Genomic DNA, 54,845 nt, shown 5'->3' with positions numbered 1-54,845 from the left:
CTTCCTCACCTTCATGGCGGTCGGCGCCCTCGGCACCCTCCTCACCGCCGCGTACATGCTGATCGTCGTACGCCGCGTCTGCATGGGCGAGCACCGTGAGCAGTCCCACCCGGTCGCCGACATCCAGCGCTACGAATTCGCCGCCTGGACCCCGCTCGCCGCCCTGACCGTCCTCGCCGGACTCTGGCCCGCCGTCCTCCTCGGCCTCACCGACCCGGCCGTGCAGAAGCTCCTCGCAGGAGGCAAGTCGTGACCGTGGCAGCCGGCAGCGCAACCGGGGCGGAGAGCCTCGTACAGTCCGTGGACTGGCTCGCCCTCGCACCCCCCGTCATCGCGGCGTCCGCGGCCCTGCTGATCCTCGTCGCGGACCTCTTCGTCGGCGAACGGCACAAGCCGCTCCTCGGCTACGGAGCCGTCGCCGGGCTCGCGGCCGCGCTCGCGATGCTTCTCCCGCTGCGGGCGGGGGACCGCTCCACCTTCTGCCTCACCGACGGCGCACGGGCCTGCAGCTACACCGCCGACCACTTCGCGCTCGTCATCCAGGCACTGGTACTCGGCGGGGCTCTGCTCACCGCGCTGCTCTCGATCGGCGACACCCGCAAGCTCCCCGCAGGCGAATTCTGGTTCCTGCTGCTCTCCTCCGCGGCGGGCGCGGCGCTCCTTCCCGCGGCCCGGGACCTGGCCACGCTCGTCGTCGCCCTCGAAGTCGCCTCCCTCCCCGCATTCGCCCTCGTCGGCATCAAGCGCGGCGACCGGCGCTCCTCCGAGGCGGCGCTGAAGTTCTTCCTCTCCTCGGTCGTCGCCACCGCCGTCATGCTCCTCGGCGTCAGCTTCATCTACGCCACCACGGGCACCATGCACCTCACGGAGATCGCCGCCCGGCTCGACGACGTACCGGGCCGGTTCTCCACCCTGGCCGAGACGGGCGTCGTCCTCACCCTGGTCGGCTTCGCCTTCAAGACGGCCGTCGCCCCGTTCCACTTCTGGGTCCCCGACACCTACGTGGGGGCGCCGCTCCCCATCGCCGCGTACCTCTCGGTCGTCGGCAAGGCGGTGGGCTTCTCCGGCCTCGTCCTCGTCACCGTCGTCGGCTTCCCCTCGTACGGCGACGTCTGGGGCCCCGCCCTGGCCGTCCTCGCCGCGCTCACCATGACCACGGGCAACCTCGCCGCGCTCCGGCAGAACGCCACCCGCGCCCGCAGCGCCGTACGCCTCCTCGCCTGGTCGTCCGTCGGCCAGGCCGGGTACCTCCTCGTGCCGATCGCGGCAGCCGCGTACGCCGGCAGCACGCAGATCGGCTCGACCGTCGCCTACGCGCTCATGTACGCCGTGGTGAACCTCGGGGCCTTCGCGGTCGCCGCCCTCGTCGCCCGTACCCACCCGGGCAACCGCCTCAGCGACTACCGCGGGCTCCACTCCACCCGCCCCCTGGCCGCGCTCGCCCTCGGCTTCTTCCTGCTCTGCCTCGCGGGCCTGCCGCCCGGCATCATCGGCCTCTTCGCCAAGGTCACGGTCTTCTCCGCCGCCGTCGACGCGGGACTGGGCTGGCTCGCCGTCGTCATGGCCGTCAACGTCGTGATCGCGCTGTACTACTACCTCCGGTGGACCGCCGCGCTCTTCAAGGCCCCGGCGGAGGACACGGCCGCCGACGACGCGCCCGCCGCCCCCGGGCACCGGGTCCCCGCGCCGCTCACCGTGGCGATCGCCCTCACCGCCGTAGCCGGAATCACACTCTCCGGGGCACCGCAGCTCATCCTCCGCTTCGCCACCGCCGGCCTCTTCTGAGGGGCTCCGACCGGCTTGCCCGCGGAGCTGCGGACAGGGCATGGTCATGCGTGCACGCGTCACGAAAAGGGGACGCAGGACGGCCACAACAAGAAAGCACAGAGGAGCCAGAGCGGTGCTGAACGGGTTCAAGGACTTCATCCTCCGCGGGAACGTCATCTCCATGGCCATCGGCCTCGCCGTGGGAGCCGCCTTCACCGCCGTGGTCACGGGCTTCAGCAACGCGTTCATCGTGCCGCTGATCGGCCTCTTCACCCGGGGCACCGGCGACTTCACCAAGTCGAAGTTCACCTTCGACGGCGTGGTCTTCCCCTACGGCCTCTTCATCAGCGCGGCCATCGCCTTCCTGATCACCGCCGCGGTCCTCTACTTCCTGGTCGTCCTCCCCATGGCCAAGGTCCAGAACCGCTTCACGGCCAAGGAGGAGGAGAAGGCGGCCGACATCAAGGCCGCCCTCCGCGACTGCCCCCACTGCTTCAGCGAGATCCCCTCGGTCGCCACCCGCTGCGCGCACTGCACGTGCGAGGTCGAGCCGGACGCCGAGGCGCGCGCCCTCGCCGGGCTCCCCGCCCAGGCAGGGCTCCCCGCCCAGCGCTGACTCCCTCTGCCGCGCGGAGCCACTCGCCCGCGCAGGCACGACCACCCGTACGGCCCAGGGGCGGATCCACCAGGATCCGCCCCTGCTGCCTGTGCCCCCGGCCACCTCGCACAAGGGAACTAGCTCCCTTCCCCTCGCGTTGACCAGTACAGGACGTTCCACTGGGGAGTGGAGCACCATCGAGCAAGGGTTCCCCTGCTGCACCATTTGGAGGGCGTACCGTGCACCGCCGGCACAACGGGCTGAAAACCGCTGTACTCCTCGGGGGCCTCTCGGCCCTCATCATCGTCATCGGCAGCTTCTTCGGACGGACCGGCCTGATCGTGGCCCTCCTCGTCGCGCTCGCCACCAACGCCTACGCGTACTGGAACAGCGACAAGCTCGCCCTGCGCGCCATGAGGGCCCGCCCGGTCAGCGAATTCGAGGCGCCGCAGCTCTACCGCACGGTCCGTGAGCTCTCGACCGCGGCACGCCAGCCCATGCCCCGGCTGTACATCTCCCCGACCCAGGCACCGAACGCCTTCGCCACCGGCCGCAACCCGCGCAACGCCGCCGTGTGCTGCACCGAGGGCATCCTCCAGATCCTCGACGAGCGCGAGCTGCGCGGAGTCCTCGGCCACGAGCTGAGCCACGTCTACAACCGCGACATCCTCATCTCCTCCGTTGCGGGAGCCCTCGCCTCCGTCGTCATGTTCCTGGTCAACTTCGCCTGGCTCATCCCTGTCGGGCGGTCCGACGACGACGACGGCCCGGGGCTCCTCGGCATGCTCCTGATCATGATCCTCGGCCCGCTCGCCGCCTCCGTGATCCAGCTCGCCGTCAGCCGCTCCCGTGAGTACCAGGCCGACGCGTCCGGGGCTCAGCTCACCGGCGACCCGCTCGCCCTGGCGTCGGCCCTGCGCAAGCTGGACGCCGGGACCAAACAGCTTCCGCTCCCGCCCGAACCGCGGATCGAGACCGCGAGCCACATGATGATCGCGAACCCGTTCCGTCCCGGCCAGGGCATGTCCAAGATGTTCTCCACCCACCCGCCCATGGCTGAACGCATCGCCCGACTCGAGCAGATGGCAGGGTATCGACCATGAACGCAATCCTGAACGTCATATGGCTGGTCCTGTGCGGACTCTGGATGTTCCTGGGCTACATCGCCGCAGGGCTCCTGCTCTGCATCACGATCATCGGCATCCCCTTCGGCGTGGCCGCGTTCCGTATCGGCGTCTACGCCCTCTGGCCCTTCGGACGCACCGTCGTGGACCGCCCCGGCGCCGGAGGCGGCTCCCTCATCGGCAACGTCCTCTGGGTCGTCCTGGCGGGCTGGTGGCTCGCGCTCGGCCACATCTTCACCGGCATCGCCCTGTGCATCACGATCATCGGCATCCCGCTGGGCATCGCGAACTTCAAGCTCATCCCGGTCTCGCTGATGCCCTTCGGCAAGGAGATCGTCCCCAGCGACCAGCCGCTCGTGGGCCACTGACGGGACCAGCCGGCCGGCAACCGCACCCGTCCTGACAGCGTCATGGCTTGCAGGAACGAGTGACGGGTAGGAACGCGGACATGAGCATCATCAGCTGGATCATCCTCGGGCTGCTGGCCGGCGCCATCGCCAAAATCCTCCTCCCGGGCCGCGATCCCGGAGGCATCATCGGCACCACCCTGATAGGCATCGTGGGTGCCTTCCTCGGAGGCTGGCTGTCGTCGCGCTTCCTTGACCGCCCCATCAGCACGGACTTCTTCGACGCGGCGACGTGGGTGGCCGCCATCGCCGGATCCCTCGTCCTGCTGATCGCCTACCGGCTGCTCTTCGGCAACTCCCGCGAACGGCGCTGACCCGCCCCGGACCGCCACGAGAACGGCAACAGGGCGGGAAGCGCCGCCATGGCCCCCCGCCCCGCCCGCGCCCCGCTGCACACGGCAGCGGGCCGTCTACCGGTAGTTGGCGAACTGCACCGCGAAGTCGAGGTCCTTGCCCTTGATCAGCGCCTGCACCGCCTGCAGGTCGTCCCGGCTCTTGGAGCTGACGCGCAGCTCGTCGCCCTGGACCAGCGCCTTGACGCCCTTCGGGCCCTCATCGCGGATGATCTTCGCCACCTTCTTGGCGTTCTCCTGCGAGATGCCCTCCTCGATCGTGGCGAAGATCTTGTACTCCTTGCCGGAGAGCTGGGGCTCGCCCGCGTCCAGCGACTTCAGGGAGATCCCGCGCTTGATCAGCTTGGACTGGAAGATGTCGAGGATCGCCTTGACCCGCTCCTCGCCGTTCGCCTCCATGAGGATCTTCTCGCCGGACCAGGAGATCGACGCGCCCGTCCCCTTGAAGTCGTAGCGCTGGGAGATCTCCTTGGCGGCCTGGTTGAGGGCGTTGTCGACCTCCTGCCGCTCGACCTTCGAGACGATGTCGAAACTGGAGTCGGCCATGACGTGTGGCTCCTTGCGTCGTATGCGTTGGGTACGGCACAAAGCCTAGCCACCCCCGCGCCCGCCCGGCGCTGATCAACCGGGTGGCGTAGCACCCCCGGGTATCAGGTATCGTTTACGTCGTCGCCAAGGAGCCCTACGGGGATCCGAGGCGTCGTTCCAGGCGGTGTGCCCGAGTGGCCAAAGGGAGCAGACTGTAAATCTGCCGGCTCAGCCTACCCAGGTTCGAACCCTGGCGCCGCCACAGGACGGGAAACCCCGTCCGACCTGCTGAAACAGTGGGTCGGGCGGGGTTTCTGCGTAGGTGTACGTGTTGCTGCGGAGCGGGCCGGCCGGCCCCCGAGATCGCCCGCCGTCCCACCGGGATCCCGCTCTTGTCAGGGAGTGCCAGGGCGTGTCCCCCAGCTGTCCCTCCGGGGGGAAAGTCTCGCTCCGTCTCGTCCCGCTCTTTTGCCGGTCTCGTTCCGCTCCCGTAGCGCTGTGCCGAGCCGCGGCCGGTGAACTCCGCTCTGATGGCGTCAGAACGCGGGGAGTTGTGAACGCGGGCAACGGCAACACGTCTGGGTGCTGGGCCTGTGGAGCGAGATCACCGACATGCAGGCAGCGATGCGGAAGGACCTGGGGGTCGGTTCAGGGGTTCCCGTGCCGTCTGAGCGCTCCGAGAGCGGCCAGGTCGGTCCGTAGCGCTGTGTGGTGGGCCGGGACCCGCAGACCGGCACTCGAATTCCACGCCGGATCGGACGTCCCCCGGCTTCTCCGCGGGTGCGTTCGCTGCGGCTCGCCCCTCTCCTGCATCCGCGTGGACCCGGCCGGCCGCCCGGCTTGCGCGCCCACCCCGGTGTGAGCGGCGGCGCAGGCGGCCGGGTCGGTTCGGGAGGTCAGCCGGCCAGGGGCAGAACGGCTGCTATCGCGTTCCGGTCCTTGCGTGCGACCAGAGGGAAGATGATCTTCAGGCCCTGCTGGTCGTGAGGCGAGGTGACGACGAACGACGAGTTGAGCACCCGCTCCTTGACCTCGGTGCGCACGAGACCGGAGAGGGGAATCGTCATCAGGTGCTCCTCGGGCCTCGCGAACGTCGGGTTGGCCCGGAAGACGAAGATCCGGCGGTCGGTCATCGCGAGATACATGGGGACCGGTACGGGGATCACGGCCATCGCGCCGCCGCTCATGAGCGCCGAGGCCGCGGCGAACGCGGCGGTCCGGCGTACGGAGACCGTGCTCAGGTTCACGATGGTCGCCACCTCGACCTGCTCCCCGGCCTCGAGCATGGGGTCGATCGCGGCCAGCAGCAACCGGCGGCGCTTTCCGTTCATGGGTGTCCTCCTGGAAGATCGGAAGCGAGCCGGTGGGGATGCTTCCTACCGGCCTGCTAACTCTCCGCTTCCGGATGCTGTGCGCAGGATGCCGGGACCCGGGACATCGCTCCGGGCCGGACTCTCCTCGCGAGGCCCGGCCGGCGTGAGCTGTCGGCATACCTTGCCACACGCGCTTTCCGGGCCCTGCCCGAGCACCCCGGGACGGGCCGTGCGGGGGCCGTGTGCCGTCCCGGCCTGGCCCGGAGGCGTGTGCGGGATCAGGGCCGTTCGTAGAACTGCAGCGCCCCGCCGGCGCAGAAGCTGAGCGCGCCCGCCAGGGTGCCCCAGTTGGCGATGTCGATGTTCACGACGCTCCCCGTCGCGGGGCGGGTGAAGTCGGCCAGCGCCGACGCCATGAAGAGCACCGATCCGAACTGGTTGACCGCGACGATCCACCAGCCGAGATCGTGGGGGCGGATGCCCGGCCGGCCGTGGCAGACCTCCACCAGGGCCAGGTGCCCGGAGACGAGGAACAGCAGGCAGCCGATCAGGTCGGGGGCCCAGACCAGGCGGTCCACCTGCTGTGCGCTGAGCCCCTGCAACAGGGAACCCAGCAGGTTGATCCCGAACACCAGCGTTCCCACGAACAGAACGAAGGTGCTCAGCCAGTCGATCCGGCCCGGTTCGTAGCTCCACCACCTCCAGCGCTGTGTGGCGAGCGCGGCGATCCCGCTGTTCTGGCGGGGAGCGTTCACCGCCTGGAGCAGGGACGCGTAGTCACCCGTGTTGAAGAACAGACCGCCGGCGAAGTAGATCCAGGCCCCCGTCGCCCCGCCCGTGCCGAACTGTGCCACCGAGGCTCCGGCGACGAACAGGCCGCCGCCGATCACGAACGCGCAGGCGGCGATGGTGTTCAGCCGGCGGAGGCGATGCTTCGAGACGCTGTCCGCGCTTCGGGAGCGGGGTTCCGACTCACCCGCCGCCCGCACGGTGAGCAGACCGCGCTTGCGGGCCGGCCGTGACTCCCAGACGGCGGTGCCTCCGTCACCGAGGCGCCAGGTCAGCCGGGTGGTGAACGGTCCTGCACCCTCGGCGGTCTCCTCGGTCCGGCTCACCCGGCGGCCCTGGCTCTCCGTCATGCGCCATCCCGTTCGTTGCCCAAGTCCCGTCCTGCGCGATCCCGTTCGTTGCCCGAGCCCCGTCCTGCGCCATCCCGTTCGTTGCCCAAGCCGTGTCCCGCGTCATCCCGTTCGTTGCCCACGTCGTGCGCAGGCGGGCCGCATCGGGCCGGGCCGGGGAGCGGGGAGCCCTGCATCCGTCCTCCGCGGCGGGCGCGCCGCGCTCCGTTCACGCCGCCCCCGCACCCGCCGGGCGCCGCAGGAGGTAGATGCCGGCGGCTGTGACCAGGACCGCCATGGAGGCGATGAAGACCAGGCCCGCGTCCTGGAGGCCGATGTGGCCCGAGAGGACGCCGATGCCGATCACCGGAAGCGAGATGCCCGCGTAGGCCACCACGAACAGCGTCGAGATGACAGCCGCCCGCTTGTCCGCCGGTGACGCCGCGGCCACCTGGGCGAGGGCGGCCCGGAAGGTCAGCCCCTGACCGGCGCCGCCGAGGAGCGCGCTCAGTACCACCAGGGGCAGCAACTGCCACCACAGCGCGGCCGCGAGCAGCGCCAGCCCTCCGAGGAGTCCCGCGCAGCCCAGGGGAAGTGACCGCCCCTCACCGATCCTGCCGACCGCCGACTGCCCCGCGATCGAGGCGAAGAAGGCCAACGCGACGATCAGCCCGCTCACCGCGTGGTTGTCGACGTCGAGGAACTCGGACAGGAACGCCGGGCTGACCGAGGTGAACACCCCGAACAGCGCGAATCCCACGAAGGACGCCGCCGCCGCCGGCCGGAACACCGCCCGGACCTCGGGCGGCAGTCCGGGCCGCTGCGGACGGACGGTGCTCAGAGACCGCCGGACGCGCACGGTCTCCCGCAGGCCGAGCAGGACGGCCCCCGAGACCGCCAGCAGCGCCAGGTGCACGAGGAACGGCAGGTGCAGCGGCCAGGGGGCGTACTGAGCGAGGATCCCGGCGAGCAGGGGGCCGCACCCCAGGCCGCCCATGTTCGCCGCCGTCGCCACGAACGAGGCCCTGGGGGAGTCCCTGCCCGGCGCCAGTTCCATGACGTACGCGGTGGCGGCCCCGGTGAACAGCCCGGCCGACAGGCCCGACAACAGCCGTCCCGCGAAGAGCCAGCCCAGCGCGGTGGCGCACAGGAAGCAGACCGCGCTCGCCGCCGCACAGCCCAGGCCCCACAGCAGCACCGGGCGTCTGCCGACCGCGTCGGAGGCGTTCCCCGCCAGCAGCAGCACTCCGATGACGCCGAAGGCGTACACGGCGTACACCACGGTCACCGTCAGCTCGGAGAATCCGAGTTTCTCCTGGTAGAGGCTGTAGAGCGGTGTCGGCAGAGTGGTCCCCGCCATGCACACCGCGAACACCGCCCCGCTGAGAAAGCAGGCGAGCCAACCTCGGCGATCAAGGCCACCGTCCATGGGTCCGACGCTATCCCGCGCGCGCTCCGGCAGGCCGCAACGCCTCGCGCCCGGCTACGACGCCGGATGTCCCGGGCCGTCAGGAGACGGGGCCGCCGTCTCCGGGCTCCCCGGGGCGGCTCACGAACTGCGGCGGTGCTGCGCGCGGTCCCTGCCGCGCAGCCGCACGACCACGTACGTCACGGCGGCCACGACCGCCAGGGCGAGCACCGCCTTCGACGCGAATCCCACGTACGTCCCCACCGACTCCCACCGGTCGCCGAGCCAGTATCCGGCCATCACCAGGACCGAGTTCCAGATCAGGCTGCCGAGCGCCGTCAGCATGACGAAGACGGGCAGCGGCATGCGCTCCACGCCCGCGGGCACGGAGATGAGGCTGCGGAAGACCGGCACCATGCGGCCGAAGAAGACCGCCTTGGTCCCGTGCCGGGCGAACCACTTCTCCGTTCGCACCAGGTCGGAGGCCTTCACCAGCGGCAGTTTCGCCCACAGGGCGTGCATGCGTTCCCGGCCGAAGGCCGCGCCGATCCAGTAGAGGACCAGGGCTCCCACGACCGAGCCGAGCGTGGTCCAGAACAGCGCCGAGGTCAGGCTGAGGACGCCCTGCCCGGCGGCGAAGCCGGTCAGCGGCAGGATCACCTCGCTCGGCAGCGGCGGGAAGAGGTTCTCCAGAGCGATGGCCAGGCCCGCCCCGGGACCGCCCATGGTTTCGACGAGTCCGGTGGCCCAGCCCGCGATGCCGCCCGAGGGCTCCTGCGGTGCAGCGGTCGAGTACGTGAGTTGCATGGGAGTCTCCAGGTCGGCGGGTCGTCACGGGCGTGTACCCCGATGACCCTCCACGTCGGAAACCGCAGCTCAACGGCCGGTGTGCGGCCGGTCGGTCCGGTGTGGTCCCCCGCAGGCGGGGAACCACATCTCCTGCGCGGACAACGGCCGGCGCCGCGCCTCAGTTCCCCGCGATGTCCTTCACCGCGACCGTCACCGGCGTGGAACCGCTGATCAGCTCCAGCGTCAGACCCGCGGTCGCCGGGGTGTCCAGCAGCTCCGCCAGCACCGCCGCCACGTCGTCGCGCGGGATCGGCCCGCGCCCCGTCGACGCGGCGAGCAGGACCTGCCCGGTGCCTGCGTCGTTCGTGAGCATCCCGGGGCGCAGGATCGTCCAGTCCAGGGCGCTCCTGGAGCGGACGTACGCGTCCGCCTCGCCCTTGGCCCGCTGGTAGACGTCGAAGACCTCGTCGCCGGAGCGACCGGGGTCGGCGCCCATGGAGGACACCACGACGTAGCGGCGCACCCCTGCCCGCTCCGCCGCGTCCGCGAAGAGCACGGCCGCTCCCCGGTCCACCGTGTCCTTGCGTGCCGAGCCGCTGTCGGGGCCCGCGCCGGCCGCGAAGACCACCGCGTCGGCCCCTCGCAGGACCTCCGCCGTCTCCTCGACGGACGCCGATTCGAGGTCGAGGACCACGGGCTCGGCACCCGCCGCCCTCAGGTCCTCGCCCTGCTGCGGGTTGCGGATCACACCCACCGCTTCGTCACCGCGCGCGGCGAGCAGCCGCTCCAGCCGCAGCGCGATCTGACCGTGTCCACCTGCAATGACAATGCGCATGCTTCCGACCGTACGCCGCGCGGGGCGCTCGTGCTCAAGCCCCGGCACCGGGGCCGGAATCGGCGCGTCCCTGACGGGGGAGGTCCAGGGCCGCGGCGGCCTCCGAGTCGCAGTACTCGCGTACGGCGCTGGTGCGCGCCACCACGCGTCCCCGGTGTACCACGATCCGGCTGTACGCGAGGGAGAGCACGCCGGCCAGCCCGTCCCCGCGCACGGCCAGCAGCTCGGCGGGGAAGCCGGCCTCGACCCGCACCCCGGGCAGGCCCAGGGCCGCTCTGGCGGAGCCGGAGACGGCCTCGTAGGCGGACGCAGGGCCGAGCCCGCCCTGGGAGGCGAGCAGGTAGGCGGCCTCCAGGGGGTCGCCGCGGCCGACGGGGTTGGTGCTGTCGCGCAGGGCTCCGCTGCCGGCGGCCACCCGCACCCCGGCGGCCCGCAGCAGCCGTACGGGAGGGCCCCCGCGGAGCCGGGATCCGGAGCAGCCGCCCTGAGGGAGGCAGACCACCGTCACGGCGGCGGCGGCGAGCCGGTCGGCGATGCGGGCCGCCTCGTCGCCCGGAAGCCGCGAGAGGCCCGCACAGGGGCCCAGGCAGACGCCGGGGCGTAGCCCGCCGGCCATGGCGGCCAGCCGGGCGAGCCGCGCGGGGTCGTCACCGTCGGTGTGGAGGTCGACGGGCCGGCCCCGGGCGGCGGCGAGTTCCAGGACCGCCTCGGTGTATCCGGCCGGATCGGGGTCGAGGTCGGGGCAGCCGCCGATGACGTCCACGCCCATGTCCACCGCGTCACGGAGCACGGCGAGGCCGTCGGCGCCCGCGACGCCGGTGAGGAGCCGGGGCACCGCGACGGCGGTCAGTTCGGTGAGGCCGCGCAGCGAGCGGCGGGCCCCGAGTACGCCTTCGAGGGAGCCGAGCCCCTGGACGTCGCCCACACGCACGTGGGCACGCAGCGCGGTGGCCCCGTGGCTGAGCTGGAGCAGCGCGGCCTCCGTGGCCCGGCGCCGGACGTCCTCGGGCCGGCAGGACGCGGGGCCCTCCGCGGTGCCGGTGAGCGCCGTGTCCGCGTGGGCGTGGGGCTCTGCGGGGGCCGGCAGCAGAAGGTAGCCGCGCAGGTCCAGGCGGGTGCCCCGGGTGGTGAGGCTGCCCGCCGTGCCCACCGCCTCGATCCGCGGGCCGTCGATCCGCACGTCCACGGTGCGCCCGTCCGCGAGCCTGGCTCCGCCGAGGAGGAGTGCGGGCGCGTCGGTGTGGCTGTCGGGCATCGCGCCGCTCCTGGAAGGAATGCAAGATCACGCAGAGTCCGCCCAACCTAGGCGGATGATCCGCCCGCTCCAGGGAGGAGCGAATTAGTCGTACGAATGTGGCCCCGGGGGCGAGGGCCGGGGCGGGCCGGGAGAGGGGTCTCACGGGCGTCCGCACGCTGCTCCGCGGAGATCGCGTACGGGCTGATCAAGGGCCTGATCAGGGGGGTGGGGGCGGGGGCCGGCCGGGGGGTGCGGCGGGGGCCGGTGAGGGCGGCGGAAACGGATTTGGGCGATCGGCGAGAGACCGTGTAATGTCTTCCTCGCTCGCCCCAATAGCTCAGTCGGTAGAGCGTCTCCATGGTAAGGAGAAGGTCTGCGGTTCGATTCCGCATTGGGGCTCTGGTGATCGGGTCACCCCACTTCGGTGGGGGAAGCCCGGCATCAAAGCGGTGTAGCTCAGTCGGTAGAGCAAGCGGCTCATAATCGCTGTGTCACCGGTTCAAGTCCGGTCACCGCTACTAACGGTAGCCGATTGTTGGGTCGGTCCTTCGATCGGCTACTCTTTTTTGCGTTCATCCGTCCATCCGTCCGTCCAAGGAGCACTCACGTGGCTGCCACCGACGTCCGCCCGAAGATCACGCTGGCCTGCGTGGAGTGCAAGGAGCGGAACTACATCACCAAGAAGAACCGGCGTAACAACCCGGACCGTCTTGAGATGAAGAAGCACTGCCCGCGCTGCAACTCACACACTGCGCACCGCGAAACGCGCTGAAACAGGCTCGTACACGAGGCCGTCCCCATTGGGGGCGGCCTCGTGTCGTTTATCTTGATGGCTCGGGCTGTCCCTCGCCCTATTCGACTTTCATCAGGAGGTACCGGGCTCATGGCGCTCGACCAGTCCTTCGTGGGGCGGACCTATCCGCCCACCCCGGCGTACGAGGTCGGCCGGGAGAAGATCCGGGAGTTCGCGGAAGCGGTGGGTGACACCAACCCCGTGTACGTGGATCCGGAAGCCGCCAAGGCTCTCGGGTACTCCGACGTGATCGCCCCTCCCACCTTCGTCTTCTCCATCACCTTCAAGGCCGCGGGCCAGGTCGTCGAGGACCCCCAGCTGGGCCTGGACTACAGCCGCGTGGTGCACGGTGACCAGAAGTTCGCGTACGCGCGTCCCGTCCGGGCGGGGGACCGGCTGACGGTCACCTCCACCATCGAGGCGATCAAGACGATGGCGGGCAACGACATCGTGGACATCCGCGGCGAGGTGCACGACGAGTCCGGCGAGTACGTGGTGACCGCGTGGACGAAGCTGGTGGCGCGCGCCGCCGAGGAGGCGTGATGACGGCGAGCATTGCTTACGGGGCGGTCGAGGTCGGCACGGAACTGCCTCCGCAGTCGTTCCCGGTGACCCGGGCGACGCTGGTGCAGTACGCGGGCGCCTCCGGTGACTTCAACCCGATCCACTGGAACGAGAAGTTCGCGACGGAGGTCGGCCTGCCCGACGTGATCGCGCACGGCATGTTCACGATGGCCGAGGCGGTCCGCGTGGTCACGGACTGGACCGGGGACCCGGGCGCGGTCGTCGAGTACGGGGTGCGCTTCACCAAGCCGGTCGTCGTGCCCGACGACGGCACCGGTGCGCTGATCGAGGTCAGCGGCAAGGTCGCCGCGAAGCTGGACGACAACCTGGTGCGCGTGGACCTGACGGCGATGAGCGACGGCAAGAAGGTCCTCGGGATGTCCCGCGCGGTCGTCCGCCTCGCGTGACGCACCGCTGCCGGTGACGGACCACCGGAGGGCGCTCTCCTCAGGGGGGCGCCCTCCGCGCGCTCCGTGGCCCCGCCGGGGTGTCCGGGCCGTGGACCGTACTCTTGTCCCCGTGCAGGAACTCCACGACGCCCCCCTCGCCCCCCTGACCACCTTCCGGCTCGGCGGCCCGGCCGGCCGCCTCCTGACGGCCACCACCGACACCGAGGTGATCGCCGCCGTACGCGAAGCCGACGACAGCGGCACCCCGCTCCTGGTCATCGGCGGCGGCTCCAACCTGGTCATCGGTGACAAGGGCTTCGACGGGACGGCCCTCCGCATCGCGACCCAGGGCTTCGCGCTCTCCGGCACGACGCTGGAACTGGCCGCCGGCGAGGTCTGGACCGACGCCGTGGCCCGTACGGTCGAGGCGGGACTGGCCGGGATCGAGTGCCTCGCCGGGATCCCCGGGTCCGCAGGGGCGACCCCGATCCAGAACGTCGGCGCCTACGGGCAGGAGGTGTCCTCGGTGATCACCGAGGTCGTCGCCTACGACCGGCACACCCGGGAGACCGTCACCCTCCCGAACGAGGCCTGCGCGTTCTCGTACCGCCACAGCCGCTTCAAGGCCGAGCCCGACCGCTACGTCGTGCTCCGGGTCAGGTTCGGGCTGGAGGACGCGGGCGGACTGTCCGCGCCCCTGCGCTACCCCGAGACGGCCAGGGCGATGGGCGTCGAGCAGGGCGACCGCGTTCCCGCCGCCTCCGCCAGCGAGACGGTCCTCCGGCTGAGGGCGGGCAAGGGCATGGTGCTCGACCCGGAGGACCACGACACCTGGTCGGCCGGGTCCTTCTTCACCAACCCGATCCTCGACGAGGCGCAGCACGCGGTGTTCCTCGCTCGCGCCGCCGAGCGCCTGGGCGGGGACGTCACACCTCCGGCCTTCCCGGCGGGCGACGGGCGGGTGAAGACCTCGGCCGCCTGGCTCATCGACAAGGCGGGCTTCACCAAGGGCTACGGCACGGGCCCTGCGCGCATCTCCACCAAGCACACGCTCGCCCTCACCAACCGGGGCGGAGCGACCACGGAGGACCTGCTGGCCCTGGCCCGCGAGGTCGTCGCAGGGGTCCACGAGGCCTTCGGGGTCACCCTCGTCAACGAGCCGGTGACGGTCGGCGTCAGCCTGTAGCGGCGCGGGCGGGGGCCGCGGCCTGTGGTTCCGCCTCCCGCGGCTCCGCGCCGGGGTCACGGGAGGGGCCCGGGCGCGTTCGGTGGGCGACTCCGCGGGCAGAAGGCGACCCCGGGGCCAGAAGGCGACCCGGGGCCAGGAGACAGCCCACGGTCAGAACGACCCCAGGTCCAGGAGGCGCCCCGCAGCCAGCAGCCGACCCCGCAGTCGGTCGCCGGGCCCGCGGTCAGTAGGCCACGCCCACGCCCTGCTTCACGGCGCCCGGTTCGTCGATCAGCGCCAGCATGGCGTGGGCCACGTCGGCCCGCGCGATGGACCGCCCGCTGCGCGGGGTGCCACCCACGACCGTCCGGTACACCCCCGTCAGCGGGCCGTTGGTGAGCTTCGGCGGCCGCACCGACGTCCAGTCCGTCGCTCCGGCGGCCAACACGGCCTCCATGCGCGTCAGATCCGCGTACACCTCCCTGAGGACCGCGCCGATCACCCGGCGGACCATCCGGTCGGGCAGGGGGTCGTCCGCGGGCTCCGGACCGACCGGTGCCGCGCTCACGACCAGCAGCCGGCGCACCCCCTCCGCCTCCATCGCGGCGACCACCTGCCGGGTCAGCCGCTCCGCCACGTCGCCGGCCTTCCGGCCCCGGGCCCCGAGTCCGGAGAGCACCGCGTCCCGCCCCGCGACCGCCGCGCGCACGGCGGCCGCGTCACCCAGCGGCACGACCGCGTGCAGATCCGCGCCCCGCAGTCCCTCGGGCAGCCGTGAAGGGTCCCGGACCACGGCCGTCACCTGGTGCCCAGCCGTGAGCGCCTGCCGCACGATCTCCTGGCCGACGGCCCCCGTCGCTCCGAACACTGTGAGCCTCATGGCACACGCCTCCTCAGGTGGGTGAGTGTTCACTCACCTTTAGAGTGAGTGGGCGCTCACCTCTTCGTCAAGCCGTTCGGGAGTACTCATGGAGCAGAAGCCGGCCCGCATCCGGATCCTCGACGCGGCTCATGAGCTCATGCTCGGCATCGGCCTCGCGCGGACCACGACCAAGGAGATCGCCAAGGCCGCCGACTGCTCCGAGGCGGCGCTGTACAAGTACTTCGGGAGCAAGGAGGAGCTCTTCGTGACCGTCCTCGGCGAACGCATGCCGAGGCTGGGCCCCCTCCTTGGCGACCTGGAGGCGGGCCGCGGGGACCTGGAGCAGAACCTCACCGACGTCGCCCGACAGGCGGCGCTCTTCTACGAGCAGACGTTCCCGGTGCTCGCCTCGCTCTACGCCGAGCCCCGGCTCAAGCAGCGCCACGAAGCGGCCATGCGGGAGATGGGCACCGGACCCCACAAGCCGATCCAGTGGCTCGACGCCTATCTCCGCGCCGAGCAGCAGGCGGGCCGCGTCGCCCCGGGCGCGGACACGTACGCCGCGGCCTCACTGCTGCTGGGCGCCTGTGCCCAGCGTGCCTTCGCCTACGAGATGGGCGGCGCCCCGCAGGCGCTGGACGACTTCGCCGTGTCCCTCGCGCGCACCCTGCTGGGCGGCATCAGCTAGCGAGCCACGCGTCGATCCCGCCCAGCAGCTTCTCCCGCACCTCGACGGGCGCCACCGACCCCCGCACGGACTGCCGCGCCAGCTCGGCCAGTTCCTCGTCGGTGAAGGCGTGATGGCGGCGTACGAGGTCGTACTGCGCCGCCAGCCGGGAACCGAAGAGCAGCGGGTCGTCCGCACCGAGCGCCATCGGCACCCCGGCGTCGAACAGGGTGCGCAGGGGTACGTCCGCGGGCTTCTCGTAGACGCCGAGCGCCACGTTGGACGCCGGGCAGACCTCGCAGGTCACTCCCCGCTCCGCGAGCTTCCGCAGCAGCCTCGGGTCCTCGGCCGCCCGGACACCGTGCCCGATCCGGGCCGCTTCGAGGTCGTCCAGGCAGTCCCGGACACTTGAGGGGCCCGAGAGCTCGCCACCGTGCGGCGCCGCGATCAGGCCGCCCTCGCGGGCGATGGCGAAGGCGCGGTCGAAGTCGCGGGCCATGCCGCGCCGTTCGTCGTTGGAGAGCCCGAAGCCGATGACCCCCCGGTCCGCGTAGCGCACGGCCAGCCGGGCCAGTGTGCGGGCGTCCAGCGGATGCTTCATCCGGTTCGCGGCGATCACCACCCGGATCCCGAGCCCGGTCTCCCGCGACGCGCTGTCCACGGCGTCCAGGATGATCTCGATGGCCGGGATGAGCCCGCCGAGCAGTGGGGCGTACGAGGTGGGGTCGACCTGGATCTCCAGCCACCCGGAACCGTCGGCGACGTCCTCCATGGCGGTCTCGCGCACCAGCCGCTGGATGTCCTCCGGGGCGCGGAGGCAGGACCGGGCGATGTCGTAGAGGCGCTGGAAGCGGAACCAGCCGCGCTCGTCGGTCGCCCGCAGCTGAGGGGGCTCACCGCCGGTCAGCGCCTCGGGCAGCCGGACGCCGTACTTGTCCGCCAGCTCGAGCAGGGTCGTCGGCCGCATCGACCCGGTGAAGTGCAGGTGCAGGTGGGCCTTGGGCAACAGCCGTACGTCACGCTCCATTGAAGGATCTTGCCGCACACCAGGGGCGCGGCGATACCCGGATTCCCTTCTGAGTTACCCATCGAACAGAAAAGTGGCCCCCGGCCGGAGCCGGGGGCCACTTCTGGATCCGGTACGCGATCAGTCGCGCGCCTCGCCCAGCAGCTTCTGGAGCCGCGAGACGCCCTCGACGAGGTCGTCGTCGCCCAGTGCGTAGGACAGCCGCAGGTAACCCGGCGTGCCGAAGGCCTCGCCCGGCACCACCGCGACCTCGGCCTCGTCCAGGATGAGGGCGGCGAGCTCGACGGAGTCGGCCGGGCGCCTGCCGCGGATCTCCTTGCCGAGCAGCCCCTTCACCGACGGGTACGCGTAGAACGCGCCCTCGGGCTCGGGGCAGAACACGCCCTCGATCTCGTTGAGCATGCGCACGATCGTCTTCCGGCGCCTGTCGAAGGCGGTCCGCATCTCGGCGACGGCGTTCAGCGAGCCCGACACCGCGGCCAGCGCGGCGACCTGCGCGACGTTGCTGACGTTGGACGTGGCGTGCGACTGCAGGTTGGTCGCGGCCTTCACGATGTCCTTGGGGCCGATGATCCAGCCGACCCGCCAGCCGGTCATGGCATAGGTCTTGGCGACGCCGTTGACCACGATGCACTTGTCGCGCAGCTCGGGCACGACGGCGGGGAGGGAGGCGGCCGCCGCGCCCCCGTAGACCAGGTGCTCGTAGATCTCGTCGGTCATGACCCACAGGCCGTGCTCGACGGCCCAGCGGCCGATCGCCTCGGTGTCGGCCTCGCTGTAGACGGCGCCCGTCGGGTTCGACGGCGACACGAACAGGACGACCTTCGTGCGCTCGGTGCGCGCCGCCTCGAGCTGCTCGACCGAGACGCGGTAGCCGGTGGTCTCGTCGGCCACGACCTCGACCGGGACACCGCCGGCGAGGCGGATCGACTCGGGGTAGGTCGTCCAGTACGGGGCGGGGACGATGACCTCGTCGCCCGGGTCGAGGACCGCTGCGAAGGCCTCGTAGATGGCCTGCTTGCCGCCGTTGGTCACCAGGACCTGGGAGGGGTCGATCTCGTAGCCGGAGTCGCGCAGCGTCTTCGCCACGATGGCGGCCTTGAGCTCGGGGAGCCCGCCCGCAGGGGTGTAGCGGTGGTACTTCGGGTTGCGGCACGCCTCGATCGCGGCGTCCACGATGTAACCGGGTGTCGGGAAGTCGGGCTCGCCGGCGCCGAAGCCGATCACCGGACGCCCGGCGGCCTTCAGGGCCTTGGCCTTGGCGTCGACGGCGAGGGTGGCGGACTCGGAGATCGCACCGACGCGGGCCGAAACCCGGCGCTCGGTCGGAGAAGTTGCAGCGCTCATGCCCCCATGCTCCCAGACCGGAAATGCCCGCGGCACAGGGGTTTCAGGGACCGGACAGGAGTCGGACAGCATCCGGACAGGACCGGTCGGTAGTTGTCTGTTCGACGCGGCGCCCCGGAACACGTACACTCACCTGTCGTTGGCCTTCATCAGCCGCACCGTTTTCCCCACCGGTCCACCGGTGAAGATGCGGTAGGTTGGTGGACACCACAAAGGGTCGTAGCTCAATTGGTAGAGCACTGGTCTCCAAAACCAGCGGTTGGGGGTTCAAGTCCCTCCGGCCCTGCTACACACTCCTTCGCCAGGATGTGTGCGCATGTACGTACTTCAATGCACCGCCGTGCGGCTCCACCGGGCGCGGCACGGCCACGACCCGGAATCAGGTGAGTAGCGTGACGGACGCCGTGGGCTCCATCGACATGCCTGATGCCGAGGACGAAGCCCCCGAGTCGAAGAAGAAGACCCGGAAGGGCGGAAAGCGCGGAAAGAAGGGCCCTCTGGGCCGTCTCGCGCTGTTCTACCGCCAGATCGTCGCCGAGCTCCGCAAGGTCGTATGGCCGACGCGCAGCCAGCTGTCCACGTACACGGCCGTAGTGATCGCGTTCGTGGTCGTCATGATCGGTCTCGTCACCGTGATTGACTTCGGTTTTGCGCGGGTCATCAAGTACGTCTTCGGCTGATCCCCGCGGAGGGCGCCTCATCGGCGCCCCTTTCGCATGTTCCACCCATTTGTATCCAGGAAGAAGCAGCCATCGTGTCTGACCCGAACCTGAACGACGACGCCGAGCCCACGGCGAGCGCCGTCGAGTCCGCCGAGGACGAGCTCGACATCGTCGAGGCGGCGGATGCCGTGGCCCCGGACCAGGTCGAAGCTGCTGACGCCGCCGCGGGCGAGCCCGCCGAGCAGGACGCCGTACACGCCGAGTCCGACGAGGACGAGGACGAGGACGAAGAGGCGGCCGAGGACGACGCCGCGGACGCGTCCGACACGGACGACGAGCCCGCTGAGGAGGCCGAGGAGGCCGCCCCCGTCGACGCCGTCACCGCGCTCCGCGAGGAGCTGCGCGGGCTTCCCGGCGAGTGGTACGTCATCCACACGTACGCCGGCTACGAGAAGCGCGTGAAGGCCAACCTGGAGCAGCGCGCCGTCTCGCTCAACGTCGAGGACTTCATCTACCAGGCCGAGGTGCCCGAGGAAGAGATCGTCCAGATCAAGAACGGTGAGCGGAAGAACGTCCGTCAGAACAAGCTTCCGGGATACGTCCTGGTGCGCATGGACCTGACGAACGAGTCCTGGGGTGTTGTCCGCAACACGCCCGGCGTCACCGGCTTCGTGGGCAACGCCTACGACCCGTACCCGCTGACCCTGGACGAGATCGTCAAGATGCTCGCCCCTGAGGCCGAGGAGAAGGCGGCCCGCGAGGCGGCCGAGGCCGAGGGCAAGCCGGCTCCCGCTCGCAAGGTCGAGGTCCAGGTCCTGGACTTCGAGGTGGGCGACTCGGTCACCGTCACCGACGGCCCGTTCGCGACCCTGCAGGCGACGATCAACGAGATCAACGCCGACTCGAAGAAGGTCAAGGGCCTCGTCGAGATCTTCGGTCGCGAGACCCCGGTCGAGCTCAGCTTCGATCAGATCCAGAAGAACTGACGGTCTTTCCGCCGACTTCCGGACCCATGCCTACCGAGCAGGTCAGACAGGCTTCGCAGCCGGTCTGACCTGCTCGGTTTTTGGTCGCGCAGCTATACCCGTTATCGTTGTGCGGTATGCCTCCATCCGGATGACCGGAATGGCGGCGAAACACTCTCACTAGGACCCGGAGAGAGCAATGCCTCCCAAGAAGAAGAAGGTCACGGGGCTTATCAAGCTCCAGATCAACGCCGGTGCGGCCAACCCGGCGCCGCCGGTCGGTCCCGCACTGGGCCAGCACGGCGTCAACATCATGGAGTTCTGCAAGGCCTACAACGCCGCGACCGAGTCGCAGCGTGGCATGGTCGTGCCGGTGGAGATCACGGTCTACGAGGACCGCTCCTTCACCTTCATCACCAAGACTCCGCCGGCCGCCAAGCTGATCCTCAAGGCCGCGGGTGTGGACAAGGGCTCCGGCGAGCCGCACAAGACCAAGGTCGCCAAGCTCACGGCCGCCCAGGTCCGCGAGATCGCCACGACCAAGCTCCCCGACCTGAACGCCAACGACCTCGACGCCGCGTCGAAGATCATCGCTGGCACCGCCCGTTCCATGGGCATCACGGTCGAAGGCTGAGTCAGCCCCGTAGCCCCACAGTGGTAGGACCAAGCGCTGGTCCGCACCACGACTCCACACTCTGAAAACATCAGGAGTAGATGTGAAGCGCAGCAAGAACCTCCGCGCTGCGGACGCGAAGATCGACCGGGAGCGTACCTACGCCCCGCTCGAGGCCGTCCGTCTCGCCAAGGACACCGCCGCCACCAAGTTCGACGGCACCGTCGAGGTCGCGTTCTGCCTGGGTGTCGACCCGCGCAAGGCCGACCAGATGGTCCGTGGCACCGTGAACCTCCCGCACGGCACCGGCAAGACCGCCCGGGTCCTGGTCTTCGCGACCGGTGACCGTGCTGCGGCCGCGGAAGCCGCGGGCGCCGACATCGTCGGCGCCGACGAGCTCATCGACGAGGTGGCGAAGGGCCGTCTGGACTTCGACGCCGTCGTCGCCACGCCGGACCTCATGGGCAAGGTCGGCCGCCTCGGCCGCGTGCTCGGTCCGCGTGGTCTGATGCCGAACCCGAAGACCGGCACCGTCACCCCCGATGTCGTGAAGGCTGTCAACGACATCAAGGGCGGAAAGATCGAGTTCCGCGTCGACAAGCACTCGAACCTGCACTTCATCATCGGAAAGACCTCTTTCGATGACACGAAGCTGGTCGAGAACTACGGCGCGGCCCTGGAGGAGATCCTCCGTCTGAAGCCGTCCGCCGCGAAGGGTCGCTTCATCAAGAAGGCGACCATGAGCACGACGATGGGTCCCGGCATCCCGCTGGACGCCAACCGCGTGCGCAACCTCCTCGTCGAGGAGGACCCGGCCGCCGTCTGAGCCCCCGCGCTCACCCGGTAGCCGCGTCAACGGCACGGTACGGGCCCCGCAAGCCTCCTGGAGGCTTGCGGGGCCCGTCCTCGTACGCGGGGCCGCCCGAGTGCGGGGCCCGTCCTCGTACGCGGGGCCGCCCGAGTGCGGGGCCCGTCCTCGTACGCGGGGCCGCCCGAGTGCGGGGCCCGTCCTCGTGCGCGGGGCCGCCCGAGAGGCGTTCAAACCTCTCCCACCGGTCGAACCGGGACGGATTTGCTCCGAACGGCCCCGGTCGCGTACGCTCACGAAGAAGCCAAAGACCGCTGGTCGTTGCCGCGTCCTCCTCGGAGGGAACGGTGACCGAAGGATCCGTCAAGAACGGGCGACCTGCGCAGGTGACTGTGGAAAGCTCCCGGATTTCATTCGGTCGAGCTACGCCCTGGCGCTTGCGCCGGGGCGTTTCGTCTTTTCCGGCCCCTTCTGAGCGGTCCTCATCACCCGGAAGGAGGCCGACGCTCATGGCAAGGCCCGACAAGGCTGCCGCGGTAGCCGAGCTGACGGACCAGTTCCGCAGCTCGAACGCCGCCGTGCTGACCGAGTACCGGGGTCTCACCGTGGCGCAGCTCAAGACGCTGCGTCGTTCGCTCGGTGAGAACGCCCAGTACGCCGTGGTGAAGAACACGCTGACCAAGATTGCGGCCAACGAGGCCGGGATCGACACGCTGGACGACCTGTTCGCAGGTCCGACGGCGGTTGCCTTCATCACCGGTGACCCGGTGGAGTCGGCGAAGGGTCTTCGTGACTTCGCCAAGGACAACCCGAACCTCATCATCAAGGGCGGTGTCCTTGACGGTAAGGCGCTGTCCGCCGATGAGATCAAGAAGCTCGCGGACCTCGAGTCCCGCGAGGTTCTGCTCGCCAAGCTGGCCGGCGCCATGAAGGGCAAGCAGACTCAGGCTGCGCAGCTCTTCCAGGCTCTGCCGTCGAAGTTCGTCCGCACCGCGGAAGCGCTTCGTGCCAAGAGGGCCGAGCAGGGCGGTGCCGGTACGCCGGCTCCCGCCGACGCCGAGGTGGCGGAGTAACACTCCGCTCCACCGGCTCGCAGCGGGCCCGTACGCCCGCCTACATATACATCCGGCACCTGCCGAATTAGTGGAAGGACGCCATCATGGCGAAGCTCAGCCAGGAAGACCTGCTCGCCCAGTTCGAGGAGCTCACCCTCATCGAGCTCTCCGAGTTCGTGAAGGCCTTCGAGGAGAAGTTCGACGTCACCGCCGCCGCGGCCGTCGCCGTTGCCGGTCCCGCCCAGGGTGGCGGCGACGCCGGTGCCCAGGCCGAGGAGCAGGACGAGTTCGACGTCATCCTCACCGCCGCCGGTGACAAGAAGATCCAGGTCATCAAGGTCGTGCGTGAGCTGACCTCGCTGGGTCTCAAGGAGGCCAAGGACCTCGTGGACGGCGCCCCGAAGCCCGTCCTCGAGAAGGTCGCCAAGGAGGCCGCCGAGAAGGCTGCCGAGTCCCTCAAGGGCGCCGGCGCCTCCGTCGAGGTCAAGTGACCCTGCGAGTCGTCTGACTCCTCAGGACCGTCCCTGCCGCGAGGCGGGGATGTCACATCGCAAAGGGCGATCACCCATCCGGGTGGTCGCCCTTTGGCGTGCTCAGGGAGGCTGCCTTGATCTTCCGGCGGTGACGAGTAGGGTGATCTTCGCCGTGCGTCTCCCAGGGGGCGTCAACGGGCGTCCTGGGGGCCCAGGTGAAGATCGCCGGGGATCGGTCCCGGACTCGGGGCCTTGACGAACCGCACGCGGCGCGCAATTCTCAGGACGCGTCGTCATCTCGATCCGCATCCGAGGCATGGATCGAGAGCGAAGAGGGCAGTAAAGAAGAGCGCACACCGCGCGAGGGCTATTCATAGGTGTTGAGAACAGCTGTTGAGAGCAACGTGGGTCTCTGAGAACCCCGACTGGACATCAGTGTGCCGCTTGGCTACACTGACCCTTTGCGCTGCCTGTTAGCTGCCTCCTGCCCGTCACCAGGGGCATGCCCACGCCTAGCACCGATGGCCGGACCTTCCCTGACCTTGGGATTTCTGTCTCTGTGTGCGGCTTGGGGCCGGTACGCGCGTAGTGAGTCCGAGCCCTCGGAAGGACCCCCTCTTGGCCGCCTCGCGCAACGCCTCGACCTCGAATACGAACAACGGTGCCAGCACCGCCCCGCTGCGCATCTCTTTTGCAAAGATCAAGGAGCCCCTCGAGGTTCCGAACCTCCTCGCGTTGCAGACCGAGAGCTTTGACTGGCTCCTCGGCAATGCCGCCTGGAAGGCTCGCGTCGAGGCTGCTCTGGACAGCGGACAAGACGTCCCCACCAAGTCCGGCCTGGAGGAGATCTTCGAGGAGATCTCGCCGATCGAGGACTTCTCCGGGTCGATGTCGCTCACGTTCCGCGACCACCGCTTCGAGCCCCCGAAGAACTCGATCGACGAGTGCAAGGAGCGCGACTTCACGTTCGCCGCGCCGCTCTTCGTCACGGCCGAGTTCACCAACAACGAGACCGGCGAGATCAAGTCCCAGACGGTCTTCATGGGCGACTTCCCGCTCATGACCAACAAGGGCACCTTCGTCATCAACGGCACCGAGCGTGTCGTCGTGTCGCAGCTCGTGCGTTCGCCGGGTGTCTACTTCGACTCCTCCATCGACAAGACGTCCGACAAGGACATCTTCTCGGCCAAGATCATCCCGTCCCGGGGTGCCTGGCTGGAGATGGAGATCGACAAGCGCGACATGGTCGGTGTCCGTATCGACCGCAAGCGCAAGCAGTCCGTCACCGTCCTCCTGAAGGCTCTCGGCTGGACCACCGAGCAGATCCTCGAGGAGTTCGGCGAGTACGAGTCGATGCGCGCCACCCTGGAGAAGGACCACACCCAGGGCCAGGACGACGCGCTGCTCGACATCTACCGCAAGCTGCGTCCGGGCGAGCCGCCGACGCGCGAGGCCGCTCAGACGCTGCTCGAGAACCTCTACTTCAACCCGAAGCGCTACGACCTCGCGAAGGTCGGCCGCTACAAGGTGAACAAGAAGCTCGGCGCCGACGAGCCGCTCGACGCCGGTGTCCTCACCAGCGACGACATCATCGCCACCATCAAGTACCTGGTGAAGCTGCACGCCGGCGAGACCGAGACGGTCGGCGAGTCCGGCCGCTCGATCATGGTCGAGACCGACGACATCGACCACTTCGGCAACCGCCGTATCCGTAACGTCGGTGAGCTGATCCAGAACCAGGTCCGTACGGGTCTCGCCCGTATGGAGCGTGTCGTGCGCGAGCGCATGACCACCCAGGACGTCGAGGCGATCACGCCGCAGACCCTGATCAACATCCGGCCGGTCGTCGCCTCCATCAAGGAGTTCTTCGGCACCAGCCAGCTGTCGCAGTTCATGGACCAGAACAACCCGCTGTCGGGCCTGACGCACAAGCGTCGTCTCAACGCCCTCGGCCCGGGTGGTCTCTCCCGTGAGCGCGCCGGCTTCGAGGTCCGTGACGTCCACCCGTCGCACTACGGCCGCATGTGCCCCATCGAGACGCCCGAAGGCCCGAACATCGGTCTGATCGGCTCGCTGGCCTCCTACGGGCGCATCAACCCGTTCGGCTTCATCGAGACGCCGTACCGCAAGGTCGTCGAGGGCGTCGTCACCGACGACGTCGACTACCTCACGGCCGACGAAGAGGACCGCTTCGTGATCGCCCAGGCGAACGCGACGCTCTCCGAGGACATGCGCTTCACCGAGGCCCGCGTCCTGGTCCGCCGTCGTGGCGGGGAGATCGACTACATCCCCGGTGACGACGTCGACTACATGGACGTCTCGCCGCGCCAGATGGTGTCGGTCGCGACCGCGATGATCCCGTTCCTCGAGCACGACGACGCCAACCGTGCCCTCATGGGCGCGAACATGATGCGTCAGGCCGTCCCGCTCATCAAGAGCGAGGCGCCGCTGGTCGGCACCGGCATGGAGTACCGCTGTGCCACCGACGCCGGTGACGTGCTCAAGGCGGAGAAGGCGGGTGTGGTCCAGGAGGTCTCCGCGGACTACATCACCGTGACGAACGACGACGGCACGTACACCACGTACCGCATCGCCAAGTTCTCGCGCTCCAACCAGGGCACCTCGGTCAACCAGAAGGTCGTCGTCTCCGAGGGCGACCGCGTGATCGAGAGCCAGGTCCTCGCCGACGGGCCCGCCACCGAGAACGGTGAGATGGCGCTCGGCAAGAACCTGCTCGTGGCGTTCATGCCGTGGGAAGGCCACAACTACGAGGACGCGATCATCCTGTCGCAGCGCCTCGTGCAGGACGACGTCCTCTCCTCGATCCACATCGAGGAGCACGAGGTCGACGCCCGTGACACCAAGCTCGGCCCGGAGGAGATCACCCGGGACATCCCGAACGTCTCCGAGGAGGTCCTCGCCGACCTCGACGAGCGCGGCATCATCCGTATCGGTGCCGAGGTCGTCGCCGGCGACATCCTCGTCGGCAAGGTCACGCCCAAGGGTGAGACCGAGCTGACCCCGGAGGAGCGCCTGCTCCGCGCGATCTTCGGTGAGAAGGCGCGCGAGGTGCGCGACACCTCGCTGAAGGTCCCGCACGGCGAGATCGGCAAGGTCATCGGCGTCCGCGTCTTCGACCGCGAAGAGGGCGACGAGCTGCCGCCGGGCGTGAACCAGCTGGTCCGCGTCTACGTCGCGCAGAAGCGCAAGATCACCGATGGTGACAAGCTCGCCGGCCGTCACGGCAACAAGGGCGTCATCTCCAAGATCCTCCCGATCGAGGACATGCCGTTCCTGGAGGACGGCACCCCGGTCGACATCATCCTCAACCCGCTGGGTGTCCCGTCCCGAATGAACCCGGGACAGGTCCTGGAGATCCACCTCGGCTGGCTCGCCAGCCGCGGCTGGGACGTCTCCGGCCTCGGTGACGAGTGGGCCCAGCGCCTGCAGGCCATCGGCGCCGACCAGGTCGCCCCCGGCACCAACGTCGCCACCCCCGTCTTCGACGGTGCGCGCGAGGACGAGATCACCGGCCTCTTCCAGGCCACGATCCCGAACCGCGACGGCGACCGGCTGGTCCTGCCCTCGGGCAAGGCCAACCTGTTCGACGGCCGCTCCGGCGAGCCGTTCCCGGACCCGGTCTCGATCGGGTACATGTACATCCTCAAGCTGCACCACCTGGTCGACGACAAGCTCCACGCCCGTTCGACCGGCCCGTACTCCATGATCACGCAGCAGCCGCTGGGTGGTAAGGCGCAGTTCGGTGGTCAGCGATTCGGTGAGATGGAGGTGTGGGCCCTTGAGGCTTACGGCGCCGCATACGCCCTCCAGGAGCTCCTGACGATCAAGTCCGACGACGTCACCGGCCGCGTGAAGGTCTACGAGGCCATCGTCAAGGGCGAGAACATCCCCGAGCCGGGCATTCCCGAGTCCTTCAAGGTGCTCATCAAGGAAATGCAGTCGCTCTGCCTCAACGTGGAGGTGCTGTCCTCGGACGGCATGTCCATCGAGATGCGCGACACGGACGAGGACGTCTTCCGCGCGGCGGAGGAGCTCGGTATCGACCTGTCCCGGCGCGAGCCGAGCAGCGTCGAAGAGGTCTGACGGGTTGCCCGGCCGGATCCACGTGATCCGGCCGGCCCTCCCCGGACCCGTTCAGACCATTGCTGAAGTGCCCCGATTTCTCGCGTGAAGCGAGGGGGCTCGAACCCCCGAAAGAGGGATTGACGACAAGTGCTCGACGTCAACTTCTTCGACGAGCTGCGGATCGGCCTTGCCACCGCGGACGACATCCGGACCTGGTCCCACGGCGAAGTGAAGAAGCCGGAGACCATCAACTACCGCACGCTCAAGCCCGAAAAGGACGGACTCTTCTGCGAGAAGATCTTCGGTCCGACCCGGGACTGGGAGTGCTACTGCGGCAAGTACAAGCGTGTCCGCTTCAAGGGCATCATCTGTGAGCGTTGTGGCGTCGAGGTCACGCGCGCCAAGGTGCGCCGTGAGCGCATGGGCCACATCGAGCTTGCCGCTCCCGTCACCCACATCTGGTACTTCAAGGGCGTCCCGTCGCGCCTCGGCTACCTGCTGGACCTCGCGCCGAAGGACCTCGAGAAGGTCATCTACTTCGCCGCGTACATGATCACGTTCGTCGACGAGGAGCGCCGCACGCGTGACCTCCCGTCGCTGGAGGCGCACGTCTCCGTCGAGCGTCAGCAGGTCGAGAACCGCCGCGACTCGGACCTCGAGAACCGCGCCAAGAAGCTCGAGACCGACCTGGCCGAGCTCGAGGCCGAGGGTGCCAAGGCCGACGTGCGCCGCAAGGTGCGCGAAGGTGCCGAGCGTGAGATGAAGCAGCTGCGCGACCGTGCGCAGCGCGAGATCGACCGTCTCGACGAGGTGTGGAGCCGCTTCAAGAACCTCAAGGTCCAGGACCTCGAGGGCGACGAGCTGCTCTACCGCGAGCTGCGTGACCGCTTCGGCACGTACTTCGACGGCTGCATGGGCGCCGCCGCGCTGCAGAAGCGCCTGGAGTCCTTCGACCTCGACGAGGAGGCCGAGCGCCTCCGCGAGATCATCCGCACCGGCAAGGGCCAGAAGAAGACCCGTGCGCTCAAGCGCCTCAAGGTCGTCTCCGCGTTCCTGCAGACCAGCAACAAGCCCAAGGGCATGGTGCTCGACTGCGTGCCGGTCATCCCGCCGGACCTGCGTCCGATGGTGCAGCTGGACGGTGGCCGCTTCGCGACCTCCGACCTCAACGACCTGTACCGCCGTGTGATCAACCGCAACAACCGCCTGAAGCGGCTTCTCGACCTCGGCGCGCCCGAGATCATCGTGAACAACGAGAAGCGCATGCTCCAGGAGGCCGTGGACGCCCTCTTCGACAACGGTCGTCGTGGTCGCCCGGTCACCGGTCCCGGCAACCGCCCCCTGAAGTCCCTCAGCGACATGCTGAAGGGCAAGCAGGGCCGTTTCCGTCAGAACCTCCTCGGCAAGCGCGTGGACTACTCGGCGCGTTCCGTGATCGTCGTCGGTCCGCAGCTCAAGCTGCACCAGTGCGGTCTGCCGAAGGCGATGGCGCTGGAGCTCTTCAAGCCGTTCGTGATGAAGCGCCTGGTGGACCTGAACCACGCGCAGAACATCAAGTCGGCCAAGCGCATGGTCGAGCGTGGCCGCACCGTCGTGTACGACGTCCTCGAAGAGGTCATCGCCGAGCACCCGGTGCTGCTGAACCGTGCGCCCACCCTGCACCGCCTCGGCATCCAGGCCTTCGAGCCGCAGCTGGTCGAGGGCAAGGCCATCCAGATCCACCCGCTCGTCTGCACCGCGTTCAACGCGGACTTCGACGGTGACCAGATGGCCGTGCACCTGCCGCTCTCCGCGGAGGCGCAGGCCGAGGCCCGCATCCTGATGCTGTCCTCGAACAACATCCTGAAGCCGGCCGACGGCCGCCCCGTCACCATGCCGACCCAGGACATGGTGCTGGGCCTCTTCTTCCTCACCACGGACGAAGAGGGCCGCAACGTCAAGGGCACGGACCGCTCCTTCGGCTCCACGGCCGAGGCGACCATGGCCTTCGACGCCCGCGAGCTCTCGCTCCAGGCGAAGGTCGACATCCGCTTCCCGGTGGGCACCATCCCGCCGCGTGGCTGGGTGCCGCCGGTCGCCGAGGAGGGCGAGCCCGAGTACCAGCCGGGTGACACCTTCCGCCTGCGTACGAGCCTGGGCCGCGCGCTCTTCAACGAGCTGCTGCCCGAGGACTACCCGTTCGTCGACTACTCGGTGGGCAAGAAGCAGCTCTCCGAGATCGTCAACGACCTGGCCGAGCGCTACCCCAAGGTCATCGTGGCGGCGACGCTCGACAACCTGAAGGCGGCCGGTTTCCACTGGGCGACCCGCTCCGGTGTGACCGTGGCCATCTCCGACGTCGTCGTGCCCGAGGCCAAGAAGGCCATCGTCAAGGGCTACGAGGAGCAGGACGAGAAGGTCCAGAAGCAGTACGAGCGCGGTCTGATCACCAAGGACGAGCGCACGCAGGAGCTCATCGCGATCTGGACCAAGGCGACCAACGAGGTCGCCGAGGCGATGAACGCGAACTTCCCGAAGACGAACCCCATCTTCATGATGGTCGACTCGGGTGCCCGAGGAAACATGATGCAGATGCGTCAGATCGCGGGTATGCGTGGTCTGGTGTCGAACGCCAAGAACGAGACGATTCCCCGTCCCATCAAGGCGTCCTTCCGTGAGGGCCTCACCGTTCTGGAGTACTTCATCTCCACGCACGGTGCCCGTAAGGGTCTGGCGGACACCGCCCTGCGTACCGCCGACTCGGGTTACCTGACCCGTCGTCTGGTGGACGTCTCGCAGGACGTCATCATCCGCGAGGAGGACTGCGGCACCGACCGCGGCCTCAAGCTGAAGATCGCCGTCAAGGGCGCCGACGGTGTCCTGCGCAAGACGGACGACGTCGAGACCTCGGTCTACGCCCGCATGCTCGCCGAGGACGTCGTCGTCGACGGCAAGGTCATCGCGCCTGCCAACGTCGACCTCGGTGACGTCCTGATCGACGCCCTCGTGGGCGCCGGCGTCGAGGAGGTCAAGACCCGCTCGGTCCTGACCTGTGAGTCCGCGGTCGGCACCTGTGCCTTCTGCTACGGACGCTCGCTCGCCACCGGCAAGCTGGTCGACATCGGTGAGGCGGTCGGCATCATCGCCGCCCAGTCCATCGGTGAGCCCGGTACCCAGCTGACGATGCGTACCTTCCACACCGGTGGTGTGGCCGGTGACGACATCACGCAGGGTCTGCCCCGTGTCGTCGAGCTCTTCGAGGCGCGTACCCCCAAGGGTGTCGCCCCGATCTCGGAGGCCAAGGGCCGGGTCCGCATCGAGGAGACCGAGAAGACCAAGAAGCTCGTCGTCACCCCGGACGACGGCAGCGAGGAGACGGCGTTCCCGATCTCCAAGCGTGCCCGTCTCCTGGTCGGCGAGGGCGACGCGGTCGAGGTGGGCCAGAAGCTCACCGTCGGTGCCACCAACCCGCACGACGTGCTGCGGATCCTCGGTCAGCGCGCGGTCCAGGTCCACCTGGTCGGCGAGGTCCAGAAGGTCTACAACTCGCAGGGTGTGTCGATCCACGACAAGCACATCGAGATCATCATCCGGCAGATGCTGCGCCGTGTGACGATCATCGAGTCCGGCGACGCGGAGCTGCTGCCGGGCGAGCTCGTCGAGCGGTCGAAGTTCGAGACCGAGAACCGTCGTGTGGTCACCGAGGGCGGTCACCCCGCCTCCGGCCGTCCGCAGCTGATGGGTATCACCAAGGCCTCGCTCGCCACCGAGTCGTGGCTGTCGGCGGCGTCCTTCCAGGAGACGACCAGGGTCCTGACCGACGCGGCGATCAACGCCAAGTCGGACTCCCTGATCGGCCTCAAGGAGAACGTCATCATCGGTAAGCTCATCCCGGCCGGTACGGGTCTGTCCCGCTACCGCAACATCCGGGTCGAGCCGACCGAGGAGGCCAAGGCCGCGATGTACTCGGCCGTCGGCTACGACGACATCGACTACTCGCCGTTCGGCACGGGCTCCGGCCAGGCCGTTCCGCTGGAGGACTACGACTACGGTCCGTACAACCAGTAGGCGAGCCGCTTGATACGACCGCAGGGCGGTCATCCCGTGACACACGGGGTGGCCGCCCTGCGGCGTTGCCGTCCGGGGCCCCGTGAGGTCGGTCACCCCGGGTGACCGGCGTCCGGCGGGCACTGGCCGGGCTGCGGGACGCTCCGCGGGCTCCTGGGGGGTCGTTTATGCTGGTCGGAGGCGCTGTGCCGGCCGTGCGGACGTCCCAGGGGCATGCCGGGGTGTCCGGCCGTGGCAGATGCCGGGCCGCGGAGGCCCGGGGTGGACGGCATTTGTTTTGACCCAGCTCCGTGAGGTAGGTACGCTCAAGCCTTGTGCCTGGGGTGTGCCTGGGCTCGGGTGCGTGTCCTCAACCGCACGGCGAGTCCGTAAGTGGCCACCGCAATCTGTGTTCCGTCTGCCTCATCGCAGCGGCGCGCAGTGTTCGACACACCCGACCGCGTGGGTCGGTGAGTGTTCCAGGTTAGTTTCACGAACGGCACACAGAAACCGGAGAAGTAGTGCCTACGATCCAGCAGCTGGTCCGGAAGGGCCGGCAGGACAAGGTCGAGAAGAACAAGACGCCCGCGCTCGAGGGTTCGCCCCAGCGTCGTGGTGTCTGCACGCGTGTGTTCACGACCACCCCGAAGAAGCCGAACTCGGCGCTCCGTAAGGTCGCGCGTGTGCGTCTGACCTCCGGCATCGAGGTCACGGCCTACATCCCGGGTGAGGGGCACAACCTGCAGGAGCACTCCATCGTGCTCGTGCGTGGTGGCCGTGTGAAGGACCTGCCGGGTGTTCGTTACAAGATCATCCGCGGTTCGCTCGACACCCAGGGTGTCAAGAACCGCAAGCAGGCCCGCAGCCGCTACGGCGCCAAGAAGGAGAAGTAAGAATGCCTCGTAAGGGCCCCGCCCCGAAGCGCCCGGTCATCATCGACCCGGTCTACAGCTCTCCTCTTGTCACCTCGCTGATCAACAAGATCCTGCTGGACGGCAAGCGTTCCACCGCCGAGCGGATCGTGTACGGCGCCATGGAAGGTCTTCGCGAGAAGACCGGTGCCGACCCGGTCATCACGCTGAAGCGCGCGCTTGAGAACGTCAAGCCCTCGCTCGAGGTCAAGTCCCGCCGTGTCGGTGGCGCCACCTACCAGGTGCCGATCGAGGTCAAGCCCGGTCGCGCCGCCACCCTCGCGCTCCGCTGGGTCGTCGGTTACTCCCGCGCCCGTCGCGAGAAGACCATGACCGAGCGCCTCATGAACGAGCTGCTCGACGCCTCCAACGGTCTTGGCGCTGCCGTCAAGAAGCGCGAGGACACCCACAAGATGGCCGAGTCCAACAAGGCCTTCGCGCACTACCGCTGGTAGTCGCTCACCCCATCGAGACCGAGAGAAGATTGAGCCTTATGGCCACCACTTCGCTTGACCTGGCCAAGGTCCGCAACATCGGGATCATGGCCCACATCGACGCGGGCAAGACGACCACCACTGAGCGGATCCTCTTCTACACCGGCGTTTCGTACAAGATCGGTGAAGTCCACGACGGCGCAGCCACGATGGACTGGATGGAGCAGGAGCAGGAGCGCGGCATCACGATCACGTCCGCCGCGACGACCTGTCACTGGCCGCTCAATGATGTTGACCACACCATCAACATCATCGACACCCCGGGTCACGTCGACTTCACCGTCGAGGTGGAGCGTTCGCTCCGCGTCCTCGACGGTGCCGTCACCGTGTTCGACGGTGTGGCCGGCGTCGAGCCGCAGTCCGAGACCGTCTGGCGTCAGGCGGACCGCTACGGCGTGCCGCGTATCTGCTTCGTCAACAAGCTCGACCGCACCGGCGCCGAGTTCCACCGCTGCGTCGACATGATCGTCGACCGCCTCGGTGCGGTTCCGCTGGTCATGCAGCTCCCCATCGGTGCCGAAGCCGACTTCAAGGGCGTCGTCGACCTCGTGTCGATGAAGGCCTTCGTGTGGTCGGACGAGGCCGCCAAGGGCGAGATGTACGACACCGTCGAGATCCCCGACACGCACAAGGAGGCCGCCGAGGAATGGCGCGGCAAGCTCCTTGAGGCCGTCGCGGAGAACGACGACGCGATGATGGAGCTGTACCTCGAGGGCAACGAGCCCACCGAGGAGCAGCTGCACGAGGCGATCCGCCGGATCACCCTCGCGTCGAAGGGTTCGGCCGACTCCGTCACCGTGACCCCGGTGTTCTGTGGCACCGCGTTCAAGAACAAGGGCGTCCAGCCCCTGCTCGACGCGGTCGTCCGCTACCTGCCTTCCCCCCTGGACGTCGAGGCCATCGAGGGCCACGACGTCAAGGACCCGGAGCTGGTCGTCAAGCGCAAGCCTTCGGACGACGAGCCGTTCTCCGGCCTCGCGTTCAAGATTGCGAGCGACCCGCACCTCGGCAAGCTCACCTTCGTCCGGATCTACTCCGGTCGCCTCGAGGCCGGCACCGCGGTGCTGAACTCGGTCAAGGGCAAGAAGGAGCGCATCGGCAAGATCTACCGCATGCACGCGAACAAGCGTGAGGAGATCGCGTCGGTGGGCGCCGGTGACATCGTCGCCGTCATGGGCCTGAAGCAGACCACCACCGGTGAGACGCTGTCCGACGACAAGAACCCGGTCATCCTGGAGTCCATGGACTTCCCGGCGCCGGTCATTCAGGTCGCCATCGAGCCCAAGTCCAAGGGTGACCAGGAGAAGCTGGGTGTCGCCATCCAGCGTCTCTCGGAGGAGGACCCCTCCTTCCAGGTGCACTCCGACGAGGAGACCGGCCAGACCATCATCGGTGGTATGGGCGAGCTTCACCTCGAGGTGCTCGTCGACCGCATGAAGCGCGAGTTCCGCGTCGAGGCGAACGTCGGCAAGCCCCAGGTCGCGTACCGCGAGACGATCCGCAAGACCGTCGAGCGCATCGACTACACGCACAAGAAGCAGACTGGTGGTACCGGCCAGTTCGCGAAGGTGCAGATCGCCCTCGAGCCCATCGAGGGTGGCGACGCCTCCTACGAGTTCGTCAACAAGGTCACCGGTGGCCGCATCCCCCGTGAGTACATTCCCTCGGTGGACGCGGGTGCCCAGGAAGCCATGCAGTTCGGCATCCTGGCCGGTTACGAGATGGTCGGCGTCCGCGTCACCCTTCTCGACGGTGGTTACCACGAGGTCGACTCCTCGGAGCTCGCCTTCAAGATCGCCGGTTCGCAGGCGTTCAAGGAGGGTGCCCGCAAGGCGTCCCCCGTGCTCCTCGAGCCGATGATGGCCGTCGAGGTCACCACGCCCGAGGACTACATGGGCGATGTCATCGGCGACCTCAACTCCCGCCGTGGCCAGATCCAGGCCATGGAGGAGCGCAGCGGCGCTCGCGTCGTGAAGGGCCTCGTGCCCCTCTCGGAGATGTTCGGCTACGTCGGAGACCTCCGCAGCAAGACCTCGGGTCGCGCAAGCTACTCGATGCAGTTCGACTCCTACGCCGAGGTTCCGCGGAACGTCGCCGAGGAGATCATCGCGAAGGCCAAGGGCGAGTAACTCTTCCGAGCTCACGCTTTAGGCTTGTCACCGGAGCCCGGTCGGGCATTCGTCGCAGCGCGCGAGCAACGCGGCGAATGCCCCCGGCACCGGCATTCCAGCAAAGATCACCTGGCGCCGATGAAGCAAGGCGTACAGAACCACTCAGGAGGACCCCAGTGGCGAAGGCAAAGTTCGAGCGGACTAAGCCGCACGTCAACATCGGCACCATCGGTCACATCGACCACGGTAAGACGACCCTCACGGCCGCCATTACCAAGGTGCTGCACGACGCGTACCCGGACCTGAACGAGGCCTCGGCCTTCGACCAGATCGACAAGGCTCCTGAGGAGCGCCAGCGCGGTATCACGATCTCGATCGCGCACGTCGAGTACCAGACGGAGTCGCGTCACTACGCGCACGTCGACTGCCCGGGTCACGCGGACTACATCAAGAACATGATCACGGGTGCGGCGCAGATGGACGGCGCCATCCTCGTGGTCGCGGCCACCGACGGCCCGATGCCGCAGACCAAGGAGCACGTGCTCCTGGCCCGCCAGGTCGGCGTTCCGTACATCGTCGTCGCCCTGAACAAGGCCGACATGGTGGACGACGAGGAGATCCTGGAGCTCGTCGAGCTCGAGGTCCGTGAGCTCCTCTCCGAGTACGAGTTCCCGGGCGACGACCTTCCGGTCGTCAAGGTCTCGGCGCTCAAGGCCCTCGAGGGCGACGCCGAGTGGGGCAAGACCGTTCTCGACCTGATGAAGGCCGTCGACGAGTCCATCCCGCAGCCCGAGCGTGACGTCGAGAAGCCGTTCCTCATGCCGATCGAGGACGTCTTCACGATCACCGGTCGCGGTACGGTCGTCACCGGCCGTATCGAGCGTGGTGTCCTCAAGGTCAACGAGACCGTTGACATCGTGGGCATCAAGCAGGAGAAGACCACCACCACGGTCACCGGCATCGAGATGTTCCGGAAGCTCCTCGACGAGGGCCAGGCCGGTGAGAACGTCGGTCTGCTGCTTCGTGGCATCAAGCGCGAGGACGTCGAGCGCGGCCAGGTCATCATCAAGCCGGGTTCGGTCACGCCGCACACCGAGTTCCAGGCCCAGGCCTACATCCTGTCGAAGGACGAGGGTGGCCGTCACACCCCCTTCTTCAACAACTACCGCCCGCAGTTCTACTTCCGTACCACGGACGTGACGGGCGTTGTGACCCTTCCCGAGGGCACCGAGATGGTCATGCCGGGTGACAACACCCTCATGGACGTCGCGCTGATCCAGCCGGTCGCCATGGAAGAGGGCCTGAAGTTCGCCATCCGTGAGGGTGGCCGGACCGTGGGCGCCGGCCAGGTCACCAAGATCGTCAAGTAATCACTTGACCGTCTGACCTGGTTGCTCCGCACAGAGCACCAGAAGGGCCCCGTACCTCTCTCGCGAGAGGTGCGGGGCCCTTCGCCGTGCGTGGGCGACGGGTGGGCCTGCGGCTATCCGGTCACGGCGGTGACCACGGTCGTGATGAGCGCCAATGCCGGCTGGGCGATGTCCGCGGCCCCGGAGAGCAGTTCCCTGAGGCGTTCCGCACGCAGCCGGAAGGGGCCGGCGTCGGGCTCCTCCGAGAGCGTGGCCAGGTCGTGCACCGCCTGTGCGGCTTCGTCGCGGTCCGTGTCCGACAGGTCGGTGCTGGACAGGGTGAGTTCCAGGAGCCTGCGCAGCTCGTCGGAGTGCGCGGCGGTGCCGTGCTGGTTCTGGAAGTCCTGGACCACCGTGTTCACGGGACGGTTGATGAACGTCGTGTTCTGCCCGTTGAAGGTGAAGTTCTCCGTCATGGCGGCCCCCGAAGTGAGAATGACCTTGCAGTGGTTGAGCTGATACCCGGTGTGCGGCGCGGGACCCGGTTCCAGCGCCGCGGTGATGGCGCGCTGAGCCGCCGCGACCCTGTCGAACGCCTCCTCGTCGCGGTCGCGGGCGCTGCGGAGCAGCAGGTCGCGCAGCAGGGTGGGCCCGTCGCCGGCTTCCGGCCGCCGCTCCTCGTCGTCGATCCCGCTCGGCCCGGCTCCGGAGCCGGGCCGGCCGTCCAGGGCCTGTGCCAGGCGCCCGAACAACGTCCGGAAGTACCGGGGGGTGACGTCCTCGACGGGGAAGACGGCTTTCTGCTTCCCCCAGGGGAGGCCGGGGCGGCCGTTGAACAGGACGAGGCAGGGCAGCAGTGCCGGGTCCACCCCGAGGAGCTCGGCGATGCGGTACGCCCCCTGGGGGTCGTACGGCTGCCAGCGCAGCCATCGCAGGGACGCCAGCACCCTGTAGAGCTCCGGCTCCAGGTGCTCGCGCCAGTACTTCCTGGCATCGGGCCACCGCGCCTGGCGCTCGATGACGAACACGCGGGTGGACGGCCCGGACAGTGCGTTGAGGTCCTCGAAATGCGTACGGACGTACGTCGCCAGTTCGACGTCCGCCGTCGTGTAGAGCAGGACGCCCCACAGTCGGCCGCCTTCGTCCGGCGCGGTCCCGTTCATGGCCAGCTGCATGCGCTCCAGCAGGGCGGCGGGGTTGGGTGCCGGGGCCATCTCGTAGTAACCGCGCGGCGGGTGCTGGATGCACAGGACGACGAGGTCGCCGTCGGTCAGACCGGATGCGGCGAGCGTGAGTCCTGTGTCGAGGACCTCGCCCGTGGCGGGGTCCGCCAGCCAGGTGCGGAGCACACGGTCACGGTGGTCGGACGCCTCGGCCGGCTGGGCGGCCCCACGCTGCCGCGCCTCTCGGAGGGCGAGCGCCGAGCACTCCGCCACCGAGGACGACGAGGAGACGGAGATCTCGAACGCGTGCCCGAAGGCGTGGTCGTGCAGGTCCCGCCAACGAGCCTGCGAGCCCTCCGCCGTGTCCGGGGCGGATCGGAAGGAGCCGAGTGACGTCATGCGCCAGGCCGTCCGGCTCCCGTAGGAGCCGTAGAAAGCGGCATGGTCGCCCTCGACGACATCGATCAGCAGACGCATCCGGCCTCCCCGTGTGGACGCACGCACGTCCGCGATTGTGCGTGGACATTCTGAGCTGCACAACAGGGCTCTCGGCCAATGGTGTTGGGGTGGCGGGGTGGCCGGGCGGACTGCGGGCGAGCCGTGGTCGACCGGGGTTCCGGTCCCCGTCGCGCCTGGTCCATCACGAGATCGTCACAGAGTGATCCCTTCACTTGCCGTTGTTCCCGTGCGGGACGTGAAGTTGCCCTGACGAACATCGTGGGGGAGTGGAACAGCGCAGTGAGCACCGCATCATCATCCGAGGGGAATTCCGGGCAGTCCGACGGCACCTCGCCCGTGTCCGACGAGCAGTGGGCGGAGCTGGTCCGGCAGGCGGAGGCCGGGGGTGCGGGGGCACCCAAGGAGCCTTCCGCGCGGGCCCGCATGGTCACGGCCAGGCTGCGCGCGCTCGACGAGGAGGCCGCGCGAGCCCAGGGCGCGGGCCGCGGGTGGGGCAGGAAGCCCAAGCAGGTGGAGCCGTGGCGGCCGGACGGCTGGCGCACCGGGCCCACCGGGCCGGCGGGCTACGGCCGGCCGAGGAAGCGGCGGCGTCTCGTCGGCACCCTGGGTTTCGTCGCCGTGCTGGGGGTCCTGGTGATCGCGATGAGGCCGAGCCTGGTGACCGATCACCTTCCGGGCGGGAGCGACTCCGTCGACACCTCGCTGCTGCCGGCCGAGACCGCACCGCCCACCGCCGCGCCCGCGGGCGATCCGGCCTCGGACCGCCCGACCCTGGAGGAGCCGTTCCGGGGCTCGCCCGCCCTCCGCTGGGCGGACGGTGCGGCGGGGATCGAGCTCCCGGAGGCCAGGGCGGTCGGGGGGATGGGCAAGGACGAGGTCGCACAGGCCCTGCGGGCCACCCGTCAGCTGCTCGTCGCCGCCAACCTCGACCCGGCCACCCTGCGGGGCGAGAGGCCCGCCGAGGCACTGGACCTGCTCGACCCGCTGCAGAAGGGGGAGCCGGAGCGTCTGGAGCGTTCGCTCGTGGAGCCCGGTGAGGGACAGGACCCGCTGATGATGTTCAGCCGGTTCGACCCCGACGACGCGCAGCTGGCGGGGGACATCGTCAAGACGCGCGGCCGGATGACCTTCGAGGCGGGCCCCACGGGCTCCGTGGAGGTGCACGCCGACTACACCTTCGTCTACCCGCTGGTGCGGGTGGGCGGGGACGAGGTGGCGCGCACGATCGTGCGGCGGAAGCTGACCACGGCGCTGCACGACCCGGAGCGGTTCGTGGCGACGCGCGGCAAGCTGTCCGTCCTCAGCTCCCAGCAGAACTTCGGCAACTCCGCCTGCGAGGTGGACGACGGCTTCCTGCACCCGTACTTCCCGAGCGACGGGACGGAGTCCGAGCAGGGCGGACCAGACGTGGACCCCTACGACCGCAGCCAGTGGCAGCCCGACGGATCCTGCGGAACGGTCACCCGTACGTGACGTGGCCCGCCGCGCTCATCCGGTCAGGCGGCTCGCACGGCCTCGGCCCGGCAGTCACGGCAGTGCCCCGGGTGGCGTGAGCGGAACGCGCGGTCGCAGCGGTCGCAGTTCTGGAGGGGGATGACGAGCGTCCCCGGACGGGTCGGCGCGAGCTCCTGCGCACCCGGCAGCGGGGGCGGCAGGAGGCAGGTGATCCGGTGGCGGAGGAGCTTGGCCGGATGCTTCACGGGCGTGGGCAGATCGCTGGTCAGCGCATGACGGATCGCGTCGGGGTGGGCCTCCCGCTCCAGCCAGGCCGCGACCCCGGGAGCGAGGGCCGCGATGCTCTCCTCGGTCAGCGACAGCTGAGGTGTGAGCCGCCGCAGATCGCTGAGCAGGGCCGTGGCGAGCCGGTCGCGTTCCGCGTCGGCCTTCAGCGGGCGGGGGAGCGCCGGAGGCGGCGCGATGCGCGCGTCGGGAGCCGGTACGCGTACGGGGGCGGAGGGCGGCGGCATGTCCGGCGGCGGCGCCTGGGGCTGCTCGGCCGGAGGTGCGGGTGGCGGCGTGGGCCGTGGCAGCGGGGCTTCCGGCGTGCGTGGCACCGGCGCGGGTGGCGGGGCTGCCTTGCGCCCTGCGGCCCGGGGGCGGAGAGGCGCTGCGGGGGCGGCGGCACCGGCCCCCGGCTGGTTGCACGACACGGTACGGGTGACGACACGGCCGTCGGGCAGGCGCGTGCGGCTGCGGCACAGGTAGCCCGTCGCCTCCAGCTCACGCAGCCCGGCGGCGATGCGGACCTCGCTCTCCGGGAAGCGCTCGGCGAGCCGCTTGATGCCGATCCGCGCCCCGGCGGGCAGCGACTGGATGTGCACGGCCAGCCCGATCGCGAGCAGCGACAGTGCACGGTGCTGGCTCAGGTGGTTGCCGACGACGGTGAAGGCGGCCGTGTGCCGCGTGTTGTCGTGGATCACACCGGAAGTCGGCCTGTTTTCCGGGGCCGTACGGGAATCCGTGCGCGGGGTCGCGTTAACCTGCTGGGTATCCATCGGGAAGCCTCTTACTTCCTCGGTGGTCAGGCCCTCGATCGGGATTCCAGTCCCGGCCGGGGGCCGTCGCATGTCTGTGGTTGTCGCGGCGAGCATATGCCAGTCAACCCACCACAAATCCAGCCCAGTTGCCCGAAGTCACCCGTGCGAGTGACCAGGTGGGGGTGGGGTCGGGCTGGGGTGGGGAGGGTCATTTCCCGAGTTCTCACAAGCTTTGTGCGTCGTGGCCCACCGGGACGCGGCAGTCCGGGACGCGCCCGACCGGGACGCGGGTTTCCACGATCCGGTGGGGTGGGCGGCCGGTCACCGTGTGTGCTCGACCTCAGCTTGGACGGTCTTGCGCGGCACGGGCCCGGCCCCTCCTCCACGCCCCACCGGCGCCGTGACGATCAGCAGCCCACGCCCGCCCCCGGCGTCGCAGGGAGCGGAACGTCCGGTTCGGGTGATTTCTCGACTCATGTCACTCAGCGTGACCGTTCGGTGGCTACTCTCGGAAACAGTGACGCCCGTGTGGAGGGTCCTTGTCCGGCTGCGGGTCGGCTGCGGTCCGGGCCGTACGCCGTCACACACGGACGGTGCTGTTCGTTGCCCATCAGGCACGACGGAGGCGAGGGGGTGGCATGGAGAACAGGAGCGGGGTGCGGTCCGGGCACCTGGCGGACGGAGCGGACGGCTCGTCCTGGGACACGGGCACGGAGGACGACTCCGGCGCGGTGATGAAGGCGGTCGGCCGCCAGATCAAGCTGTGGCGGGAGGCGGCGGGCCTGCGCCAGGCGGAGCTGGGCGCCGCGATCGGATACAGCGAGGAGATGGCCTCCTGCGTCGAGCGCGGCAGACGTGCATCGAAGCCGGAGTTCCTGGACGGCGCGGACCGGGTCCTGGAGGCGGACGGGAAGCTCGCCGCGATGCGGGGCGATGTGGCGGAGGCCCGCTATCCGAAGAAGGTGCGGGATCTGGCGAGGCTGGAGAACGACGCAGGCGAGTTGGGCGCGTACAGCAACCACAACGTGCATGGCTTGCTCCAGACCGAGGAGCACGCACGAGCGCTGTTCGGCATGCGCCGCCCTGCCTATGACGACGACGAGGTCGACCGCCACGTCGCCGCTCGTATGGCCAGGCAGCACATCTATGACCGGCGGCCCGCGCCGTTGCTGACGTTCGTCCTGGAGGAGGTGACGCTTCGGCGCCCGATCGGCGGGCGGGCAGTGCTGAAGCGCCAGCTCGAACGCCTCGCGGAGATCGCGCAGTTGCGCCATGTGGAGATCCAGGTCATGCCCACCGACCGGGAGGAGCACGCCGGTATGGCAGGGGAGCTCCGCGTACTCAAGATCAAGGACGGCACGACGGTGGGGTATTCGGAAGCTCAGCTCACCAGCCGTCTGATCTCTGATCCCAGGGAGGTCCAGATTCTGGAAATGCGGTATGGAATGATCCGTGCCCAGGCCCTCACACCGCGTGAGTCACTGGCCTTCATCGAGAAGGTGCGTGGGGAGACATGATCCACAAGTCGCCGCTGGAGTGGTGCAAGAGCAGCTACAGCAGCAACGACGGACCGGACTGCGTCGAGGTCGCCACCACCCCCCGCGCTGTCCATGTCCGCGACTCCAAGAACGTCCCGGGCCCTGAGATCGGCGTGGACGCGCGCGCCTGGGCCCGATTCCTGGAGTACGCGGCGGGAAGCTGATCCTCTCCGTCAGGGAGGCGGCCGAGGTCAGGCCCGGGGCGGCCGCACCATGTACACATCCACCGGGTCCTCGTGCTCCGTGGTGAAGCCGTGCCGCTCGTACAGCCGGCGGGCCGCGCTGCCCTGGAGGACCTGGAGACGGACCGTCGAGCCCTCGGCGTCCGTACGGGCCAGAAGGCCGGCCAGGATCCCCGTGCCGGTGCCCCGGCCCTGCAGCTCCGGCGCGAGGTAGAAGCTCTCCAGCCACCAGCCGTCACTCTCGTGCGGGCGCAGCGCCACACAGCCCGAGAAAGCCCCGTCGACCATGACGATCTCGGTCTGCCCGGGGTCGTATCCGTCTCGCAGGCGCTGCCTGACCCGGTGCTCGTCGTACCGGCCCAGGCGTTCCAGGTCGGGGCGCATGACGAGCGCCCGCAGTTCGGCTATGAGCTCGACGTCCTCGGCGGTGGCGGGGCGGAGGCTCCAGGCATGGGCGGGGGCGTGTGTGGACATGAGGCGGATTCAATCAAAGTGGACCCCTCGGGGGAGGCACTGCCCTGTGGGAGCACGTCCCCGGCCGAGACGGCGGTCACCGCGCGGGCCGGCCGGAGGCTGAGGGTTCGGTGTCCGTGCGCGCCTGGACACGGCTCCGGGCGTTCCGGGCGGTGAGCCGGTCATGGTGCTGACGCCACAGCGGCAGATTCCCTCGGCGGACGCCTGAACCGTTGCGACGCCCCGATCCGGCGCCGCTCCGAACGGACGGGTGAGGGCCTGAACGGAAGGGTTCACGTCCCGTGCGCCGCTGCGTGTGTTTGACCCTTCCCTCACAGGGGGTAAGATCCCGGGCCCGATTGGCCAGGCCCGGGAGCCGTATGGCACACTAGCCAGGTTGCTCGGTTGAGTGTCAATGCTGCGCGCCTCCCGCCGGGAGGACCGGAAGCGAGTCCCACAGTACTCGTCGACCCCCAGGGTCGGACGTACGGGAATCTTCCGGGAAGTGTCAGTGGGGCGCCGACCAGGCACCCGGTGGGGTTTCGCCCCCGGCAGCGCGGTTCAGGCCCGCACCCCCTTGGTTGGGAAATCCTTCGGGAGATCTTCGTAGAGGGGATGCGACACGCCCGACCGCGTGGGTCGGAGGCGGAGTTAAGAGAACTCCCGGGTTCCAGAGCGTTATTGAGAGACAGGACTACTAGTAGCCATGGCGGGACAGAAGATCCGCATCCGGCTCAAGGCCTACGACCACGAGGTCATCGACTCCTCGGCGAAGAAGATCGTCGAGACGGTGACCCGCACTGGTGCGTCGGTCGCAGGCCCGGTGCCGCTGCCCACTGAGAAGAACGTGTACTGCGTCATCAAGTCGCCGCACAAGTACAAGGACTCTCGCGAGCACTTCGAGATGCGCACGCACAAGCGCCTCATCGACATTCTCGACCCCACGCCGAAGACGGTTGACTCGCTCATGCGCCTCGACCTGCCGGCGGGCGTCGACATCGAGATCAAGCTCTGAAGGGACGGGCCGAGATGAGCAAGAACATCAAGGGCGTCCTGGGCGAGAAGCTCGGCATGACCCAGGTCTGGGACGAGAACAACCGGGTTGTCCCGGTGACCGTCGTCAAGGCCGGTCCGTGCGTCGTGACGCAGGTCCGTACGAACGACAGCGACGGCTACGAGTCGGTGCAGATCGCCTTCGGCGAGATCGACCCGCGCAAGGTGAACAAGCCCCTCAAGGGCCACTTCGCCAAGGCCGACGTGACCCCGCGCCGCCACCTGGTGGAGCTCCGCACCCCTGACGCCAGCGAGTACACGCTGGGCCAGGAGGTCACTGCCGAGGTGTTCGAGTCCGGCGTCAAGGTTGACGTCACGGGCAAGAGCAAGGGCAAGGGCTTCGCCGGTGTCATGAAGCGTCACAACTTCAAGGGCCTCGGCGCCGGCCACGGCGTCCAGCGCAAGCACCGTTCCCCCGGTTCGATCGGTGGCTGCGCCACCCCTGGGCGTGTCTTCAAGGGCATGCGCATGGCCGGTCGCATGGGTAACGAGCGCGTCACCACCCAGAACCTGACCATCCACGCGGTTGACGCGGAGAAGGGTCTGCTGCTCATCAAGGGCGCGGTCCCCGGTCCGAACGGCGGCCTCGTCCTGGTCCGTACCGCGGCCAAGGGGGCTTGAGGTAATGAGCACCATTGACATCCTTTCGCCGGCAGGCGACAAGGCCGGTACCGTCGAGCTCCCCGCGGAGATCTTCGACGCGAAGACCAGCGTTCCGCTGATCCACCAGGTCGTTGTCGCACAGCTGGCAGCTGCCCGTCAGGGCACGCACAAGACCAAGCGTCGTGGCGAAGTCCGTGGTGGTGGCCGCAAGCCGTACCGCCAGAAGGGCACCGGCCGCGCGCGCCAGGGTTCGACCCGCGCGCCGCAGTTCGTCGGCGGTGGCGTCGTCCACGGCCCGCAGCCGCGTGACTACTCGCAGCGCACCCCGAAGAAGATGAAGGCCGCCGCCCTGCGCGGTGCCCTCTCGGACCGGGCGCGTCACTCCCGCATCCACGTCGTCACCGGCGTGGTCGAGGGTGGGATCTCCACCAAGGCCGCCAAGACGCTGTTCGGCAAGATCTCGGAGCGCAGCAACCTGCTCCTGGTCGTCGACCGCGCCGACGAGGCCGCGTGGCTGTCCGCGCGCAACCTGCCCCAGGTGCACATCCTGGAGCCGGGCCAGCTGAACACGTACGACGTGATCGTCTCTGACGACGTGGTCTTCACCCAGGCCGCTTTCGAGTCCTTCGTGTCTGGCCCCCAGACCGCTGAGACCGAAGGGAGCGCCGCCTGATGAGTGAGGCGACCGTTACCAGCAAGACCTACTCGGACCCGCGTGACGTTCTCGTCAAGCCGGTTGTTTCCGAGAAGAGCTACGCGCTGCTCGACGAGAACAAGTACACGTTCATCGTCGCGCCCGGCTCCAACAAGACCCAGATCAAGCAGGCCGTGGAAGCGGTCTTCTCGGTCAAGGTCACCGGGGTCAACACGATCAACCGGCAGGGTAAGCGCAAGCGCACCAAGACCGGTTTCGGCAAGCGCGCCGACACGAAGCGCGCCATCGTGACCCTCGCCGAGGGCGACCGTATCGACATCTTCGGCGGCCCGACCTCCTGACGGAGGTCGAGTCGTCCGGAATCGGACGAGGACTGAGAAATGGGTATCCGCAAGTACAAGCCGACGACCCCGGGCCGTCGTGGCTCCAGCGTCGCCGACTTTGTCGAGATCACGCGGTCCACGCCGGAGAAGTCGCTGGTCCGCCCCCTGCACAGCAAGGGCGGCCGTAACAACGCCGGTCGTGTGACCGTTCGCCACCAGGGCGGTGGCCACAAGCGCGCCTACCGAGTGATCGACTTCCGTCGTCACGACAAGGACGGCGTGCCGGCCAAGGTCGCGCACATCGAGTACGACCCCAACCGCACCGCGCGCATCGCGCTGCTGCACTACGCGGACGGCGAGAAGCGTTACATCGTCGCCCCCCGTGGTCTGTCGCAGGGTGACCGCGTCGAGAACGGTCCGGGCGCCGACATCAAGCCGGGCAACAACCTGGCGCTGCGCAACATCCCGGTCGGTACGACCATCCACGCCATCGAGATCCGTCCCGGTGGCGGCGCGAAGTTCGCCCGCTCCGCGGGTGCCTCCGTGCAGCTGCTGGCGAAGGAGGGCACCATGGCCCACCTTCGTATGCCGTCCGGAGAGATCCGGCTGGTCGACGCTCGTTGCCGCGCCACCATCGGTGAGGTCGGCAACGCCGAGCAGTCGAACATCAACTGGGGCAAGGCCGGCCGCATGCGCTGGAAGGGCGTTCGCCCGACCGTCCGCGGTGTCGCGATGAACCCGGTTGACCACCCGCACGGTGGTGGTGAAGGCAAGACCTCCGGTGGACGTCACCCGGTCTCGCCGTGGGGTCAGAAGGAGGGTCGTACTCGCTCGCCGAAGAAGGCATCGAGCAAGTACATCGTCCGCCGCCGCAAGACGAACAAGAAGCGCTAGGAGCGGGTTTAGATGCCGCGCAGTCTCAAGAAGGGGCCCTTCGTCGACGGCCACCTCGTCAAGAAGGTGGACGCACAGAACGAAGCCGGCACCAAGAACGTCATCAAGACCTGGTCCCGTCGCTCGATGATCATCCCGGCAATGCTGGGCCACACCATCGCGGTGCACAACGGCAAGATCCACGTCCCGGTGTTCGTCACCGAGTCGATGGTCGGCCACAAGCTCGGCGAGTTCTCGCCGACTCGCACCTTCCGCGGCCACGTCAAGGACGACCGGAAGTCGAAGCGCCGCTAGCGCGGGGTGGAAACGACTATGACTCACACCGAAGGGACAACCATGGAAGCCAGGGCCCAGGCGCGGTACATCCGCGTCACGCCCATGAAGGCCCGCCGCGTGGTGGACCTCATCCGTGGCATGGATGCCACGGAGGCTCAGGCGGTCCTGCGTTTCGCCCCGCAGGCCGCGAGCGTGCCGGTTGGCAAGGTGCTTGACAGCGCCATCGCCAACGCTGCACACAACTACGACCACCCTGACGCCTCTTCGCTGGTCATCAGCGAGGCGTACGTGGACGAGGGCCCGACCCTGAAGCGGTTCCGTCCGCGTGCTCAGGGCCGTGCCTACCGGATCCGTAAGCGGACCAGCCACATCACCGTGGTCGTCAGCAGCAAGGAAGGAACCCGGTAATGGGCCAGAAGGTAAACCCGCACGGGTTCCGGCTCGGCATTACCACGGACTTCAAGTCCCGTTGGTACGCCGACAAGCTGTACAAGGACTACGTCAAGGAAGACGTCGCCATTCGTCGCATGATGACGAAGGGCATGGAGCGGGCCGGCATCTCGAAGGTCGAGATCGAGCGCACCCGCGACCGCGTCCGCGTTGACATCCACACCGCCCGCCCGGGCATCGTCATCGGCCGCCGCGGCGCCGAGGCCGACCGCATCCGTGGCGAGCTGGAGAAGCTGACCGGCAAGCAGGTCCAGCTGAACATCCTCGAGGTCAAGAACCCCGAGGTGGACGCTCAGCTGGTGGCCCAGGCCGTCGCCGAGCAGCTCTCCTCCCGCGTCTCCTTCCGTCGTGCCATGCGCAAGAGTATGCAGAGCACGATGAAGGCCGGCGCCAAGGGCATCAAGATCCAGTGCGGCGGTCGCCTCGGCGGCGCCGAGATGTCCCGCTCGGAGTTCTACCGCGAGGGCCGCGTGCCCCTGCACACGCTCCGCGCGAACGTCGACTACGGCTTCTTCGAGGCCAAGACGACCTTCGGCCGCATCGGCGTGAAGGTCTGGATCTACAAGGGCGACGTCAAGAACATCGCCGAGGTTCGCGCCGAGAACGCAGCGGCTCGCGCCGGCAACCGTCCGGCTCGTGGCGGCGCTGACCGCCCGGCCGGCCGTGGTGGCCGTGGTGGCGAGCGTGGCGGTCGCGGCCGCAAGCCGCAGCAGTCCGCGCCGGCAGCGGAGGCCCCCAAGGCCGACGCTCCCGCCGCCGCTGCTCCGGCTGAGAGCACCGGAACGGAGGCCTGACCGAAATGCTGATCCCCCGTAGGGTCAAGCACCGCAAGCAGCACCACCCGAAGCGCAGCGGTATGTCCAAGGGTGGCACGCAGGTTGCGTTCGGCGAGTACGGCATCCAGGCGCTGACCCCGGCGTACGTGACGAACCGTCAGATCGAGTCCGCTCGTATCGCGATGACCCGTCACATCAAGCGTGGCGGCAAGGTCTGGATCAACATCTACCCGGACCGCCCCCTCACGAAGAAGCCTGCCGAGACCCGCATGGGTTCCGGTAAGGGTTCTCCCGAGTGGTGGATCGCGAACGTCAAGCCCGGTCGGGTGATGTTCGAGCTGTCCTACCCGAACGAGAAGATTGCTCGTGAGGCGCTCACCCGCGCTGCTCACAAGCTTCCGATGAAGTGCCGGATCGTTCGGCGCGAGGCAGGTGAGTCGTGATGTCGGCCGGTACCAAGGCGTCCGAGCTGCGCGAGCTGGGCAACGAGGAGCTTCTCAACAAGCTCCGCGAGGCCAAGGAAGAGCTGTTCAACCTCCGCTTCCAGGCGGCGACCGGACAGCTCGAGAACCACGGTCGGCTCAAGTCCGTCCGTAAGGACATCGCCCGGATCTACACCCTGATGCGCGAGCGCGAGCTGGGCATCGAGACGGTGGAGAGCGTCTGATGAGCGAGAAGACTGTGACTGAGACCAACACCGACCGCGGTTTCCGCAAGACCCGTGAGGGTCTGGTCGTCAGCGACAAGATGGACAAGACCGTCGTCGTCGCTGTCGAGGACCGCGTCAAGCACGCGCTGTACGGCAAGGTCATCCGCCGTACGAACAAGCTCAAGGCCCACGACGAGCAGAACGCTGCCGGCGTCGGCGACCGCGTCATCATCATGGAGACGCGTCCGCTGTCCGCCACCAAGCGCTGGCGCATCGTCGAGATCCTCGAGAAGGCCAAGTAATCCCTGAGGGGGTTTCCCCTCAGGACAGTTCCGCCAGGCTCGGCGGGGACTCCTTCACCGGAGTCCCCGCCGGGAACCGGCAGACGATCAGGAGATAGACGTGATCCAGCAGGAGTCGCGACTGCGCGTCGCCGACAACACGGGTGCGAAGGAAATTCTCACCATCCGTGTTCTCGGTGGCTCGGGTCGTCGCTACGCGGGTATCGGTGACGTCATCGTCGCCACCGTCAAGGACGCGATCCCCGGTGGCAACGTGAAGAAGGGTGACGTCGTCAAGGCCGTCATCGTTCGCACCGTCAAGGAGCGTCGTCGTCAGGATGGCTCGTACATCCGCTTCGACGAGAACGCCGCTGTCATTCTCAAGAACGACGGCGACCCCCGCGGCACCCGTATCTTCGGCCCGGTGGGCCGAGAGCTGCGCGAGAAGAAGTTCATGAAGATCATCTCGCTCGCGCCGGAGGTGCTGTAAGCATGAAGATCAAGAAGGGCGACCTGGTTCAGGTCATCACCGGTAAGGACAAGGGCAAGCAGGGCAAGGTCATCGTTGCCTTCCCCGCTCAGGACCGCGTCCTCGTCGAGGGTGTCAACCGGGTCAAGAAGCACACCAAGGCCGGTCAGACGGCTCGCGGTTCGCAGACGGGTGGCATTGTCACCACCGAGGCCCCGATTCACGTCAGCAACGTTCAGCTGGTCGTGGAGAAGGACGGCAACAAGGTCGTCACCCGCGTCGGCTACCGCTTTGACGACGAGGGCAAGAAGATCCGCGTTGCCAAGCGGACCGGTGAGGACATCTGATGACGACCACCACTGCGCCGCGTCTCAAGACGCGCTACCGCGAGGAAATCGCCGGCAAGCTGCGTGAGGAGTTCTCGTACGAGAACGTCATGCAGGTTCCCGGTCTGGTCAAGATCGTGGTCAACATGGGTGTGGGCGACGCCGCCCGCGACTCCAAGCTGATCGACGGTGCCGTCAGGGACCTCACCACGATCACCGGCCAGAAGCCCGCCGTCACGAAGGCCCGCAAGTCGATCGCGCAGTTCAAGCTGCGCGAGGGGCAGCCGATCGGCTGCCACGTCACCCTCCGTGGTGACCGCATGTGGGAGTTCCTGGACCGTACGCTGTCGCTCGCGCTTCCGCGTATCCGTGACTTCCGCGGCCTGTCGCCGAAGCAGTTCGACGGCCGTGGCAACTACACCTTCGGTCTCACGGAGCAGGTCATGTTCCACGAGATCGACCAGGACAAGATCGACCGGGTCCGGGGCATGGACATCACCGTGGTCACCACGGCGACCAACGACGACGAGGGTCGTGCCCTGCTTCGTCACCTCGGCTTCCCGTTCAAGGAGAACTGACCGTGGCGAAGAAGGCTCTGATCGCTAAGGCCGCCCGCAAGCCGAAGTTCGGCGTCCGGGGTTACACCCGGTGCCAGCGCTGCGGCCGGCCCCACTCCGTCTACCGCAAGTTCGGCCTGTGCCGCGTGTGCCTTCGTGAGATGGCTCACCGTGGCGAGCTGCCGGGCGTGACCAAGAGCTCCTGGTAGTTCTCCTTCGCCCCTAGGGGCTTGGGAGGACCAGGAAGCTCTCGGTAAGTATCCGGTCGGCAGGAGCCCCGCTCTTCATGCCGTAGGCTTGAAGGGTTGGGCGCCTGCCGCCCTGACCGACTTACTACGCCGTAGGTCCCCGCACCGCACCCGTCCCGCCACTGAGTGGGGAGAGGGATGGCGCATACAGGAAACCCCGGCGAGAGAGGCCGAAGGCCAACTCATGACCATGACTGATCCCATCGCAGACATGCTCACGCGTCTGCGTAACGCGAACTCGGCGTATCACGACGATGTCGCAATGCCGCACAGCAAGATCAAGTCGCACATCGCGGAGATCCTCCAGCAGGAGGGCTTCATCACCGGCTGGAAGGTCGAGGACGCCGAGGTCGGCAAGAGCCTCGTCCTCGAGCTGAAGTTCGGCCCGAACCGCGAGCGTTCGATCGCCGGCATCAAGCGCATCTCGAAGCCGGGTCTGCGTGTGTACGCAAAGTCCACGAGTCTGCCGAAGGTTCTCGGCGGCCTGGGCGTGGCGATCATCTCCACGTCCCACGGTCTCCTGACCGGCCAGCAGGCCAGCAAGAAGGGCGTAGGTGGGGAAGTCCTCGCCTACGTCTGGTAGTCGGGAACGGAGGAATAGCTCATGTCGCGAATCGGCAAGCTCCCCATCCAGGTTCCCGCCGGTGTGGACGTCACCATCGATGGCCGCACGGTCGCGGTGAAGGGCCCCAAGGGTTCCCTCTCGCACACCGTCGCTGCGCCGATCGAGGTCACCAAGGGTGAGGACGGCGTGCTCAACGTCGTCCGCCCGAACGACGAGCGTCAGAACAAGGCCCTTCACGGCCTGTCCCGCACGCTGGTGGCGAACATGATCACCGGCGTGACCGCGGGATACAGCAAGGCGCTCGAGATCAGCGGTGTCGGTTACCGAGTTCAGGCGAAGGGCTCCAACCTGGAGTTCGCCCTGGGCTACAGCCACCCGATCCTGATCGAGGCCCCCGAGGGCATCACCTTCAAGGTCGAGTCGCCCACGAAGTTCAGTGTCGAGGGCATCGACAAGCAGAAGGTCGGCGAGGTCTCGGCGAAGATCCGCAAGCTGCGGAAGCCTGACCCGTACAAGGCCAAGGGCGTCAAGTACGCCGGCGAGGTTATCCGCCGCAAGGTCGGAAAGGCGGGTAAGTAAGCCATGGCATACGGTGTAAAGATCGCCAAGGGTGACGCCTACAAGCGTGCCGCCCTCAAGCGCCGCCACATCCGCGTCCGCAAGCACATCTCCGGTTCGCCGGAGAGGCCGCGCCTGGTTGTGACGCGTTCCAACCGTCACATGGTGGCTCAGGTCATCGACGACATCGCGGGCCACACGCTCGCGTCGGCGTCGACCCTGGACGCTTCCATCCGCGGTGGCGAGGGTGACAAGAGCACCCTGGCCAAGCAGGTCGGCGCACTTGTCGCCGAGCGCGCCAAGGCCGCAGGCGTCGAGGCCGTCGTGTTTGACCGCGGTGGTAACCAGTACGCCGGGCGGATTGCCGCTCTGGCTGACGCCGCCCGTGAAGCCGGGCTGAAGTTCTAAGCCCCGGTTCCTACGCACAGCGGACGTAACAGAGAGAGGTAAATCCAATGGCTGGACCCCAGCGCCGCGGAAGCGGTGCCGGTGGCGGCGAGCGGCGGGACCGGAAGGGCCGTGACGGTGGCGCTGCCGCCGAGAAGACCGCGTACGTCGAGCGCGTCGTCGCGATCAACCGCGTCGCCAAGGTAGTGAAGGGTGGTCGTCGCTTCAGCTTCACCGCGCTGGTCGTGGTGGGCGATGGTGACGGCACCGTCGGTGTCGGATACGGCAAGGCCAAGGAAGTTCCCGCGGCCATCGCCAAGGGCGTCGAAGAGGCCAAGAAGAGCTTCTTCAAGGTCCCGCGTATCCAGGGCACCATCCCTCACCCGATCCAGGGCGAGAAGGCTGCGGGCGTCGTCCTGCTCAAGCCTGCTTCCCCCGGTACCGGTGTGATCGCGGGTGGCCCGGTGCGTGCCGTTCTGGAGTGCGCCGGCGTCCACGACATCCTGTCGAAGTCGCTCGGTTCTTCGAACCCGATCAACATCGTGCACGCGACCGTGGCGGCCCTCCAGGGCCTGCAGCGTCCCGAGGAGATCGCGGCCCGCCGCGGTCTGCCCCTCGAGGACGTCGCCCCCGCGGCTCTGCTTCGTGCGCGTGCGGGAGCGGGTGCGTAATGGCTCGCCTCAAGATCACGCAGACGAAGTCGTACATCGGCAGCAAGCAGAACCACCGCGACACCCTGCGTTCGCTCGGGCTCAAGCGCCTGAACGACTCGGTTGTCAAGGAGGACCGCCCCGAGTTCCGCGGCATGGTGCAGACCGTCCGCCACCTCGTGACGGTTGAGGAGGTTGACTGACATGGCGGAGAACAGCCCGCTGAAGGCCCACAACCTCCGGCCTGCCCCGGGCGCCAAGACCGCCAAGACCCGTGTGGGTCGTGGTGAGGCGTCCAAGGGTAAGACCGCAGGCCGTGGTACCAAGGGTACGAAGGCTCGTTACCAGGTTCCGGAGCGCTTCGAGGGTGGCCAGATGCCCCTCCACATGCGTCTCCCGAAGCTCAAGGGCTTCAAGAACCCGTTCCGCACGGAGTACCAGGTCGTGAACCTGGACAAGCTCGCGACGCTCTACCCCGAGGGTGGAGAGGTCACGGTGGCCGACCTGGTCGCCAAGGGTGCCGTGCGCAACAACCACCTCGTCAAGGTCCTCGGACAGGGCGAGATCTCCGTGGCGCTGCAGGTTTCGGTTGACGCCGTCTCCGGCTCCGCCAAGGAGAAGATTGCCGCCGCCGGCGGCTCCGTCACCGAACTCGTCTGAGACAACTCGGACAGGGCTGTGGCCTGAACACCCGACCGGGGATGCCTCTCATTTGGGGCATCCCCGGTTGGTCGTTCCTAGGGGGGCATGTCCGCCGGTAAGGTGGCGTGCATTGTTGCTGTGGTAAGTCCCGGGCAAGAGCCCGGGGTCCTTTGGCTGTTACGTAACCGTCGATCCTCAAGACCGTCACCTCACGCTTTTGCGCGGGGGTCGCAGGAGGCACCGTGCTCACCGCGTTCGCCCGGGCGTTCAAGACGCCCGACCTGCGCAAGAAGCTGCTCTTCACGCTCGGCATCATCGTGCTCTACCGACTCGGGGCGCACATTCCCGTACCGGGGGTGAGCTACGAGAACGTCCAGACCTGTGTTGACCAGGCCAGCAAGGGCAACAACAGCCTCTTCGGTCTGGTCAACATGTTCAGCGGTGGTGCACTGCTGCAGATCACGATCTTCGCGCTCGGCATCATGCCGTACATCACGGCCAGCATCATTCTTCAGCTGCTGACCGTCGTCATCCCCCGGCTCGAAGCCCTCAAGAAGGAGGGGCAGTCGGGCACGGCCAAGATCACGCAGTACACGCGTTATCTGACCGTCGCGCTGGCCATCCTCCAGGGCACCGGGCTGGTGGCGACCGCCCGCAGCGGCGCGCTGTTCAGCGGCTGCCCCGTCGCCGACCAGATCGTCCCCAACCAGTCGATCTTCACAACCGTCGTCATGGTGATCACCATGACCGCGGGAACCGCCGCCGTCATGTGGCTCGGTGAGCTCATCACCGACCGCGGCATCGGCAACGGCATGTCGATCCTGATGTTCATCTCGATCGCCGCGAGCTTCCCCGGCGCCCTGTGGGCCATCAAGCAGAGCGGCAAGCTGGCCGACGGCTGGATCGAGTTCATCACCGTCATCCTGGTCGGCTTCGTGATGGTCGGGCTCGTCGTCTTCGTCGAGCAGGCCCAGCGCCGCATCCCCGTCCAGTACGCGAAGCGGATGATCGGACGCCGGTCGTACGGCGGTACGTCCACTTACATCCCGTTGAAGGTGAACCAGGCGGGTGTGATTCCCGTCATCTTCGCTTCTTCGCTGCTCTACATCCCTGCTCTAATCGTTCAGTTCTCCAACTCCACCGCGGGCTGGGCGACCTGGATTCAGGACCACTTCGTCAAGGGCGACCACCCGTATTACATCGCGACCTACTTCGTGCTGATCGTGTTCTTCGCCTTCTTCTACGTGGCGATCTCGTTCAACCCCGAAGAAGTCGCCGACAACATGAAGAAGTATGGTGGCTTCATCCCGGGTATCCGGGCTGGTCGACCTACAGCCGAGTATCTGAGCTACGTGCTCAACCGGATCACTTGGCCGGGATCGCTGTACTTGGGGCTGATCGCTCTTGTGCCGACGATGGCGTTGGCGGGCTTCGGTGGCGCGAACCAGAACTTCCCGTTCGGCGGGACGAGCATCCTGATCATCGTGGGTGTGGGTCTGGAGACCGTGAAGCAGATCGAGAGTCAGCTCCAGCAGCGCAATTACGAAGGGTTCCTCCGCTGATGCGAATCGTCCTCGTCGGGCCGCCCGGTGCCGGCAAGGGAACGCAGGCTGCGTTCCTTGCCAGGAATCTCTCGATTCCGCACATCTCCACGGGCGACCTCTTCCGCGCCAACATCAGCCAGGGCACCGACCTTGGCAAGCAGGCCCGCGCCTACATGGACGCGGGACAGCTGGTGCCGGACGAAGTCACCATCGCGATGGCCAAGGACCGCATGGCCCAGCCGGACGCCGAGAACGGCTTCCTGCTGGACGGCTTCCCCCGCAACGTGGGGCAGGCCGTGGCGCTCGACGAGATGCTTCTCGGCGAGGGCGTCAAGCTTGACGCGGTTCTTGACCTCGAGGTCCCCGAGGACGAGGTGGTCAAGCGCATCGCCGGCCGCCGCATCTGCCGTAACGACAGCGCGCACGTCTTCCACGTGTCGTACAACCCGCCGAAGACCGAGGGCGTCTGCGACGCCTGCGGCGGCGAGCTGTACCAGCGGGACGACGACACCGAGGAGACCGTTCGCACGCGTCTCGAGGTCTACCACACGCAGACCGAGCCGATCATCGACCACTACCGGTCCCAGGGCCTGGTCGTGACGATCTCGGCGCTCGGCAAGGTCACCGAGGTGACCGAGCGGGCGATGGGGGCTCTCAAGAAGTCCGACGAGGGCTGAGTCCCGCCGTTCCACCACTGCAGCCGGCCGCGGGGCCCCCCGGGGGGCCCCGGCCGGAGTTTTGGCCCGATACGGGGGTTAGGGCGCCCGCGCCTGCCCCCGAGGGAGCCCCGGGGGGCCCCCCCCGGGGGGCGAGGACAAAC

Annotated in this window: 62 protein-coding genes and 4 tRNA genes (1 of these 66 running past the window's edge); 53 read left to right on the top strand and 13 right to left on the bottom strand. The window is 68.4% G+C overall.

Features of this window, described 5'->3' with window-relative positions; genetic code table 11:
* The 6 genes from ACFC51_RS05325 to ACFC51_RS05300 all read left to right on the top strand — a co-directional run.
* Nucleotides 1–253, top strand: the end of a protein-coding gene (locus tag ACFC51_RS05325) for a NuoM family protein (RefSeq protein ID WP_376374258.1). Its footprint begins 1,298 nt before the window's first position; 253 of the gene's 1,551 nt are visible here — the last part of the coding sequence; its start codon lies off the left edge, out of view; the stop codon is at nt 251–253.
* A complete protein-coding gene (locus tag ACFC51_RS05320; protein ID WP_376527017.1) occupies nt 250–1,785 on the top strand; it encodes an NADH-quinone oxidoreductase subunit N in 1,536 nt (511 codons plus the stop codon). The genes ACFC51_RS05325 and ACFC51_RS05320 overlap by 4 nt, the downstream gene beginning before the upstream one ends.
* Nucleotides 1,786–1,900: 115 nt before the next feature.
* Entirely contained in the window at nt 1,901–2,383 is a 483-nt protein-coding gene (gene mscL, locus ACFC51_RS05315) for a large conductance mechanosensitive channel protein MscL (protein WP_376374221.1), read from the top strand.
* 221 nt (nt 2,384–2,604) lie between these two features.
* Nucleotides 2,605–3,468, top strand: a complete 864-nt coding sequence (htpX, locus tag ACFC51_RS05310) for a zinc metalloprotease HtpX (protein ID WP_099173877.1) — start codon at nt 2,605–2,607, stop codon at nt 3,466–3,468.
* Nucleotides 3,465–3,857, top strand: a complete 393-nt coding sequence (locus ACFC51_RS05305) for a YccF domain-containing protein (RefSeq protein ID WP_376374218.1) — start codon at nt 3,465–3,467, stop codon at nt 3,855–3,857. The genes htpX and ACFC51_RS05305 overlap by 4 nt, the downstream gene beginning before the upstream one ends.
* Nucleotides 3,858–3,937: 80 nt before the next feature.
* On the top strand, nt 3,938–4,210 hold the full coding sequence (locus ACFC51_RS05300) for a GlsB/YeaQ/YmgE family stress response membrane protein (protein ID WP_362664814.1): 273 nt from the start codon (nt 3,938–3,940) through the stop codon (nt 4,208–4,210).
* A gap of 96 nt (nt 4,211–4,306) precedes the next feature.
* On the opposite strand, the gene ACFC51_RS05295 is transcribed toward ACFC51_RS05300, so the two are convergent.
* Complete coding sequence (locus tag ACFC51_RS05295; RefSeq protein WP_329040019.1) at nt 4,307–4,795, bottom strand: YajQ family cyclic di-GMP-binding protein; 489 nt, start codon at nt 4,793–4,795, stop codon at nt 4,307–4,309.
* A 162-nt stretch (nt 4,796–4,957) separates the two neighbouring features.
* Between ACFC51_RS05295 and ACFC51_RS05290 the strand changes: the two genes are divergently transcribed.
* Nucleotides 4,958–5,039 (top strand) — tRNA-Tyr (locus tag ACFC51_RS05290).
* A 634-nt stretch (nt 5,040–5,673) separates the two neighbouring features.
* Here ACFC51_RS05290 and ACFC51_RS05285 read toward each other — a convergent pair.
* The 6 genes from ACFC51_RS05285 to ACFC51_RS05260 form a co-directional block, all read right to left on the bottom strand.
* A complete protein-coding gene (locus tag ACFC51_RS05285) occupies nt 5,674–6,108 on the bottom strand; it encodes a hypothetical protein (protein ID WP_376374215.1) in 435 nt (144 codons plus the stop codon).
* Between the two features lie 260 nt (nt 6,109–6,368).
* Complete coding sequence (locus ACFC51_RS05280) at nt 6,369–7,229, bottom strand: hypothetical protein (protein WP_376527015.1); 861 nt, start codon at nt 7,227–7,229, stop codon at nt 6,369–6,371.
* Nucleotides 7,230–7,437: 208 nt separating this feature from the next.
* Nucleotides 7,438–8,637 carry an MFS transporter gene (locus tag ACFC51_RS05275; protein WP_376374213.1) on the bottom strand — a complete coding sequence of 400 codons (1,200 nt, stop codon included), beginning with the start codon at nt 8,635–8,637 and terminating at the stop codon, nt 7,438–7,440.
* Nucleotides 8,638–8,757: 120 nt separating this feature from the next.
* Nucleotides 8,758–9,423: a DedA family protein gene (locus ACFC51_RS05270; RefSeq protein ID WP_376374212.1), complete on the bottom strand. Its 666-nt coding sequence runs from the start codon at nt 9,421–9,423 to the stop codon at nt 8,758–8,760.
* A gap of 160 nt (nt 9,424–9,583) precedes the next feature.
* Nucleotides 9,584–10,240, bottom strand: a complete 657-nt coding sequence (locus ACFC51_RS05265) for an SDR family oxidoreductase (protein WP_376374210.1) — start codon at nt 10,238–10,240, stop codon at nt 9,584–9,586.
* 34 nt (nt 10,241–10,274) lie between these two features.
* A complete protein-coding gene (locus tag ACFC51_RS05260; protein ID WP_376374208.1) occupies nt 10,275–11,495 on the bottom strand; it encodes an amidohydrolase family protein in 1,221 nt (406 codons plus the stop codon).
* 308 nt (nt 11,496–11,803) lie between these two features.
* Between ACFC51_RS05260 and ACFC51_RS05255 the strand changes: the two genes are divergently transcribed.
* From ACFC51_RS05255 to ACFC51_RS05230, 6 genes are all read left to right on the top strand, one after another.
* A tRNA-Thr gene (locus tag ACFC51_RS05255) sits at nt 11,804–11,876 on the top strand.
* Between the two features lie 46 nt (nt 11,877–11,922).
* Nucleotides 11,923–11,995: transfer RNA gene (locus ACFC51_RS05250), tRNA-Met, on the top strand.
* A gap of 89 nt (nt 11,996–12,084) precedes the next feature.
* Entirely contained in the window at nt 12,085–12,249 is a 165-nt protein-coding gene (gene rpmG / locus ACFC51_RS05245; protein WP_003956487.1) for a 50S ribosomal protein L33, read from the top strand.
* A gap of 111 nt (nt 12,250–12,360) precedes the next feature.
* A complete protein-coding gene (locus ACFC51_RS05240) occupies nt 12,361–12,813 on the top strand; it encodes a MaoC family dehydratase N-terminal domain-containing protein (protein ID WP_376374205.1) in 453 nt (150 codons plus the stop codon).
* Entirely contained in the window at nt 12,813–13,241 is a 429-nt protein-coding gene (locus ACFC51_RS05235; RefSeq protein ID WP_376374202.1) for a MaoC family dehydratase, read from the top strand. Before ACFC51_RS05240 ends, ACFC51_RS05235 begins: the two co-directional genes overlap by 1 nt.
* A gap of 112 nt (nt 13,242–13,353) precedes the next feature.
* The gene (locus tag ACFC51_RS05230) at nt 13,354–14,409 is read left to right on the top strand and encodes a UDP-N-acetylmuramate dehydrogenase (RefSeq protein WP_376374200.1); all 1,056 of its coding nucleotides are present in this window, start codon (nt 13,354–13,356) and stop codon (nt 14,407–14,409) included.
* Nucleotides 14,410–14,635: 226 nt separating this feature from the next.
* On the opposite strand, the gene ACFC51_RS05225 is transcribed toward ACFC51_RS05230, so the two are convergent.
* Nucleotides 14,636–15,271, bottom strand: coding sequence for an NAD(P)-dependent oxidoreductase (locus ACFC51_RS05225; protein WP_376374197.1), 636 nt, complete (start codon nt 15,269–15,271; stop codon nt 14,636–14,638).
* A gap of 88 nt (nt 15,272–15,359) precedes the next feature.
* Here ACFC51_RS05225 and ACFC51_RS05220 point away from each other — a divergent pair, with 88 nt between their 5' ends.
* On the top strand, nt 15,360–15,941 hold the full coding sequence (locus tag ACFC51_RS05220) for a TetR/AcrR family transcriptional regulator (RefSeq protein ID WP_376374194.1): 582 nt from the start codon (nt 15,360–15,362) through the stop codon (nt 15,939–15,941).
* Here the strand turns inward: ACFC51_RS05220 and ACFC51_RS05215 are convergent.
* Together ACFC51_RS05215 and ACFC51_RS05210 are read right to left on the bottom strand one after the other, a co-directional pair.
* On the bottom strand, nt 15,934–16,947 hold the full coding sequence (locus ACFC51_RS05215) for an adenosine deaminase (RefSeq protein ID WP_376374192.1): 1,014 nt from the start codon (nt 16,945–16,947) through the stop codon (nt 15,934–15,936). The two genes, ACFC51_RS05220 and ACFC51_RS05215, sit on opposite strands and share 8 nt — an antisense overlap.
* Before the next feature lie 120 nt (nt 16,948–17,067).
* Nucleotides 17,068–18,294, bottom strand: coding sequence for a pyridoxal phosphate-dependent aminotransferase (locus ACFC51_RS05210; RefSeq protein ID WP_376527013.1), 1,227 nt, complete (start codon nt 18,292–18,294; stop codon nt 17,068–17,070).
* A 213-nt stretch (nt 18,295–18,507) separates the two neighbouring features.
* On the opposite strand from ACFC51_RS05210, the gene ACFC51_RS05205 reads away from it, so the two are divergent.
* The 13 genes from ACFC51_RS05205 to tuf all read left to right on the top strand — a co-directional run bounded on the left by ACFC51_RS05205 (nt 18,508) and on the right by tuf (nt 35,868).
* Nucleotides 18,508–18,580: transfer RNA gene (locus tag ACFC51_RS05205), tRNA-Trp, on the top strand.
* A gap of 106 nt (nt 18,581–18,686) precedes the next feature.
* A complete protein-coding gene (secE, locus tag ACFC51_RS05200; RefSeq protein ID WP_329231815.1) occupies nt 18,687–18,974 on the top strand; it encodes a preprotein translocase subunit SecE in 288 nt (95 codons plus the stop codon).
* Between the two features lie 74 nt (nt 18,975–19,048).
* Nucleotides 19,049–19,942 (top strand): transcription termination/antitermination protein NusG, encoded by an 894-nt coding sequence (gene nusG, locus ACFC51_RS05195; RefSeq protein ID WP_376527011.1) that lies wholly within the window; start codon nt 19,049–19,051, stop codon nt 19,940–19,942.
* 178 nt (nt 19,943–20,120) lie between these two features.
* Complete coding sequence (gene rplK / locus ACFC51_RS05190; RefSeq protein WP_010058817.1) at nt 20,121–20,555, top strand: 50S ribosomal protein L11; 435 nt, start codon at nt 20,121–20,123, stop codon at nt 20,553–20,555.
* A gap of 82 nt (nt 20,556–20,637) precedes the next feature.
* A complete protein-coding gene (gene rplA / locus ACFC51_RS05185) occupies nt 20,638–21,360 on the top strand; it encodes a 50S ribosomal protein L1 (protein ID WP_014154604.1) in 723 nt (240 codons plus the stop codon).
* Between the two features lie 491 nt (nt 21,361–21,851).
* The gene (rplJ, locus tag ACFC51_RS05180; RefSeq protein ID WP_376374183.1) at nt 21,852–22,415 is read left to right on the top strand and encodes a 50S ribosomal protein L10; all 564 of its coding nucleotides are present in this window, start codon (nt 21,852–21,854) and stop codon (nt 22,413–22,415) included.
* 86 nt (nt 22,416–22,501) lie between these two features.
* Nucleotides 22,502–22,888 carry a 50S ribosomal protein L7/L12 gene (gene rplL / locus ACFC51_RS05175; RefSeq protein WP_356737290.1) on the top strand — a complete coding sequence of 129 codons (387 nt, stop codon included), beginning with the start codon at nt 22,502–22,504 and terminating at the stop codon, nt 22,886–22,888.
* A 600-nt stretch (nt 22,889–23,488) separates the two neighbouring features.
* Nucleotides 23,489–26,974 (top strand): DNA-directed RNA polymerase subunit beta, encoded by a 3,486-nt coding sequence (gene rpoB / locus ACFC51_RS05170; protein WP_376374181.1) that lies wholly within the window; start codon nt 23,489–23,491, stop codon nt 26,972–26,974.
* Nucleotides 26,975–27,103: 129 nt separating this feature from the next.
* Nucleotides 27,104–31,003 carry a DNA-directed RNA polymerase subunit beta' gene (locus ACFC51_RS05165; protein ID WP_376374178.1) on the top strand — a complete coding sequence of 1,300 codons (3,900 nt, stop codon included), beginning with the start codon at nt 27,104–27,106 and terminating at the stop codon, nt 31,001–31,003.
* Between the two features lie 500 nt (nt 31,004–31,503).
* Complete coding sequence (gene rpsL / locus ACFC51_RS05160) at nt 31,504–31,875, top strand: 30S ribosomal protein S12 (protein ID WP_003948652.1); 372 nt, start codon at nt 31,504–31,506, stop codon at nt 31,873–31,875.
* 2 nt (nt 31,876–31,877) lie between these two features.
* Nucleotides 31,878–32,348, top strand: coding sequence for a 30S ribosomal protein S7 (rpsG, locus tag ACFC51_RS05155; RefSeq protein ID WP_018101248.1), 471 nt, complete (start codon nt 31,878–31,880; stop codon nt 32,346–32,348).
* A 38-nt stretch (nt 32,349–32,386) separates the two neighbouring features.
* Entirely contained in the window at nt 32,387–34,516 is a 2,130-nt protein-coding gene (gene fusA / locus ACFC51_RS05150; protein ID WP_376374175.1) for an elongation factor G, read from the top strand.
* Nucleotides 34,517–34,674: 158 nt separating this feature from the next.
* Complete coding sequence (gene tuf / locus ACFC51_RS05145) at nt 34,675–35,868, top strand: elongation factor Tu (protein ID WP_329231830.1); 1,194 nt, start codon at nt 34,675–34,677, stop codon at nt 35,866–35,868.
* Nucleotides 35,869–35,981: 113 nt separating this feature from the next.
* Here tuf and ACFC51_RS05140 read toward each other — a convergent pair whose 3' ends face one another.
* The gene (locus ACFC51_RS05140) at nt 35,982–37,514 is read right to left on the bottom strand and encodes a hypothetical protein (RefSeq protein ID WP_376527009.1); all 1,533 of its coding nucleotides are present in this window, start codon (nt 37,512–37,514) and stop codon (nt 35,982–35,984) included.
* 234 nt (nt 37,515–37,748) lie between these two features.
* Here ACFC51_RS05140 and ACFC51_RS05135 point away from each other — a divergent pair, with 234 nt between their 5' ends.
* Nucleotides 37,749–38,942 (top strand): hypothetical protein, encoded by a 1,194-nt coding sequence (locus ACFC51_RS05135; protein ID WP_376527007.1) that lies wholly within the window; start codon nt 37,749–37,751, stop codon nt 38,940–38,942.
* Nucleotides 38,943–38,965: 23 nt separating this feature from the next.
* Here the strand turns inward: ACFC51_RS05135 and ACFC51_RS05130 are convergent, their stop codons facing one another.
* The gene (locus ACFC51_RS05130; RefSeq protein WP_376527005.1) at nt 38,966–39,964 is read right to left on the bottom strand and encodes a helix-turn-helix domain-containing protein; all 999 of its coding nucleotides are present in this window, start codon (nt 39,962–39,964) and stop codon (nt 38,966–38,968) included.
* Between the two features lie 620 nt (nt 39,965–40,584).
* On the opposite strand from ACFC51_RS05130, the gene ACFC51_RS05125 reads away from it, so the two are divergent.
* Both ACFC51_RS05125 and ACFC51_RS05120 read left to right on the top strand, forming a co-directional pair.
* Complete coding sequence (locus tag ACFC51_RS05125; protein WP_376527003.1) at nt 40,585–41,463, top strand: helix-turn-helix domain-containing protein; 879 nt, start codon at nt 40,585–40,587, stop codon at nt 41,461–41,463.
* Complete coding sequence (locus tag ACFC51_RS05120) at nt 41,460–41,648, top strand: DUF397 domain-containing protein (RefSeq protein ID WP_376527001.1); 189 nt, start codon at nt 41,460–41,462, stop codon at nt 41,646–41,648. The genes ACFC51_RS05125 and ACFC51_RS05120 overlap by 4 nt, the downstream gene beginning before the upstream one ends.
* Before the next feature lie 27 nt (nt 41,649–41,675).
* On the opposite strand, the gene ACFC51_RS05115 is transcribed toward ACFC51_RS05120, so the two are convergent.
* Entirely contained in the window at nt 41,676–42,140 is a 465-nt protein-coding gene (locus ACFC51_RS05115; RefSeq protein WP_376374164.1) for a GNAT family N-acetyltransferase, read from the bottom strand.
* Nucleotides 42,141–42,825: 685 nt separating this feature from the next.
* Here ACFC51_RS05115 and rpsJ point away from each other — a divergent pair.
* From rpsJ to ACFC51_RS05000, 23 genes are all read left to right on the top strand, one after another.
* Nucleotides 42,826–43,134, top strand: a complete 309-nt coding sequence (gene rpsJ / locus ACFC51_RS05110) for a 30S ribosomal protein S10 (RefSeq protein ID WP_003948644.1) — start codon at nt 42,826–42,828, stop codon at nt 43,132–43,134.
* Nucleotides 43,135–43,148: 14 nt separating this feature from the next.
* Nucleotides 43,149–43,793: a 50S ribosomal protein L3 gene (gene rplC, locus ACFC51_RS05105; RefSeq protein WP_014154591.1), complete on the top strand. Its 645-nt coding sequence runs from the start codon at nt 43,149–43,151 to the stop codon at nt 43,791–43,793.
* A gap of 4 nt (nt 43,794–43,797) precedes the next feature.
* Nucleotides 43,798–44,448 carry a 50S ribosomal protein L4 gene (gene rplD / locus ACFC51_RS05100; RefSeq protein ID WP_205018350.1) on the top strand — a complete coding sequence of 217 codons (651 nt, stop codon included), beginning with the start codon at nt 43,798–43,800 and terminating at the stop codon, nt 44,446–44,448.
* A complete protein-coding gene (rplW, locus tag ACFC51_RS05095) occupies nt 44,448–44,771 on the top strand; it encodes a 50S ribosomal protein L23 (protein WP_014154589.1) in 324 nt (107 codons plus the stop codon). Before rplD ends, rplW begins: the two co-directional genes overlap by 1 nt.
* 39 nt (nt 44,772–44,810) lie before the next feature.
* Entirely contained in the window at nt 44,811–45,647 is an 837-nt protein-coding gene (gene rplB / locus ACFC51_RS05090; RefSeq protein WP_147959073.1) for a 50S ribosomal protein L2, read from the top strand.
* Between the two features lie 12 nt (nt 45,648–45,659).
* The gene (gene rpsS / locus ACFC51_RS05085; RefSeq protein ID WP_376374159.1) at nt 45,660–45,941 is read left to right on the top strand and encodes a 30S ribosomal protein S19; all 282 of its coding nucleotides are present in this window, start codon (nt 45,660–45,662) and stop codon (nt 45,939–45,941) included.
* A gap of 42 nt (nt 45,942–45,983) precedes the next feature.
* Nucleotides 45,984–46,331: a 50S ribosomal protein L22 gene (rplV, locus tag ACFC51_RS05080; RefSeq protein WP_026290933.1), complete on the top strand. Its 348-nt coding sequence runs from the start codon at nt 45,984–45,986 to the stop codon at nt 46,329–46,331.
* On the top strand, nt 46,331–47,167 hold the full coding sequence (rpsC, locus tag ACFC51_RS05075; RefSeq protein ID WP_014047784.1) for a 30S ribosomal protein S3: 837 nt from the start codon (nt 46,331–46,333) through the stop codon (nt 47,165–47,167). Before rplV ends, rpsC begins: the two co-directional genes overlap by 1 nt.
* A 5-nt stretch (nt 47,168–47,172) precedes the next feature.
* The gene (rplP, locus tag ACFC51_RS05070) at nt 47,173–47,592 is read left to right on the top strand and encodes a 50S ribosomal protein L16 (protein WP_003966953.1); all 420 of its coding nucleotides are present in this window, start codon (nt 47,173–47,175) and stop codon (nt 47,590–47,592) included.
* Nucleotides 47,592–47,816 (top strand): 50S ribosomal protein L29, encoded by a 225-nt coding sequence (rpmC, locus tag ACFC51_RS05065; protein WP_014047786.1) that lies wholly within the window; start codon nt 47,592–47,594, stop codon nt 47,814–47,816. Before rplP ends, rpmC begins: the two co-directional genes overlap by 1 nt.
* Complete coding sequence (gene rpsQ, locus ACFC51_RS05060) at nt 47,816–48,100, top strand: 30S ribosomal protein S17 (RefSeq protein ID WP_031096375.1); 285 nt, start codon at nt 47,816–47,818, stop codon at nt 48,098–48,100. The genes rpmC and rpsQ overlap by 1 nt, the downstream gene beginning before the upstream one ends.
* 100 nt (nt 48,101–48,200) lie before the next feature.
* A complete protein-coding gene (gene rplN / locus ACFC51_RS05055) occupies nt 48,201–48,569 on the top strand; it encodes a 50S ribosomal protein L14 (RefSeq protein WP_003966950.1) in 369 nt (122 codons plus the stop codon).
* Nucleotides 48,570–48,571: 2 nt separating this feature from the next.
* Nucleotides 48,572–48,895 (top strand): 50S ribosomal protein L24, encoded by a 324-nt coding sequence (rplX, locus tag ACFC51_RS05050; protein ID WP_014047788.1) that lies wholly within the window; start codon nt 48,572–48,574, stop codon nt 48,893–48,895.
* A complete protein-coding gene (gene rplE / locus ACFC51_RS05045; RefSeq protein ID WP_014047789.1) occupies nt 48,895–49,452 on the top strand; it encodes a 50S ribosomal protein L5 in 558 nt (185 codons plus the stop codon). The genes rplX and rplE overlap by 1 nt, the downstream gene beginning before the upstream one ends.
* A gap of 2 nt (nt 49,453–49,454) precedes the next feature.
* Nucleotides 49,455–49,640: a type Z 30S ribosomal protein S14 gene (locus tag ACFC51_RS05040; protein WP_003948630.1), complete on the top strand. Its 186-nt coding sequence runs from the start codon at nt 49,455–49,457 to the stop codon at nt 49,638–49,640.
* A 223-nt stretch (nt 49,641–49,863) separates the two neighbouring features.
* Nucleotides 49,864–50,262: a 30S ribosomal protein S8 gene (gene rpsH, locus ACFC51_RS05035; RefSeq protein WP_329231840.1), complete on the top strand. Its 399-nt coding sequence runs from the start codon at nt 49,864–49,866 to the stop codon at nt 50,260–50,262.
* 21 nt (nt 50,263–50,283) lie between these two features.
* Complete coding sequence (gene rplF / locus ACFC51_RS05030; RefSeq protein WP_147959075.1) at nt 50,284–50,823, top strand: 50S ribosomal protein L6; 540 nt, start codon at nt 50,284–50,286, stop codon at nt 50,821–50,823.
* Nucleotides 50,824–50,826: 3 nt separating this feature from the next.
* Entirely contained in the window at nt 50,827–51,210 is a 384-nt protein-coding gene (gene rplR / locus ACFC51_RS05025; protein WP_069171153.1) for a 50S ribosomal protein L18, read from the top strand.
* 47 nt (nt 51,211–51,257) lie between these two features.
* A complete protein-coding gene (rpsE, locus tag ACFC51_RS05020; protein WP_014047793.1) occupies nt 51,258–51,860 on the top strand; it encodes a 30S ribosomal protein S5 in 603 nt (200 codons plus the stop codon).
* Nucleotides 51,860–52,042 (top strand): 50S ribosomal protein L30, encoded by a 183-nt coding sequence (gene rpmD / locus ACFC51_RS05015; protein ID WP_006126892.1) that lies wholly within the window; start codon nt 51,860–51,862, stop codon nt 52,040–52,042. The genes rpsE and rpmD overlap by 1 nt, the downstream gene beginning before the upstream one ends.
* Before the next feature lies 1 nt (nt 52,043).
* Nucleotides 52,044–52,499 (top strand): 50S ribosomal protein L15, encoded by a 456-nt coding sequence (rplO, locus tag ACFC51_RS05010; RefSeq protein ID WP_329231843.1) that lies wholly within the window; start codon nt 52,044–52,046, stop codon nt 52,497–52,499.
* 224 nt (nt 52,500–52,723) lie between these two features.
* Complete coding sequence (gene secY, locus ACFC51_RS05005) at nt 52,724–54,043, top strand: preprotein translocase subunit SecY (protein ID WP_329231845.1); 1,320 nt, start codon at nt 52,724–52,726, stop codon at nt 54,041–54,043.
* Nucleotides 54,043–54,702, top strand: coding sequence for an adenylate kinase (locus tag ACFC51_RS05000; protein ID WP_376526999.1), 660 nt, complete (start codon nt 54,043–54,045; stop codon nt 54,700–54,702). Before secY ends, ACFC51_RS05000 begins: the two co-directional genes overlap by 1 nt.
* The last annotated feature ends 143 nt before the right edge of the window (nt 54,703–54,845 follow it).

The sequence above is a fragment of the Streptomyces sp. NPDC055962 genome, from assembly GCF_042270185.1.
Lineage (GTDB): Bacteria > Actinomycetota > Actinomycetes > Streptomycetales > Streptomycetaceae > Streptomyces.
This window is presented reverse-complemented; position numbering and strand designations above follow the sequence as displayed.

Bases quoted from the DNA above. Each gene is read 5' to 3' on its own strand.
- ACFC51_RS05305 (WP_376374218.1), top strand. From the start codon at position 3,465: ATGAACGCAATCCTGAACGTCATATGGCTGGTCCTGTGCGGACTCTGG.
- ACFC51_RS05300 (WP_362664814.1), top strand. From the start codon at position 3,938: ATGAGCATCATCAGCTGGATCATCCTCGGGCTGCTGGCCGGCGCCATC.
- ACFC51_RS05295 (WP_329040019.1), bottom strand. From the start codon at position 4,795: ATGGCCGACTCCAGTTTCGACATCGTCTCGAAGGTCGAGCGGCAGGAG.
- ACFC51_RS05285 (WP_376374215.1), bottom strand. From the start codon at position 6,108: ATGAACGGAAAGCGCCGCCGGTTGCTGCTGGCCGCGATCGACCCCATG.
- ACFC51_RS05280 (WP_376527015.1), bottom strand. From the start codon at position 7,229: ATGACGGAGAGCCAGGGCCGCCGGGTGAGCCGGACCGAGGAGACCGCC.
- ACFC51_RS05275 (WP_376374213.1), bottom strand. From the start codon at position 8,637: ATGGACGGTGGCCTTGATCGCCGAGGTTGGCTCGCCTGCTTTCTCAGC.
- ACFC51_RS05270 (WP_376374212.1), bottom strand. From the start codon at position 9,423: ATGCAACTCACGTACTCGACCGCTGCACCGCAGGAGCCCTCGGGCGGC.
- ACFC51_RS05265 (WP_376374210.1), bottom strand. From the start codon at position 10,240: ATGCGCATTGTCATTGCAGGTGGACACGGTCAGATCGCGCTGCGGCTG.
- ACFC51_RS05260 (WP_376374208.1), bottom strand. From the start codon at position 11,495: ATGCCCGACAGCCACACCGACGCGCCCGCACTCCTCCTCGGCGGAGCC.
- ACFC51_RS05240 (WP_376374205.1), top strand. From the start codon at position 12,361: ATGGCGCTCGACCAGTCCTTCGTGGGGCGGACCTATCCGCCCACCCCG.
- ACFC51_RS05235 (WP_376374202.1), top strand. From the start codon at position 12,813: ATGACGGCGAGCATTGCTTACGGGGCGGTCGAGGTCGGCACGGAACTG.
- ACFC51_RS05225 (WP_376374197.1), bottom strand. From the start codon at position 15,271: ATGAGGCTCACAGTGTTCGGAGCGACGGGGGCCGTCGGCCAGGAGATC.
- ACFC51_RS05220 (WP_376374194.1), top strand. From the start codon at position 15,360: ATGGAGCAGAAGCCGGCCCGCATCCGGATCCTCGACGCGGCTCATGAG.
- ACFC51_RS05215 (WP_376374192.1), bottom strand. From the start codon at position 16,947: ATGGAGCGTGACGTACGGCTGTTGCCCAAGGCCCACCTGCACCTGCAC.
- ACFC51_RS05210 (WP_376527013.1), bottom strand. From the start codon at position 18,294: ATGAGCGCTGCAACTTCTCCGACCGAGCGCCGGGTTTCGGCCCGCGTC.
- rplK (WP_010058817.1), top strand. From the start codon at position 20,121: ATGCCTCCCAAGAAGAAGAAGGTCACGGGGCTTATCAAGCTCCAGATC.
- rplJ (WP_376374183.1), top strand. From the start codon at position 21,852: ATGGCAAGGCCCGACAAGGCTGCCGCGGTAGCCGAGCTGACGGACCAG.
- rplL (WP_356737290.1), top strand. From the start codon at position 22,502: ATGGCGAAGCTCAGCCAGGAAGACCTGCTCGCCCAGTTCGAGGAGCTC.
- rpsG (WP_018101248.1), top strand. From the start codon at position 31,878: ATGCCTCGTAAGGGCCCCGCCCCGAAGCGCCCGGTCATCATCGACCCG.
- fusA (WP_376374175.1), top strand. From the start codon at position 32,387: ATGGCCACCACTTCGCTTGACCTGGCCAAGGTCCGCAACATCGGGATC.
- ACFC51_RS05130 (WP_376527005.1), bottom strand. From the start codon at position 39,964: ATGGATACCCAGCAGGTTAACGCGACCCCGCGCACGGATTCCCGTACG.
- ACFC51_RS05125 (WP_376527003.1), top strand. From the start codon at position 40,585: ATGGAGAACAGGAGCGGGGTGCGGTCCGGGCACCTGGCGGACGGAGCG.
- ACFC51_RS05120 (WP_376527001.1), top strand. From the start codon at position 41,460: ATGATCCACAAGTCGCCGCTGGAGTGGTGCAAGAGCAGCTACAGCAGC.
- ACFC51_RS05115 (WP_376374164.1), bottom strand. From the start codon at position 42,140: ATGTCCACACACGCCCCCGCCCATGCCTGGAGCCTCCGCCCCGCCACC.
- rpsJ (WP_003948644.1), top strand. From the start codon at position 42,826: ATGGCGGGACAGAAGATCCGCATCCGGCTCAAGGCCTACGACCACGAG.
- rplC (WP_014154591.1), top strand. From the start codon at position 43,149: ATGAGCAAGAACATCAAGGGCGTCCTGGGCGAGAAGCTCGGCATGACC.
- rplD (WP_205018350.1), top strand. From the start codon at position 43,798: ATGAGCACCATTGACATCCTTTCGCCGGCAGGCGACAAGGCCGGTACC.
- rplW (WP_014154589.1), top strand. From the start codon at position 44,448: ATGAGTGAGGCGACCGTTACCAGCAAGACCTACTCGGACCCGCGTGAC.
- rplB (WP_147959073.1), top strand. From the start codon at position 44,811: ATGGGTATCCGCAAGTACAAGCCGACGACCCCGGGCCGTCGTGGCTCC.
- rpsS (WP_376374159.1), top strand. From the start codon at position 45,660: ATGCCGCGCAGTCTCAAGAAGGGGCCCTTCGTCGACGGCCACCTCGTC.
- rplV (WP_026290933.1), top strand. From the start codon at position 45,984: ATGGAAGCCAGGGCCCAGGCGCGGTACATCCGCGTCACGCCCATGAAG.
- rpsC (WP_014047784.1), top strand. From the start codon at position 46,331: ATGGGCCAGAAGGTAAACCCGCACGGGTTCCGGCTCGGCATTACCACG.
- rplP (WP_003966953.1), top strand. From the start codon at position 47,173: ATGCTGATCCCCCGTAGGGTCAAGCACCGCAAGCAGCACCACCCGAAG.
- rpmC (WP_014047786.1), top strand. From the start codon at position 47,592: ATGTCGGCCGGTACCAAGGCGTCCGAGCTGCGCGAGCTGGGCAACGAG.
- rpsQ (WP_031096375.1), top strand. From the start codon at position 47,816: ATGAGCGAGAAGACTGTGACTGAGACCAACACCGACCGCGGTTTCCGC.
- rplX (WP_014047788.1), top strand. From the start codon at position 48,572: ATGAAGATCAAGAAGGGCGACCTGGTTCAGGTCATCACCGGTAAGGAC.
- rplE (WP_014047789.1), top strand. From the start codon at position 48,895: ATGACGACCACCACTGCGCCGCGTCTCAAGACGCGCTACCGCGAGGAA.
- rpsH (WP_329231840.1), top strand. From the start codon at position 49,864: ATGACCATGACTGATCCCATCGCAGACATGCTCACGCGTCTGCGTAAC.
- rplF (WP_147959075.1), top strand. From the start codon at position 50,284: ATGTCGCGAATCGGCAAGCTCCCCATCCAGGTTCCCGCCGGTGTGGAC.
- rplR (WP_069171153.1), top strand. From the start codon at position 50,827: ATGGCATACGGTGTAAAGATCGCCAAGGGTGACGCCTACAAGCGTGCC.
- rpsE (WP_014047793.1), top strand. From the start codon at position 51,258: ATGGCTGGACCCCAGCGCCGCGGAAGCGGTGCCGGTGGCGGCGAGCGG.
- rpmD (WP_006126892.1), top strand. From the start codon at position 51,860: ATGGCTCGCCTCAAGATCACGCAGACGAAGTCGTACATCGGCAGCAAG.
- rplO (WP_329231843.1), top strand. From the start codon at position 52,044: ATGGCGGAGAACAGCCCGCTGAAGGCCCACAACCTCCGGCCTGCCCCG.
- ACFC51_RS05000 (WP_376526999.1), top strand. From the start codon at position 54,043: ATGCGAATCGTCCTCGTCGGGCCGCCCGGTGCCGGCAAGGGAACGCAG.